52 protein-coding genes and 2 pseudogenes (1 of these 54 cut by a window edge) are annotated in these 55,210 nt (G+C 72.6%); 26 read left to right on the top strand and 28 right to left on the bottom strand.

Translation table 11 applies throughout. The features are described from left to right. Positions 1–117 carry the beginning of a FadR/GntR family transcriptional regulator gene (locus ACFY4A_RS24070; protein ID WP_390831406.1) on the bottom strand. It extends 675 nt beyond the left edge of the window, so only the first 117 of its 792 coding nucleotides appear in the window; it begins with the start codon at positions 115–117; the stop codon falls past the left edge of the window. 101 nt (positions 118–218) lie between these two features. Between ACFY4A_RS24070 and ACFY4A_RS24065 the strand changes: the two genes are divergently transcribed. Genes ACFY4A_RS24065 through ACFY4A_RS24050 form a run of 4 tightly spaced genes read left to right on the top strand, consistent with a single transcriptional unit; the run spans position 219 to position 4,249 of the window. Then, a complete protein-coding gene (locus ACFY4A_RS24065) occupies positions 219–1,256 on the top strand; it encodes an ABC transporter ATP-binding protein (RefSeq protein ID WP_390831405.1) in 1,038 nt (345 codons plus the stop codon). A 33-nt stretch (positions 1,257–1,289) separates the two neighbouring features. Continuing rightward, positions 1,290–2,489 (top strand): ABC transporter substrate-binding protein, encoded by a 1,200-nt coding sequence (locus ACFY4A_RS24060; RefSeq protein ID WP_390831404.1) that lies wholly within the window; start codon positions 1,290–1,292, stop codon positions 2,487–2,489. Between the two features lie 3 nt (positions 2,490–2,492). Beyond that, positions 2,493–3,395, top strand: coding sequence for an ABC transporter permease (locus tag ACFY4A_RS24055; protein WP_390831403.1), 903 nt, complete (start codon positions 2,493–2,495; stop codon positions 3,393–3,395). Between the two features lie 38 nt (positions 3,396–3,433). After that, positions 3,434–4,249 (top strand): ABC transporter permease, encoded by an 816-nt coding sequence (locus ACFY4A_RS24050; protein ID WP_390831402.1) that lies wholly within the window; start codon positions 3,434–3,436, stop codon positions 4,247–4,249. A 47-nt stretch (positions 4,250–4,296) separates the two neighbouring features. On the opposite strand, the gene ACFY4A_RS24045 is transcribed toward ACFY4A_RS24050, so the two are convergent. Both ACFY4A_RS24045 and ACFY4A_RS24040 read right to left on the bottom strand, forming a co-directional pair. Continuing rightward, positions 4,297–4,959, bottom strand: a complete 663-nt coding sequence (locus ACFY4A_RS24045; RefSeq protein WP_225077790.1) for a response regulator transcription factor — start codon at positions 4,957–4,959, stop codon at positions 4,297–4,299. 14 nt (positions 4,960–4,973) lie between these two features. Further along, on the bottom strand, positions 4,974–6,188 hold the full coding sequence (locus ACFY4A_RS24040; RefSeq protein ID WP_390831401.1) for a sensor histidine kinase: 1,215 nt from the start codon (positions 6,186–6,188) through the stop codon (positions 4,974–4,976). A gap of 108 nt (positions 6,189–6,296) precedes the next feature. Between ACFY4A_RS24040 and ACFY4A_RS24035 the strand changes: the two genes are divergently transcribed. Together ACFY4A_RS24035 and ACFY4A_RS24030 are read left to right on the top strand one after the other, a co-directional pair. Beyond that, the gene (locus ACFY4A_RS24035) at positions 6,297–7,238 is read left to right on the top strand and encodes an ABC transporter ATP-binding protein (RefSeq protein ID WP_390831400.1); all 942 of its coding nucleotides are present in this window, start codon (positions 6,297–6,299) and stop codon (positions 7,236–7,238) included. 2 nt (positions 7,239–7,240) lie between these two features. Next, the gene (locus ACFY4A_RS24030; RefSeq protein WP_390831399.1) at positions 7,241–7,975 is read left to right on the top strand and encodes an ABC transporter permease; all 735 of its coding nucleotides are present in this window, start codon (positions 7,241–7,243) and stop codon (positions 7,973–7,975) included. Positions 7,976–8,049: 74 nt separating this feature from the next. On the opposite strand, the gene ACFY4A_RS24025 is transcribed toward ACFY4A_RS24030, so the two are convergent. The 4 genes and pseudogenes from ACFY4A_RS24025 to ACFY4A_RS24010 form a co-directional block, all read right to left on the bottom strand. After that, positions 8,050–8,484, bottom strand: a complete 435-nt coding sequence (locus ACFY4A_RS24025; protein ID WP_390831398.1) for an ArsR/SmtB family transcription factor — start codon at positions 8,482–8,484, stop codon at positions 8,050–8,052. Positions 8,485–8,488: 4 nt separating this feature from the next. Then, positions 8,489–8,746: pseudogene (locus ACFY4A_RS24020) on the bottom strand (phosphatidylglycerol lysyltransferase domain-containing protein); the annotation flags it as partial. 39 nt (positions 8,747–8,785) lie between these two features. Continuing rightward, complete coding sequence (gene ftsW / locus ACFY4A_RS24015; protein WP_390831397.1) at positions 8,786–10,153, bottom strand: putative lipid II flippase FtsW; 1,368 nt, start codon at positions 10,151–10,153, stop codon at positions 8,786–8,788. Between the two features lie 146 nt (positions 10,154–10,299). Further along, entirely contained in the window at positions 10,300–10,485 is a 186-nt protein-coding gene (locus ACFY4A_RS24010) for a hypothetical protein (protein ID WP_390831396.1), read from the bottom strand. Between the two features lie 149 nt (positions 10,486–10,634). Here ACFY4A_RS24010 and ACFY4A_RS24005 point away from each other — a divergent pair, with 149 nt between their 5' ends. Both ACFY4A_RS24005 and ACFY4A_RS24000 read left to right on the top strand, forming a co-directional pair. Next, positions 10,635–10,868 carry a hypothetical protein gene (locus ACFY4A_RS24005; protein ID WP_390831395.1) on the top strand — a complete coding sequence of 78 codons (234 nt, stop codon included), beginning with the start codon at positions 10,635–10,637 and terminating at the stop codon, positions 10,866–10,868. A 146-nt stretch (positions 10,869–11,014) separates the two neighbouring features. After that, positions 11,015–12,556 (top strand): LCP family protein, encoded by a 1,542-nt coding sequence (locus ACFY4A_RS24000; protein WP_390831394.1) that lies wholly within the window; start codon positions 11,015–11,017, stop codon positions 12,554–12,556. Positions 12,557–12,679: 123 nt separating this feature from the next. On the opposite strand, the gene ACFY4A_RS23995 is transcribed toward ACFY4A_RS24000, so the two are convergent. Then, the gene (locus ACFY4A_RS23995; protein ID WP_390831393.1) at positions 12,680–13,735 is read right to left on the bottom strand and encodes an LAETG motif-containing sortase-dependent surface protein; all 1,056 of its coding nucleotides are present in this window, start codon (positions 13,733–13,735) and stop codon (positions 12,680–12,682) included. 204 nt (positions 13,736–13,939) lie between these two features. Between ACFY4A_RS23995 and ACFY4A_RS23990 the strand changes: the two genes are divergently transcribed. Next, on the top strand, positions 13,940–14,761 hold the full coding sequence (locus tag ACFY4A_RS23990) for a phospholipid scramblase-related protein (RefSeq protein ID WP_390831392.1): 822 nt from the start codon (positions 13,940–13,942) through the stop codon (positions 14,759–14,761). Between the two features lie 7 nt (positions 14,762–14,768). On the opposite strand, the gene ACFY4A_RS23985 is transcribed toward ACFY4A_RS23990, so the two are convergent. Next, on the bottom strand, positions 14,769–15,752 hold the full coding sequence (locus ACFY4A_RS23985; RefSeq protein ID WP_390831391.1) for a hypothetical protein: 984 nt from the start codon (positions 15,750–15,752) through the stop codon (positions 14,769–14,771). A gap of 314 nt (positions 15,753–16,066) precedes the next feature. Here ACFY4A_RS23985 and ACFY4A_RS23980 point away from each other — a divergent pair, with 314 nt between their 5' ends. Beyond that, positions 16,067–16,708, top strand: coding sequence for a TetR/AcrR family transcriptional regulator (locus ACFY4A_RS23980; RefSeq protein WP_390831390.1), 642 nt, complete (start codon positions 16,067–16,069; stop codon positions 16,706–16,708). A 131-nt stretch (positions 16,709–16,839) separates the two neighbouring features. Here the strand turns inward: ACFY4A_RS23980 and ACFY4A_RS23975 are convergent, their stop codons facing one another. Further along, positions 16,840–17,895: a DUF2510 domain-containing protein gene (locus ACFY4A_RS23975; protein ID WP_390831389.1), complete on the bottom strand. Its 1,056-nt coding sequence runs from the start codon at positions 17,893–17,895 to the stop codon at positions 16,840–16,842. A gap of 184 nt (positions 17,896–18,079) precedes the next feature. Here ACFY4A_RS23975 and ACFY4A_RS23970 point away from each other — a divergent pair, with 184 nt between their 5' ends. Next, positions 18,080–20,758, top strand: a complete 2,679-nt coding sequence (locus ACFY4A_RS23970; RefSeq protein ID WP_390831388.1) for an ATP-binding protein — start codon at positions 18,080–18,082, stop codon at positions 20,756–20,758. Between the two features lie 272 nt (positions 20,759–21,030). On the opposite strand, the gene pcaD is transcribed toward ACFY4A_RS23970, so the two are convergent. From pcaD to ACFY4A_RS23935, 7 genes are read right to left on the bottom strand one after another with little or no spacing between them, the layout of a single operon-like run. Next, positions 21,031–22,146, bottom strand: a complete 1,116-nt coding sequence (gene pcaD / locus ACFY4A_RS23965) for a 3-oxoadipate enol-lactonase (protein ID WP_390831387.1) — start codon at positions 22,144–22,146, stop codon at positions 21,031–21,033. Then, complete coding sequence (pcaB, locus tag ACFY4A_RS23960) at positions 22,143–23,492, bottom strand: 3-carboxy-cis,cis-muconate cycloisomerase (protein WP_390831386.1); 1,350 nt, start codon at positions 23,490–23,492, stop codon at positions 22,143–22,145. Before pcaB ends, pcaD begins: the two co-directional genes overlap by 4 nt. Continuing rightward, on the bottom strand, positions 23,489–24,094 hold the full coding sequence (pcaG, locus tag ACFY4A_RS23955) for a protocatechuate 3,4-dioxygenase subunit alpha (RefSeq protein ID WP_390831385.1): 606 nt from the start codon (positions 24,092–24,094) through the stop codon (positions 23,489–23,491). Before pcaG ends, pcaB begins: the two co-directional genes overlap by 4 nt. Before the next feature lie 18 nt (positions 24,095–24,112). Next, positions 24,113–24,874 (bottom strand): protocatechuate 3,4-dioxygenase subunit beta, encoded by a 762-nt coding sequence (pcaH, locus tag ACFY4A_RS23950; RefSeq protein ID WP_390831384.1) that lies wholly within the window; start codon positions 24,872–24,874, stop codon positions 24,113–24,115. Positions 24,875–24,882: 8 nt separating this feature from the next. Beyond that, positions 24,883–26,124, bottom strand: a complete 1,242-nt coding sequence (locus ACFY4A_RS23945) for a thiolase family protein (RefSeq protein ID WP_390831383.1) — start codon at positions 26,122–26,124, stop codon at positions 24,883–24,885. Beyond that, positions 26,121–26,765 (bottom strand): CoA transferase subunit B, encoded by a 645-nt coding sequence (locus ACFY4A_RS23940; RefSeq protein WP_390831382.1) that lies wholly within the window; start codon positions 26,763–26,765, stop codon positions 26,121–26,123. Before ACFY4A_RS23940 ends, ACFY4A_RS23945 begins: the two co-directional genes overlap by 4 nt. Further along, positions 26,765–27,547 carry a CoA transferase subunit A gene (locus ACFY4A_RS23935; RefSeq protein WP_390831471.1) on the bottom strand — a complete coding sequence of 261 codons (783 nt, stop codon included), beginning with the start codon at positions 27,545–27,547 and terminating at the stop codon, positions 26,765–26,767. The genes ACFY4A_RS23940 and ACFY4A_RS23935 overlap by 1 nt, the downstream gene beginning before the upstream one ends. Positions 27,548–27,786: 239 nt before the next feature. Between ACFY4A_RS23935 and ACFY4A_RS23930 the strand changes: the two genes are divergently transcribed. Then, a complete protein-coding gene (locus ACFY4A_RS23930) occupies positions 27,787–28,251 on the top strand; it encodes a MarR family winged helix-turn-helix transcriptional regulator (protein WP_390831381.1) in 465 nt (154 codons plus the stop codon). Positions 28,252–28,287: 36 nt separating this feature from the next. On the opposite strand, the gene ACFY4A_RS23925 is transcribed toward ACFY4A_RS23930, so the two are convergent. Next, entirely contained in the window at positions 28,288–29,292 is a 1,005-nt protein-coding gene (locus ACFY4A_RS23925) for a DUF3048 domain-containing protein (RefSeq protein WP_390831380.1), read from the bottom strand. A gap of 204 nt (positions 29,293–29,496) precedes the next feature. On the opposite strand from ACFY4A_RS23925, the gene ACFY4A_RS23920 reads away from it, so the two are divergent. After that, complete coding sequence (locus tag ACFY4A_RS23920) at positions 29,497–30,687, top strand: zinc-dependent alcohol dehydrogenase (RefSeq protein ID WP_390831379.1); 1,191 nt, start codon at positions 29,497–29,499, stop codon at positions 30,685–30,687. Positions 30,688–30,777: 90 nt separating this feature from the next. Here ACFY4A_RS23920 and ACFY4A_RS23915 read toward each other — a convergent pair whose 3' ends face one another. After that, complete coding sequence (locus tag ACFY4A_RS23915) at positions 30,778–31,848, bottom strand: ATP-dependent DNA ligase (RefSeq protein WP_390831378.1); 1,071 nt, start codon at positions 31,846–31,848, stop codon at positions 30,778–30,780. Positions 31,849–31,922: 74 nt separating this feature from the next. On the opposite strand from ACFY4A_RS23915, the gene ligD reads away from it, so the two are divergent. Further along, positions 31,923–32,948, top strand: coding sequence for a non-homologous end-joining DNA ligase (gene ligD, locus ACFY4A_RS23910; RefSeq protein WP_390831377.1), 1,026 nt, complete (start codon positions 31,923–31,925; stop codon positions 32,946–32,948). Positions 32,949–32,996: 48 nt separating this feature from the next. Next, positions 32,997–33,146, top strand: a pseudogene (locus tag ACFY4A_RS23905) (substrate-binding domain-containing protein); the annotation flags it as partial. 25 nt (positions 33,147–33,171) lie between these two features. Here the strand turns inward: ACFY4A_RS23905 and ACFY4A_RS23900 are convergent. After that, positions 33,172–33,963, bottom strand: coding sequence for a VOC family protein (locus ACFY4A_RS23900; RefSeq protein WP_390831376.1), 792 nt, complete (start codon positions 33,961–33,963; stop codon positions 33,172–33,174). A gap of 846 nt (positions 33,964–34,809) precedes the next feature. On the opposite strand from ACFY4A_RS23900, the gene ACFY4A_RS23895 reads away from it, so the two are divergent. Further along, positions 34,810–35,076 (top strand): WhiB family transcriptional regulator, encoded by a 267-nt coding sequence (locus tag ACFY4A_RS23895; protein ID WP_390831375.1) that lies wholly within the window; start codon positions 34,810–34,812, stop codon positions 35,074–35,076. A gap of 8 nt (positions 35,077–35,084) precedes the next feature. Here ACFY4A_RS23895 and ACFY4A_RS23890 read toward each other — a convergent pair whose 3' ends face one another. The 3 genes from ACFY4A_RS23890 to ACFY4A_RS23880 form a co-directional block, all read right to left on the bottom strand. Then, positions 35,085–36,059 carry an acyl-ACP desaturase gene (locus ACFY4A_RS23890; protein WP_390831374.1) on the bottom strand — a complete coding sequence of 325 codons (975 nt, stop codon included), beginning with the start codon at positions 36,057–36,059 and terminating at the stop codon, positions 35,085–35,087. A 239-nt stretch (positions 36,060–36,298) separates the two neighbouring features. After that, positions 36,299–37,075, bottom strand: a complete 777-nt coding sequence (ddaH, locus tag ACFY4A_RS23885) for a dimethylargininase (RefSeq protein ID WP_390831373.1) — start codon at positions 37,073–37,075, stop codon at positions 36,299–36,301. Positions 37,076–37,377: 302 nt separating this feature from the next. After that, positions 37,378–39,003 carry an ABC-F family ATP-binding cassette domain-containing protein gene (locus ACFY4A_RS23880; RefSeq protein WP_390831372.1) on the bottom strand — a complete coding sequence of 542 codons (1,626 nt, stop codon included), beginning with the start codon at positions 39,001–39,003 and terminating at the stop codon, positions 37,378–37,380. A gap of 310 nt (positions 39,004–39,313) precedes the next feature. Between ACFY4A_RS23880 and ACFY4A_RS23875 the strand changes: the two genes are divergently transcribed. Next, positions 39,314–39,991, top strand: a complete 678-nt coding sequence (locus tag ACFY4A_RS23875; RefSeq protein WP_390831371.1) for a GPP34 family phosphoprotein — start codon at positions 39,314–39,316, stop codon at positions 39,989–39,991. A 10-nt stretch (positions 39,992–40,001) separates the two neighbouring features. Here ACFY4A_RS23875 and ACFY4A_RS23870 read toward each other — a convergent pair whose 3' ends face one another. Continuing rightward, positions 40,002–40,418, bottom strand: a complete 417-nt coding sequence (locus ACFY4A_RS23870; protein WP_390831370.1) for an SsgA family sporulation/cell division regulator — start codon at positions 40,416–40,418, stop codon at positions 40,002–40,004. A gap of 240 nt (positions 40,419–40,658) precedes the next feature. Between ACFY4A_RS23870 and ACFY4A_RS23865 the strand changes: the two genes are divergently transcribed. The 3 genes from ACFY4A_RS23865 (at position 40,659) to mmpA (ending at position 42,454) form a co-directional block, all read left to right on the top strand. Beyond that, positions 40,659–40,985 carry a plasmid stabilization protein gene (locus tag ACFY4A_RS23865; protein WP_390831369.1) on the top strand — a complete coding sequence of 109 codons (327 nt, stop codon included), beginning with the start codon at positions 40,659–40,661 and terminating at the stop codon, positions 40,983–40,985. A 91-nt stretch (positions 40,986–41,076) separates the two neighbouring features. Beyond that, entirely contained in the window at positions 41,077–41,778 is a 702-nt protein-coding gene (locus ACFY4A_RS23860; protein ID WP_390831368.1) for an endonuclease V, read from the top strand. A 529-nt stretch (positions 41,779–42,307) separates the two neighbouring features. Beyond that, complete coding sequence (mmpA, locus tag ACFY4A_RS23855) at positions 42,308–42,454, top strand: morphogenic membrane protein MmpA (protein WP_390831367.1); 147 nt, start codon at positions 42,308–42,310, stop codon at positions 42,452–42,454. 12 nt (positions 42,455–42,466) lie between these two features. Here mmpA and ACFY4A_RS23850 read toward each other — a convergent pair whose 3' ends face one another. Next, positions 42,467–43,645 carry a saccharopine dehydrogenase family protein gene (locus ACFY4A_RS23850; RefSeq protein ID WP_390831366.1) on the bottom strand — a complete coding sequence of 393 codons (1,179 nt, stop codon included), beginning with the start codon at positions 43,643–43,645 and terminating at the stop codon, positions 42,467–42,469. Between the two features lie 243 nt (positions 43,646–43,888). Between ACFY4A_RS23850 and ACFY4A_RS23845 the strand changes: the two genes are divergently transcribed. The 3 genes from ACFY4A_RS23845 to ACFY4A_RS23835 all read left to right on the top strand — a co-directional run bounded on the left by ACFY4A_RS23845 (position 43,889) and on the right by ACFY4A_RS23835 (position 48,582). Further along, positions 43,889–45,052 (top strand): CaiB/BaiF CoA transferase family protein, encoded by a 1,164-nt coding sequence (locus ACFY4A_RS23845; RefSeq protein WP_390831365.1) that lies wholly within the window; start codon positions 43,889–43,891, stop codon positions 45,050–45,052. Between the two features lie 88 nt (positions 45,053–45,140). Next, positions 45,141–46,355: an acetyl-CoA C-acetyltransferase gene (locus ACFY4A_RS23840; protein ID WP_390831364.1), complete on the top strand. Its 1,215-nt coding sequence runs from the start codon at positions 45,141–45,143 to the stop codon at positions 46,353–46,355. A 49-nt stretch (positions 46,356–46,404) separates the two neighbouring features. Further along, positions 46,405–48,582 (top strand): 3-hydroxyacyl-CoA dehydrogenase NAD-binding domain-containing protein, encoded by a 2,178-nt coding sequence (locus ACFY4A_RS23835; RefSeq protein WP_390831363.1) that lies wholly within the window; start codon positions 46,405–46,407, stop codon positions 48,580–48,582. Positions 48,583–48,590: 8 nt separating this feature from the next. Here the strand turns inward: ACFY4A_RS23835 and ACFY4A_RS23830 are convergent, their stop codons facing one another. Further along, a complete protein-coding gene (locus ACFY4A_RS23830; protein ID WP_390831362.1) occupies positions 48,591–49,343 on the bottom strand; it encodes a MerR family transcriptional regulator in 753 nt (250 codons plus the stop codon). 241 nt (positions 49,344–49,584) lie between these two features. On the opposite strand from ACFY4A_RS23830, the gene ACFY4A_RS23825 reads away from it, so the two are divergent. Next, positions 49,585–51,051 carry an amino acid permease gene (locus tag ACFY4A_RS23825; RefSeq protein WP_390831361.1) on the top strand — a complete coding sequence of 489 codons (1,467 nt, stop codon included), beginning with the start codon at positions 49,585–49,587 and terminating at the stop codon, positions 51,049–51,051. Here ACFY4A_RS23825 and ACFY4A_RS23820 read toward each other — a convergent pair. Both ACFY4A_RS23820 and ACFY4A_RS23815 read right to left on the bottom strand, forming a co-directional pair. Then, a complete protein-coding gene (locus ACFY4A_RS23820; protein WP_390831360.1) occupies positions 51,041–51,172 on the bottom strand; it encodes a hypothetical protein in 132 nt (43 codons plus the stop codon). The genes ACFY4A_RS23825 and ACFY4A_RS23820 overlap by 11 nt on opposite strands. A gap of 215 nt (positions 51,173–51,387) precedes the next feature. Next, positions 51,388–52,320 carry an FAD-dependent oxidoreductase gene (locus ACFY4A_RS23815; RefSeq protein ID WP_390831470.1) on the bottom strand — a complete coding sequence of 311 codons (933 nt, stop codon included), beginning with the start codon at positions 52,318–52,320 and terminating at the stop codon, positions 51,388–51,390. A gap of 91 nt (positions 52,321–52,411) precedes the next feature. On the opposite strand from ACFY4A_RS23815, the gene ACFY4A_RS23810 reads away from it, so the two are divergent. Together ACFY4A_RS23810 and ACFY4A_RS23805 are read left to right on the top strand one after the other, a co-directional pair. Further along, complete coding sequence (locus ACFY4A_RS23810) at positions 52,412–53,443, top strand: oxidoreductase (protein WP_390831359.1); 1,032 nt, start codon at positions 52,412–52,414, stop codon at positions 53,441–53,443. Between the two features lie 36 nt (positions 53,444–53,479). Continuing rightward, complete coding sequence (locus ACFY4A_RS23805) at positions 53,480–55,120, top strand: ABC-F family ATP-binding cassette domain-containing protein (protein ID WP_390831358.1); 1,641 nt, start codon at positions 53,480–53,482, stop codon at positions 55,118–55,120. The last annotated feature ends 90 nt before the right edge of the window (positions 55,121–55,210 follow it).

Raw genomic sequence — 55,210 nt, 5'->3', positions numbered from 1 at the left:
CGCACGGCTCTCCACCGGCGCGAAGACGACTCTGCGGGTACCGGCTTCACCCGCGTCCACCGTCCCGCGCGGGCTCCCGGCCCCGTTCTCGACGTGTCCCTGCTTCACGGCCACCACCTTGCCAGTTGACCCAAGTTTTACCCAAAGGCGGTCTTGAGCTTTGAAGTATGACTTCATATGTTTCCGCTCAACGTTCACGAGCGTCAGAAGGGTTCCGCATGAAGGGAGTTGCCGTCCGGCTTCAGGGCCTGCGCAGGACGTTCGGGGAGACGACCGCCGTGGCCGGGATCGACCTGGAGATCCGGGACGGGGAGTTCTTCTCGATGCTCGGCCCCTCCGGCTCGGGCAAGACCACGGTCCTGCGTCTGATCGCGGGTTTCGAGGCCCCCGACGCGGGCCGCGTGGAACTCGCCGGGCAGGAGGTCACCGGCCTCGCCCCCTTCGAACGGGACGTCCACACCGTCTTCCAGGACTACGCCCTCTTCCCGCACATGACCGTCGAGCAGAACGTCGGCTACGCCCTGAAGATCCGCAAGGTGCCCAGGGCCGAACGGCTCGTCCGCGCCCGCAAGGCCCTCGCCGAGGTGCGCCTCGAGGGCTACGGCGGACGGCGCCCGGCCGAACTCTCCGGCGGCCAGCGCCAGCGCGTCGCTCTCGCCCGCGCCCTGGTCGGCCGTCCCCGCGTCCTGCTCCTTGACGAACCGCTCGGCGCCCTCGACCTCAAGCTGCGCGAGCAGATGCAGGTCGAACTCAAGGCGCTCCAGCGCGAGGTCGGCATCACCTTCGTGTTCGTCACCCACGACCAGGAGGAGGCCCTGACGATGAGCGACCGCATCGCCGTCTTCCACCAGGGCCGCATCGAGCAGGTCGGCACCCCCGCCGAGATCTACGAACGCCCGGCGACCCCCTTCGTCGCGTCCTTCGTCGGCACCTCCAACCTGCTCCAGGGCGAGTCGGCCCGGCGGATCCTCGGCATCCCAGGAACGCACAGCATCCGGCCGGAGAAGATCCGCGTGCTGAAGGAGTCCGCCGTCGTCGACGAGCCCGCGCAGGCGACCGTCACGGGCACCGTCGCCGAGGTCGTCTACCTGGGCGACTCCACCCGCTTCCTGGTCGACCTCGACACCGGCGGCCGCCTCACCGCACTCCAGCAGAACCTGGAGACCTCCGCCGAGGACGTCGCCGCCTACCGCGGCACCCGCGTACGGCTGACCTGGCACCGGCGCCACGCCGTCCAGGTCCCCGACGCCCGCTGAGCACCACCGCCCCCCTCACCCATGGAGTACGTCGTGCGCCTGACCCGAACCCTTCAGACCGCGGCCGCCCTCACGCTGCTGCTCGCCGCCACCGCATGCGGCTCCTCCGGCTCGGGGAGCGGCACCTCCGCGACCGGCCTCAACCCTCCCGACCTCAAGGCGCAGTCCGAACTCGGCAAGACCGAGGGCCGGGTCAACGTGATCGCCTGGGCCGGCTACGTCGAGGACGGCTCCAACGACCCGAAGGCCGACTGGGTCAGCGACTTCGAGAAACGGACCGGCTGCCAGGTCCGCTCCAAGGTCGCGGCCAGCTCCGACGAGATGGTCAAGCTGATGAAGACGGGGGAGTACGACACCGTGTCCGCCTCCGGCGACGCCTCCCTGCGCCTGATCGCCTCCGGCGACGCCGCCCCCGTGAACACCGCCCTCGTGCCGAACTACACGGACGTCTTCGACGACCTGAAGATGCAGGCCTGGAACTCCGTCAAGGGCAAGGCCTACGGCATCCCGCACGGCCGCGGCGCCAACCTGCTGATGTACAACACCGAGAAGGTGCGGCCCGCGCCCACCTCCTGGTCGGCCGTCTTCGACGACGCCGCGAAGTACAAGGGCCACGTCACGGCCTACGACTCGCCCATCTACATCGCCGACGCCGCCCTGTATCTCAAGGCCACCAGGCCCGAGTTGAAGATCAAGGACCCGTACGCGCTCGACCAGAAGCAGTTCGACGCCGCCGTCGCCCTGCTGAAGAAGCAGAACGCCGACGTCGGCGAGTACTGGGGCGACTACCTCAAGGAGGTCTCCGCCTTCAAGAGCGGGGACTCCCTGGTCGGCACCACCTGGCAGGTCATCGTGAACCTCGCCGCCTCCGAGGGCGCCAAGGTGAAGGCGTTCGTGCCGAAGGAGGGCGCTACCGGCTGGTCCGACACCTGGATGATCTCCGCCAAGGCCAAGCACCCCAACTGCGCCTACAAGTGGCTGGACTGGATCGTCTCCCCGAAGGTCAACGCCCAGGTGGCCGAGTACTTCGGCGAGGCCCCCGCCAACGCCAAGGCCTGCGAGCAGACCAGCGACAAGAACTTCTGCGCCACCTACCACGCGGCCGACACCGCCTACTGGAAGCGGGTCGCCTTCTGGAACACGCCGATCCCGCAGTGCCTGGACGGCCGTACGGACGTCACATGCGTGCCGTACGCCAAGTGGGTGCAGGCCTGGACCGAGATCAAGGGCTGAACCATGACCGTCACCGCCCAGGCCGCCGGACGACAGGGCTCCAGAGCCACCGCCCGGCGGCTGGCCGGGATGCTGCACCGCCGCCCCCGGCTGCGCCTCTCCCTGCTGCTGACCGCCCCGCTGATGTGGCTGGCCGTGCTGTACCTCGGCTCGCTCACCGTGCTGTTCCTCTCCGCCTTCTGGACGACGAACTCCTTCACGTCCGAGGTCGTGAAGGTCTGGTCGGTGGACAACTTCCGTACGCTGCTGACGACCTCCGTCTTCCACCAGGTGATCCTGCGCAGCGTCGGCGTGGCCCTGGCGGTCACCGCCCTGTGCGCGGTGATCGCCTTCCCGCTCGCCTTCTGCACCGCGCGCGTCGCCCGGCCCCGGTGGCGCCCCCTGCTCGTGGTCGCCATCCTCACCCCGCTGTGGGCGAGTTACCTGGTGAAGGTGTACGCCTGGCGGCTGATCCTGTCCCAGGGCGGGCTCGCGGACTGGATGCTGAAGCCGTTCGGGCTGAGCGGCCCCGGTTTCGGCCTGCCGGCCGCCCTCCTCACCCTGACCTATCTCTGGCTGCCGTACATGATCCTGCCGATCCACACCGCGCTGGAGCAGTTGCCGGCCAACCTGGTCGACGCGTCCGCCGACCTCGGGGCGCGCCCCTGGCGCACCTTCCGGTCGGTGGTGCTGCCGATGGTGCTGCCGGCGGTCGCCGCCGGGTCGGTCTTCACCTTCTCGCTCAGCCTCGGCGACTACATCACCGTGCAGATCGTCGGCGGCAAGACGCAGCTGATCGGCAACCTCGTCTACTCCAACATCGAACTCAACCTGCCCATGGCCGCCGCGCTCGGCACGGTACCCGTCTTCGTCATCGTGCTCTATCTGCTGGCGATGCGGCGCACGGGCGCCCTCAGCAGCCTCTGACCGTCCTCGGCAGCCTTCCCAGGGGGGTGTACCACGTCATGCAGCTCTCCCGTGGCGCGCGCATCGCGCTGCGCGTCGCCGCCGCCTTCGGCTTCGCGGTGATCTACGTCCCGCTCCTGCTGGTCCTCGTCAACTCCCTCAACCCGGACCGCAGCGCCAGTTGGCCGCCGCCCGGCCTGACCCTGCACTGGTGGTCGGTGGCCTGGGACAACTCGGGGGCGCGCGGCGCCGTCTGGGTCTCGGTGAAGGCGGGCCTGGGCGCCACCGCGATCGCCCTGGTCCTCGGGACGCTCATCGCCTTCGCGGTAGCCCGGCACCGCTTCTTCGGCCGCGACACCCTCTCCTTCGTGGTCGTGCTGCCGATCGCGCTGCCCGGCATCGTCACCGGCATCGCCCTGAACTCCGCCTTCTCCACGGTGCTCCGGCCGCTCGGTGTCGGCCTCGGCCTGTTCACCGTGGTCGTCGGGCACGCCACCTTCTGCGTCGTCGTCGTCTTCAACAACGTCGTGGCCCGGCTGCGCCGCACCTCCGGCTCGTACGAGGAGGCGGCGATGGACCTCGGGGCGAACACCTTCCGCGCCTTCGCCGACGTCACCTTCCCGCTGGTGCGCTCGGCGCTGTTCGCCGGCGGCCTGCTCGCCTTCGCCCTGTCCTTCGACGAGATCGTGGTCACCACCTTCACCGCAGGACCCGGCGTCGAGACCCTGCCCATCTGGATCTTCAACAACATGACCAGACCCCAGCAGGCCCCCGTGGTGAACGTGGTGGCGGCCGTACTGGTCCTGCTCTCCGTCATCCCGATCTACATCGCCCAGCGCCTGTCGTCGGACACGGCGACGGAGAGCAGGATCTAGGGTGCGCGAGTGCCGAGCCCTCCACGGCGATCTCCACGCGCCGAGGGTCAACCCGGGGCGACGAAACCGGACTCGTAGGCCGCGATGACCGCCTGCGTGCGATCGCGCGCGCCGAGTTTCGCCAGCACGGAACTCACATGGGACTTCACGGTCTCGGTCCCCACCACCAGGCGCGCGGCGATCTCCGCGTTCGACAGGCCGCGCGCCATGAGGCGCAGCACCTGCCCTTCCCGTTCGGTCAGCGCGGCCCGCTCCATGGCCGTCCGGGCCGCGGCGTTGCCGTGGTCCTCGCCGTACCGGGCGGCCAACTCCCGCAGCGCCGCCGGGAACAGCAGGGAGTCACCCGCGGCCACCAGCCGTACGGCGTGCACGATCTCCGCCGGCCGCGCCCGCTTGAGCAGGAAGCCGTCGGCGCCCGCGCGCAGCGCCCCGTACACGTACTCGTCGTTCTCGAAGGTCGTCACCACCACGATCTTCGGGGGGTCCGGCACCGTGCGCAGCACGGCCCGAGTGGCCTCGATGCCGTCCATCAGCGGCATCCGCACGTCCATGGCCACGACGTCGGGACGCAGTTGCCGCACCAGGGGGATCACGGCGGCCCCGTCGGCCGCCTCGCCCACCACCTCGATGTCCGGCTGCGCCTCCAGCACGGCGCGCAGGCCCGCCCGTACGAGCGGCTCGTCGTCGACCAGGAGAACAGTGATCGGCATCCGGTCAGCGTAGATCACCGCAGCGGCAGGTCGACGCGCACCTGCCACCAGCCGCCGTCCTGCCCCGCCCGGGCCTCGCCGCCGAGCAGCGCCGCCCGCTCCCGGATCCCGCGCAGCCCGCGGCCGCCACCCGCGCCGGCCGCCGAGGCCGCCCCGGCCAGCGGATTGCGCACCTCCAGCCGCAGCCGTGCCTGCTCCACGGCGATGCGCACGCGCACGTCGACGGGTCCCGCGTGCCGCAGCACGTTGGTGAGCGCCTCCTGGAGCATCCGGTAGCCCTCGCGGGAGATGGGCCCGGGCACGTCCTCCAACGGCCCGGTCACCTCGGCGTCGACCCGCGCGCCCGAGGAACGCGCCGATTCCAGCAACCGGTCCGCCTGGCCGAGAGCGGGACGGGGGCCGGCCGGCCGTCCTGTGTCCCGCAGCATGAGCAGCACCTGTTCCAGGTCCTCCAGGGCGGCCCGGCCGGTCTCCTCGATGGCCTCCAGCGCCCGGTCGGTGAACTCCGGGTCGGCGGCCGCCCGGGCGGCACCCGCCTGGACCACGGCCAGCGTCAGCGCGTGGCCGAGGGAGTCGTGCAACTCCTGCGCGATCCGGTTGCGTTCCAGTAGACGCTCGGTGCGCTCCTCCAGCTCCGACAGACGCTCCCTGACCGACGGCCCGAGCAGGCGGCGGGCGGCCTGCGCCATGAGGGAGCCCGCCGCGGCGACCACCGCGAGCAGCACCAGCACGGGCACCGGCACGAGGAGGGCGTACCCCCAGCCGGTCCCCGGAACCTCCAGAAGCGGGTCGGCCGTGTCGGGATCCCCGGCGGCCGCTCCGGTGAGCGACAGCGAGAGCGCCATCAACTGGCCCGACACCAGGGCGACCGCGAGTCCCGCCTCCATGCGCAGCACCATCCAGGCACCCGTTCTGGCCCGGTCGGTCCACGAGGCGGACGGCGCGGCGGAGACACCCGGATCCTCGTCGCTCCTCACCCGTGCGTGCGGCCCGGGGAACAGCATCAGCCGCGCCTGGAGCCCCTCCGCACGGCGCATCGAGGGTGCCAGGGCCGCGGCCAGGACCAACGGGACAGGAAGGACCGCGATCAGTGCCCAGTCGCCGGGCGTCGGGTCGACCAGGCCCGGGTAGACCATGGCGCAGACGATCGGCACGATCGCCCCCACCAGCAGGTGGAGCCAACGGGTGTAGGTGACCGCACGCGTCAGCGGCGACAGCAGGCCTGGCATGCCGCCATCCTTGCAGAGCGGGCGGGGCTGGTTGCTCCCCCGCACGGGGGAGAGGGTCTCCTCCGGCGGGGGAGGCCAAGTCCCCGCTCGCACGGCCACGCTGAAGCCATGAACAGCATCCAAGTGCGGGGCCTCACCAAGGAGTATGGCGACACCCGGGCCGTCGACCGTCTGACGTGCAGCATCGAGCCGGGCCGGGTCACCGGGTTCCTCGGCCCCAACGGCGCCGGCAAGTCCACCACCATGCGGCTCGTCCTCGGCCTCGACCGCCCCACCGCCGGCTACGCCACCGTGTGCGGCCACCCCTACACGGCCCTGCGTGAACCCCTGCGCACCGTCGGCGCCCTGCTGGACGCGCAGGCGGCCCACGGTTCCCGCACCGCCCGCGACCATCTGAGCTTCCTCGCCGTCAGCAACCGCATCCCGGCCCGCCGCGTGGACGAGGTCCTCGAGGACACCGGTCTCGCCTCCGTGGCACGCCGCCGCATCCGCACCTTCTCCCTCGGCATGCGCCAGCGCCTCGGCGTCGCCGCCGCGCTCCTCGGGGACCCGCCCGTCCTCATGCTGGACGAACCCGCCAACGGCCTCGACCCCGAAGGGATCGTCTGGATCCGCGAGTTGCTGCGCCGGCTGGCCCGGGAAGGCCGCACGGTCCTGGTCTCCAGCCACCTGATGAACGAGACCGCGGCCTTCGCCGACCACCTCGTCGTCCTCGGCCGGGGCCGGCTCCTCGCCGACACCGCCATGGAGGACTTCATCGAACAGCACAGCCACCCGCGCGTCCGGGTGCGCGCCGGCGCCCCCGCCCGGCTGCGGGCCGTGCTGCTGGCCGAGGGATACACGGTGGCGGACGGCGACGGCGGCCCGCTGGTGGTCGAAGGCGCCAGAGCCGAGCAGGTCGGAGCCGTCGCCGCCCGCGAAGGCATCCCGGTCCTCGAACTCACCGATGAACGGGCCTCCTTGGAGCAGGCCTATCTCGCCCTCACCACGGGTGAGGCCGAGTTCGCCGCCGCGGCCGCCGCGTCCCCGACCACCCCGCAGGAGGTGTGACCATGTCCGTCACTGCCGTTCTCCACTCCGAGTGGATCAAGATCAGGTCGGTGCGGGCGAGCTTCGGCTCGCTCATCGCGGTCTTCGCCGCCACCCTGGCCATCACCCTGCTCGTCTACTCCACCGTCGGCCGGGCGGAGGCGGACGGCAGCGAGGACCTCCTCTTCGGGGCCTTCTACGCGATCAACTTCGCGCAGATCGCCGCCATCGCGTTCGGCGCCACCGCCGTCTCGTCCGAGTACGCGGGCGGTGCCCTGCGGATCTCCCTGTCGGCCGTGCCGCGTCGGGCCCTGTTCTGCGCGGCCAAAACGGCGGTCGTGGGTGCCGCCGCCCTCGCCGTGGGGCTCGCGACCGGATTCACCACCTTCTTGGTGGGCCAGGCGTTCCTCGGGGAGTACGCCATCGGCCTCGACGCACCGGGAGCGCTGCGGGCCTGCGTCGGCGCCGGGATCTACCTCGCCCTGATGGCCCTGTTCGCCGCGGGACTCACCTTCCTGCTGCGCAGCGCCGTCGCGGTGCTCAGCCTGCTCATCCCGTTCATCCTGATCGTGTCCTTCGTGGTCGGAGACATCGCAGAGGGCGCCGCCGGCTATCTGCCGGACCGGGCCGGACAACAGGTCCTGCACCAGCAGGCGGCGGGCGGCCTCGGCCCCTGGACGGGGCTCGCGGTGACGGCGCTGTGGGCGACGGCCGCACTGCTGGCCGGCTGGTGGTCGGTCAACCGGCGCGACGCCTGACAGTGAGGACTCCGGGGCACGTCGACCGCCGGGCCGCACCCGGGCCGCTCGCGGTCATCGTGCCGGGTGCCGGCTCACGGGGTGCCGCCCAGGGCCGGACGGTGCGAGAGCACCGGCTTGGCGGCGGTGGCCCGCCGGGGTGCGAGTGCGGTCTCCTCGCCGCCGGGGCCGCCGGGGCCGCCGGTCCCCGGGCCACCGGTTCCCGGGGCGCCGGCGTCGGAGCCCGCGAGGTGCGCGGCCTCCAGCAAGGGGAGCACTCCAGCGGCCCGATAGTAGATGCGCGTGCCCTCCCGGCGCGTGGTGACCAGACCGGCCGTCCGGAGTCTGGCCAGGTGCTGGGACGTCGCGGCCACATGGGCACCCAGCATCCGGGCCAGCTCGCTCACCGGCTGTTCACCGTGGCTGAGCGCCCACAGCAGCCGGTAGCGGGAGGGGTCGGCCACCGCCTTGAGCACCGCCACCGCCCGGGCCGCCGACTCGGCGTCCCACACCTGTCCTTGCGCATCCATGCAACTAGGGTACCGGCGGTCCTGCGGGAGGCTCGAACGCGGCGGGCTTCGCCTCCGTGGGCGCGGGCTCCGGCCGCCGGGGCTTGCGCCGCCAGGGGACGGGCCAGGACAGGTCGAGGAACGGCTCGGCCTGGAGCGCGGCCAGGCCGCGGAACATCGCGAAGTTCAGTGACACCCGGCTGACGCCGAGGCCGGTCGCCTGCTGGAGGGCCTTGACGATGAGGAGTTCGTTCAGACCGGGGTCGGCGGTGCGGTCGCGGCGATCTGGTGGCACCGCCGCGGTCCGGACGGCCTCAGCGCCTCAGCGGCGGCGCCCCGGGCGGCGCAGCAGGGCCGAGCGCAGCCGGCGTTCACGGGCGTCCAGCGCCGTACGGACCGCTGGTTCGCTGCGGGCGGCGGCGAGCAGGAGCCCGACCGTGTACAGGGTGGCGATCAGCGAGCTGCCGCCGTAGGAGAACAGCGGCAGGGGTACGCCCGCGACGGGCACCAGCCCCAGCACACCGCCGAGGTTGATGAAGGCCTGCGCCGCGAGCCAGGTGACGATGCCGCCGGTCGCCAGACGGACGAACGGGTCGTTGCGGCGGGTGGCGATGCGCAGGCCGCCCGCGAACAGCGCGGCGAACAGGGCCAGTAGGGACAGGGTGCCGAGCAGACCCAGTTCCTCCCCGGTGACGGCGAAGATGAAGTCGGTGTGCGGCTCGGGCAGTTGGCCCCACTTCTCCACGCCGGCGCCGATTCCGTTGCCGAACAGGCCGCCCGTCGACAGCGCGTACAGGCCGTGCACCACCTGCCAGCACTGGTCGTTCGGGCCCGGGTCGCTCGCGCCGAGGCAGGCGAACCGGGACACCCGGTGCGGGGCGGTCAGGATCAGTACGGTGGCCAGGAGTGCCGCGCCCGTCAGGGCGGCCCCGAAGAGCCGCAGGGGCGCACCGGCCAGCCACAGCAGACCGAACAGCACGGCGCACACGATGACCGCGGTTCCCATGTCCCCGCCGAGCATCATCAGTCCCAGCAGCAGCAGGGCACCGGGCACCAGCGGCACGAGCAGGTGCTTCCACTGGCCCAGCAGCTTGTGCTGCTGCTTGCGGGCCAGCAGGTCCGCGCCCCACACGACGAACGCGACCTTGGCGAACTCACTGGGCTGGAGCACGAACGGCCCGCCCAGGTCCAGCCAGTTGGTGTTGCCGTTGACGGTCCGCCCCAGCGACGGCACCTGCACCAGCGCCAGCAGCAGCACGGACCCGGCCAGCAGTGGGTAGGCCAGCCACCGGTGCGCCTTCACCGGCATGCGGGCCGCCGGCAGCGCCAGCGCCGCGCCGATCACCGCGGCCAAGAGCTGCCGGCGCAGATAGTAGGTCGCCGGCAGGCCGGAGCGCAGCGCCTGGATCTGCGAGGAGGAGAACACCATCACCAGCCCCAGGCCGGCGATCAGCGCCGCACTGCCCGCCACCAGGTAGTAGCCGGTGAGCGGCCGGTCCCAGGCCCGCCGCAGCCGCGCGAGGGCGCGGTGCGCGACCGCGCTGGGACCGGACAACCACCCCGAACGCCCGCCGCGCGACCGGCGCGCCGGTTCCGGGGCCCGCGACGGGGCCTGCCGACGTCTGCGGGCCGTGGCGCCCTGGGTGCCCGGGGCGCGCTTCTCCGCGGGGGCACTCGGTGAATTGCGCATGTGTGCAACCGTGGAGCCGTGGGATCGGTCCCCCCGGACGCGGCGCTCCGGTGCCGGTGGCGAATCGCCGTTTCGCGGCGCGCGTGAGTGGGCCCGCGGCCCCGGCCGCGCGGAACGAGATGTCATCGTGATCGGCCGCCGTCCCGTCAGGAGCGCGGCGCGCGTCCGTGCCGGAACGGGTTCCCCGGCCGGCGCGGTCCGCGACGCGCGGCCCGTGGCCCGTCCGCCACATCCGTGGCCTCCAGCCCGGACCGGGCGGCCAGGAGCGAGGGGGAGACGGCGAGTTCCTCGTCCCGGTCGAAGGCCGTGACGAGGTCGGCAGGATGGCTCACGCCGCCCATCCTCCCCGGTCGGGTCCCCAATTCGCCAGCCGGGCAAGCCCGGTGGGCGGATCATGGGTCCGAGGACTCCCTGAACCCGAAGCCCCGACGGGCAGGAAATCCCCTCGGGTCAACAATTGCGCAACCCCTAAACTGTCCCCATGGAACCTGATGGTGGCGTGTTGGGGCAGGAGGCCGCGGTCCTCGTGGGCGGACCGGCGGACGGGATGCGGGTCAAGGTCGCGGGGCGGCCGTGGGTGCTCCAGGTGTCGTTCCCCTGTGAGGGGGAGGCGCCGAGGGGCGGCGTACGCGTGGAGGCGGTGTACGTCTACCGCCGTGACGCGCGCGTGAAGGGCGAGCCGCTGCGGTACGGCTTCGACGCGGCCAGCCCCTGACCGCTCCCGCCGGATCGGGGTGCGGGCCCGTCGCGCACCCCGTCGCGGAGTTTCCTCAACAACTGTTGCTATATTGCGCAATCGTACAACCATTGGGTGGGGCCAGTCGTCCCCTCCGTATGAGTACGACGTATGAGGGTGCGCGCATGACGACCAGCCACAAGACCGCTCCTCCGCGCCGCCGGAGCAGGGGCGTCCCGCCCCAGCGCCGGGGCGGTTCCCGCCGACGCGCCTCCGGCGGCCGTGGCAAACACACCCGTGCACGGACCGCCTTGGTCATGGCGCTGTCCCTGCTGGTGCTCGGCACGGCGGGTCTGGGCTGGCTCTACCTGAAGCTCAACGGCGACATCAACACCTTCGGCGCCGACGGCCTGTCCGACGACCGGCCCGAGGCCGGCTCGTCCAAGGGCGAGAACGTCCTGGTCATCGGCTCCGACGCGCGCGTCGGCGGCAACGACGCACTCGGCGGCGGCAGCAAGGACGACATCGGCCGCTCCGACACCGCGCTCCTGCTGCACGTCTACGCCGACCACCGGCACGCCCTCGCCGTGTCCATCCCCCGGGACACCCTGGTCACCATCCCGCCCTGCAGGCTCCCCGACGGCAGCTGGACCGAGCCGCGCACGAACACGATGTTCAACGCCGCGTATTCCGTGGGCAACACCGCCGAGGGCAACCCCGCCTGCACCCAGAACACCGTCGAGCACCTCACCGGGCTGCGCGTGGACCACACCGTCGTCGTCGACTTCAAGGGATTCGCCGCGCTCACCGACGTGGTGGGCGGGGTGCCGGTGTGCGTGCCGCAGGACGTGTACCAGAAGGACCTCAACCCCAACCGGGCCACCCGCGGTTCACTGCTGTTCGCCAAGGGCGAGCAGACCGTCGCCGGACAGCGGGCGCTGGACTGGGTCCGTATCCGGCACGGCATCGGCGACGGCTCCGACATGGGCCGGATCAAGCGCCAGCAGGCGTTCGTCGCCAGTCTCATCAAGAAGGTCAAGGCCGACGGGCTCACCCCGACCAAGCTGCTTCCCCTCGCCGACGCCGCGACCAGGTCGCTCACCGTGGACCCCGGTCTGGGCTCGGCCGACAAGCTGCTGCCGTTCGCGATGTCGCTGAAGAACATCGACCTGCACAACACCAAGTTCGTCACGGTCCCGTGGCGCTATCAGGGCGCGCGGGTCGCCGTCGTGGAGCCGGACGCCACGGAACTGTGGGCCGCGCTCAGGGCCGACCGCACCATCGACGGCAAGGACGCCGGCGGCGAGAAGGGCAAGGCGGGCGCCTCCGCGTCACCGGACTCCGGGCAGGGCGACCTGGGCAAGGGCATCGATGTGGGTGTCTACAACGGCACCACCACCCCCGGCCTCGCCATCCGCGGCGCCTCCGTCCTCACCGGCCGCGGCTTCACCGTCACCGGCACCGGGAACGCGGGCAGCCAGAACCACGCCACCACCCTGATCCAGTACGGACCCGGTCAGCAGGCCGAGGCCGAGACGGTCGCCCGGCTCTTCCCCGGAGCCGAACTCCAGGCCCTGACCGTCCCGGGCGTCAACGTGGTCCTGGGCGAGGACTTCACGGCCGCCGCGGACGGCGCCTCGGCCGAGCCGACCTCCGTGCCCACGTCGGTGGCGGCGGACGCCCGCTCGGCCGACGACGACCTGTGCTCCGACCTGTCCTACGGATAGGGAACCTGTTCTACGGACAGGGCGGGCGCGCCGGTACGGCGCCCTGTCCGGCCACCGACGGCGAAGGGCCGCACCCGCTCTCGCGGGTGCGGCCCTCGTGCCTCAGCGCGTCAGGGACGCGAATCAGGCAGTGGCGGCACCACTGCCGGCCTTGCGGCGGCGCACCACGAACACGGCGCCCGCGCCGACGGCGACCGCGGCGCCGCCCGCCACCGCGATCATCGGCAGCGCCGAGTTGGAGCCGGTCTCGGCGAGGTGGCCCTGCGGGACGATCTGCCGGTCGCCGACGGGCTTGGGCGGCAGCGGCTTCCTGCCGCCCTGCGGCTTGGCGTCGGCCGGGTTGCCCGCGTTCGTACCAGCCGCGAGAACGTCGAACAGGTAGTAGTCCTCGTCGGTGGCGAAGACGCAGTTGCCCTTGTCGTCGGCGTACATGCCGATGGAGATGGCGAAGCCCATGCCGGCGGGGGCCGTCCTGTCCACGCTGAGCCGCAGGTCGACGGAGAAGGACTCCTTGGGCCTGACGTCGGTGTAACCGACGTAGCCGACGGCCTCGTCCTCCTCGTCCACGGAGATGTTCTCCCACGTGCCGGTTTCCGGGTCCTTGTACTGCAGGGTGAGGTGGCGCGTCTGGTCGGTGAACTTCTTCCCGTCGACCAGGCCCGCGAACACACCCATGTCGACGCGCTTGTAGGAGTTGCTGCCGGAGTTCGTGACGTTCAGCTTGAACGTGTGGAACCCGCTGCCCGCGACGACCTTCGAGGGCAGGCCGGTCAGGCTGGTGCGCAGCTTGCTGTCGAACTTCGGGTCGTCACCCTCCTCGCACGGCTGCGGACCCCGCGACTCCGAGGGGGAGGGGGTGGGGGTCGCGGTGCCGGGCGTCGACTCCTTGTCAGTGAGGGTGGTGCCCTCCTCCTCCGAGCCGGACCCGTCCTTGGTGTCGTCGGGCTTCTCGCCGGTGTCGTCGGACTTCTCGCCAGTGTCTTCCGACTGGTTCTCGCCGACGGTGGTGGCGGTGCCGTCGGCGTCCTTCGACGGGTCCTCGGTCTGGGCGGTGTTGTCGCCGGGAGCGTCCGTCTTCTCCTCCGTGTCGGTGGATTCGCTTCCGGTACCGGGCGACTCGGTGGACGCGGTGGTGTTCGGGGTGGTGTCCGCGAAGGCGGCGGGGGCCGCAAGAAGCACAGCGGGTGTGATGGCTGCCGTGGCTGCTGCGAGAGCCAGGGAGCGGCGAATCCTCATGCGAACCTCGAAAAACAGGAGTGGCCAATGTGTTCGCAGAGGAGATCGCCGGGAGCCGTGAAGGGTTGCCCAGAAAACCGCAGTTCAATGTGTGATGTGCGCCACTCGCGAGCATGGGTCCCGCCTGCCCGGCGGTAGTGTGCGCCGGTGAGTACGTACTCGAACACACCGGCAGGTTGGTACCCGGATCCGCACGGAGCGGCCCAGACGCTGCGTTACTGGGACGGTTCACAGTGGACGGAGCACACCCACGCCGACCCGCAGGCCCACGTCGCGCCGCAGGTGCCGCCGCAGCAGGCCGCCCCCGACGCGCGCGTGCAGCGGCAGGTCCAGCACCAGGCCGGGGTCACTCCGGGCGCCCGGGGCGGCGGTTCGCTGTTCAGTGAGCCGGTGCTCGTGGTGAACCAGAAGGCCAAACTGATCGAGCTCACCAACGAGTACGAGGTCTTCGACCAGCACGGCAACCGGATCGGCACGGTCACCGAGGTCGGGCAGAGCGCGCTGAAGAAGGCGATGCGGTTCGTCTCCAGCCTCGACCAGTTCATGACGCACAGGCTGGAGATCCGCGACGCCTACGGCGCGCCCCGGTTGGTGCTCACCCGGCCGGCCAAGGTCTTCAAGTCGCGGGTGGTGGTGTCCCGTCCGGACGGCTCCGAGGTCGGCGAGATCGTCCAGCAGAACGTCTTCGGCAAGATCAACTTCGCGATGAACGCGAACGGGCAGCAGGTCGGCGCGATCAAGGCGGAGAACTGGCGCGCCTGGAACTTCGCCATCGTCGACCACGCCGGCAACGAGGTCGCCCGGATCACCAAGACCTGGGAGGGCCTGGCCAAGACGATGTTCACGACCGCCGACAATTACGTGCTCCAGATCCACTACCAGCTGCCCGAGCCGCTGCTGAGCCTGGTGGTCGCCACGGCGCTGACCGTCGACACGGCGCTCAAGCAGGACTCGCGCGGCTGGAACTGACCGGCGGTCACAGCGGGGTGAGGCGTCCCGGTCCCAACGGCCGGGACGGCAGCGCCGGTTCCAGGGAGGGCGGTTCCGACTCCAGGGCGAGCACGGCGGCCACGGGGTGCGCCGGGTCACCGCCCCGGCCTCCGGTGTGCTCCGGACCCGGTCCGGGGCGCGCGTCCGTGGGCCGCGGGGTCGCCCGCGAGAGCACCACGACCCCGCAGGAGGCGAGGGCCGCGCCCGCCGACGCCAGCAGCACGCCCGTCGCGCCGCCCTTCAGCCCCTGGCCCAGCAGGGTGAGCCCGATCAGCGCGGCCGCCGCAGGGTTGGTCAGTGTCAGCACCGCCAGCGGGGCGCCGAGCCCGTCCCGGTAGGCGGTCTGCGACAGCAGCAGCCCACCGGTCGCGAAGGCCGCGACGAGCAGCGCCACCATGATCACGCGGGCGCTGAGCAGGGGTCCGGAGTGGTCCGTGGCGGCCACCGTCACCGTCTGGGTGAGCGCGGAGGCCACGCCCGAGGCGACCCCCGACGCGGTCGCGTGCCGCAGGCCCGGGCGCGTCCCGGGCCGTGACAGTGCGCCGATCAGTACGGCCGTGGCACCCGCGACCGACAGCGCCTCGAGGGGGCTCAGCACGCGTACCGGGGCCGGCCCGGAGGCCGCGAGGAGCAGGGCGGCCAGTCCGAGCAGCGTGCACGCGGTGCCCCGCCACTCGGCCGCCGCGACCCGCCGCCCGGCCATCCGCGCCCCCAGCGGCACGGCGGCCACCAGGGTGAGCGCGCCGAGCGGCTGGACCACGGTGAGCGGGCCGTACTTCAGGGCCGCCACGTGCAGCAGGGCCGCCGATCCGTTCAGTGCGACGGCCCACCACCAGGCGCCGGCGCGGAGCAGTCCGCGCACGCCCGTTCCGCGGGTGTGCGCGGCGACCCGTTCCTGGGCGACCGCGGCGGTCGCGTAGGCGACGGCCGAGAACAGCGACAGGACCACGGCCGTCAGGGCGGCGCTCACCGGCCCGTCCCCGCCGGGGCGTTCCCCTCGGCCGGCCGGGACTCACGGACTAGCGGGCGCCGCGCCGGTCCGTGCGGCTCCGCTTCGGCGGCCTCGCTTCGGGATGTCATGCCAGGCCCTCTCGTGACGGTGATGCGTGGGTGGTGCTGTCCGCACCCATGCCGATGTGCCGTACATCGACACGCGAGCGTACCGATACGAAAGTGTACCGATACGCACGCGTACCGGTACACTGCCATGGACCTTCGCCACACTGGAGAGCAGAGCCCTGAGCCCGGGCCCGAACTCCCGGGACACGAGTGAGGAGCGCAGCGATGACATCGCAGGCAGCGGACGAGCCGGAGACGGTCGTCGCCCCGCGCCGCTCCAAGCTCACGCCGGAGCGTGAGCAGGAGTTCTTCGATGCCGTGCTCGAGCAGATCCGCGAGCACGGCTACGACGCCGTCACCATGGAGGGCGTCGCGGCCAGCACCCGGTGCAGCAAGTCCACGCTCTACCGGCAGTGGCGGACCAAGCCGCAGTTCGTGGCGGCCGCCCTGCGCTCCAGCGGCCGCTGCCGCTTCGCCGGCATCGACACCGGCTCGCTCGCGCAGGACCTGCGGCGGGTCGTGCGGGCCGCGGGCGAGTGGTCGGGCCGGGACACCCGCCTCCTCCAGGCGCTCGGGCACGCGATCACGCTGGACCCCGAGCTGAAGCGGGCGCTGCGCGAGACGCTGGTCGAGCCGGAGATCGCCGTGCTGCGGGAGATCCTGCGGCGCGGGGTGGAGCGCGGCGAGGTCCGCGCGGACAACCCCGCGCTGGAGTTCGTGCCCGCGCAGCTGTTCGGCGTCCTGCGCATCCGGCCCGTGCTGGAGGGGGAGTACGCCGACCCGGACTACCTGGTCCGGTTCCTGGAGGCCGCGGTGCTGCCGGCACTGGGCCTCGGTTCACGACTCAGGCCGCCGTCCCCGGGATGACCGGGCGGTGACCTGCCCGCGCCGCACCGTGGGGACGGGGGCGGCGCGCACCCCGGCCGGGCGGGGTGCCTCCGGAGTGGAGAGGTGCCCCGCCCGGTCGCGGTACGTCCGGGTGCGGCTCGGGCGTCGGCTCAGACGCTCTGGCCGTTGCCGCCGCCCGAGGACGCCTCGATGCCCCGGGTGATGTCGTCGATCACGGACTGCGGTTCCCCGACGTCGAGGCCGAAGCGGACGACGACCAACTGCCGTGAGTCGGCGGGCGAGGGGAAGGCCAGCGACTCCACGTACCCGTCGGCGCCCTTGCTGGTGACGGCCTTCCAGCGGACCAGGTAGCCCTTCTGCCCGGCCACGGTCACCGCCTTCGAGGCCAGCACCTGGTGGGAGGTGATCCCGCCGTAGGCCTCGCCCCCGTAGGAGTCCTCGGCGTTCGCCGTGATGTCGGCCTTGGCGACCTCCTCGGGCGTGCTCCCGCGGACGCCCAGGGCGAGCGCGGGAGCCGAGTAGGCGCCGCCCTTGGTGCAGTTCTTGGAGGTGTCGCCGGGGCACTTGTAGGAGTCGCTCGACGTGACCTGGGCGCCCACCCCCAACTCCTGGCCGTACCAGCCGTCGGGTATCGGCAGGCTGATGCCGCTGACCGCGTCGGTCACCGAGCCGCTCTTGATCTTCGGCGCCTCGGACGGCCTGTCACCGGATCCGCCGGAGTCGCCGGATCCGCCGGAGTCACCGGATCCGCCGGACCCGCCCGGGCCGCCGAAGGGGCCGCCCTCCTCGCCGGTGCCGCCCCGGCCGTCCGGCCCCTGCCGGGACCCGGCACGGCCGTCCTTGCCGCCGACGTCGTTGACCAGCGCGTACACACCTACGCCGATGCTCGCCAGCACCGCGGCCGCCACCGTGACGGCGATGCCGGTACGCAGGCCGCGGCGCGCCGGAGCCGGCGGGCGGCCGGGATGTCCGGGGTACGCCGGATATCCCGGGTGTCCCGGATACCCCGGGTGGGCCGGGTACCCCGGGTGGGCCGGGTACGGCCCGGGGACCGCCTGCTGCGCCGGGGGACCCCACACGGCGGCCGACCCGACGGGACGGGTCTGGTCCGTCCATGCCCTACCGTCCCACCAGCGCTCGGTGGCGGGGCCCTCACTTGTCTGCCCGGGGTCGGGGTACCACCCGGGAGGAGTCACCTGCGTCATGTCCCTACCGTATGAGGCGTCGGTGAAAGAGCGATGAGAGGACCCCGGTCCCGTTCCCCGCGCCATCCCCACTACCGCGGGTCACCCGACTACGCAACAGGTGCCGGGACGGCCCGCCGCATCGGCCCCTCGGGTACTACGCTCGAAGTCTGCATGCCGTCTGGCGACTTGGGGAGGTAGCGGGATGACGGAGGTACGGCCGGGCACGGCCGCCTCGGCCTCGCTGTGGGAGCGTGACGAGGAACTCACCGCCGTCGTACGCGCGATCGACGTCCTGTGCGCCGACCGCGCGTCCTCGGGAGGACTGCTGGTCCTGGAGGGCGAGGCCGGTCTGGGCAAGACCGCCCTGCTGACCGAGGCCCGCCGCATCGCCGGAGAACGCGGCTGCGCGGTGTGGTCGGCGCGCGGCGGCGAGACCCTGCGCTCCGTCCCCTTCAACGTGGTACGGCAGTTGCTCCAGCCCGCGTTCCTGTCGCTGATGCCCGAGGAGGCCCGCGAATACCTCGGCGACTGGTACCACGTCGCCGGCCCCGCACTCGGCATCGCGGAACCCCGGGACGGGCAGGCCGACCCGCAGGGCGTGTGCGACGGACTGGTCGCCGCCGTGCGCCGCCTGGCCAAGCGCGAGTGGCCGCTGGTGCTGCTGATCGACGACGCCCACTGGGCCGACGTGGAGACCCTGCGCTGGCTCGCCGCGTTCGCCGAGCGCCTCGAGGACCTGCCCGTACTGCTCGTGGTGACCCGCCGGCCCGGCGAGTTCGGCGGCGGGGGCGCCCGGTGCCTGGACGCGGCCGTCGCCGCCGCGGGCGTGCACACCCTGAGTGCCCTGACGCCCGAGGCGACCGCCGGACTCACCCGCACCGCCCTCGGCCCGCACGCCGATGCCCCGTTCTGCCGGGAGGTGTGGGCGGTCACCGGCGGCAACCCGTACGAGACCGTCGAACTGCTCGCCAAGGTGCGCGACAGCGAGCTCGAACCGGTCGAGGCCCGGGCCGCCGAACTGCGCGCCCTGAACCGCTCGGCCCGCGGCGGCGGCCTCGTCGCCCGCCTGGAGGAGCTCGGCATAGACGCCACCCGGTTCGCCTGGGCCGCCGCCGTCCTGGGCACCGGCATCTCCGTGGAGCTCGTCGCCCGGCTGGCCACCATGAACCGCGACGACGCCGAGCGCTGCGCCGAACTGCTGTGCCGCGCCCGCATTCTCACCGAGCCGGACCCGGCGACCGCCCGGGGCGGCGGCGGGGAGCTGGAGTTCGTGCACCCGCTGATCGCCACCGCCGTCTACAACTCCATCCCGGACGCCCTGCGCACCGCCATGCACGGCATCGCCGCCCAGGTCGTCGCCGACTCCGGGCTCGGCGCCGCCGCGGCCTCCCGGCACCTGCTCCAGGTCCACCCGGACGACGACGAGGAACTCGTCGAGCAGCTGCGCCAGGCGGCCCGCGAGCACCTCGCCGTCGGCGCGTCCGACGCGGCCCGCCGCTGCCTGGAGCGGGCCCTGCTGGAGCCGCCGACCCCCAGGACGCACGCGCGCGTGCTCTACGAGCTGGGCTGCGCGACGCTGCTGACCGCGCCCGCCACCACCATCGAGCACCTCCAGCGGGCGCTCGCCATGCCCGGCCTGGACGGCGCCCCCCGCGTGGACGCCGTGTGGCGGCTGTCCCAGGCCCTGCTCCACAACGACCAGCTGGAGGAGGCCGTCCGCACGGTCGAGGCGGAGGCCGCCCGCCACGAACCAGGGCCCACCCGGATGCGGTTGCAGGCCGTGCAGTACATGTGGGAGGGCCTGTACACCGGTGGGACCAGCTCCCCGGACCGCTCCGAGCGGCTCGCCGAACTCGCCTCCGGCTGCACCGGACGCGACAACTCCGAGCGCGCCCTGCTGATCCTGCGCGGCTTCGACGCCATGACCCGCGGCGAGAGCGCCGAGGAAGTCGTCGAGATGTGCGACCGGGCGCTCGTCAACGGCCGCCTCGCACCCGGACTCGGCTGGACCGACACCGAGTGGGGCATCGAACTGCTGCTGATGCTCGCCAGCGCCTACGCCTACTGCGACCGCCTCGACCGCGCCGAAACCCTCTACACCGAGGGCCTGCGCGCCTACGAGGCCGCCGGCTGGAGCGGCGGCCACCTCGCACTCGCCCACGCCTACGTCGGCCTCGGGCACCGCAGGCGCGGCCGGCTGCGGGAGGCGGAGGAGTACCTGCGCGCATCGCTGCGCCTGGCCGAGCGGGTAGGCCGGGGACTGCCCCTGTACTGGACCGCGACCTGCAATCTCGTCGACACCCTGCTCGCCCGCGGCCAGGTCGAGCGGGCCTGGGAGGTCGCCGAGCAGCACGCCTTCGCCCCGCCCTACCCGTCCACCATCGTGCTGCCCGACCCGCGCAGCGTGCGCGGCCGGCTGCTGCTGGCCCTCGGCCGCACCGAGGACGGCATCAACGAACTGGAGGCGGCCGAGAAGGCGGCTGCCGCCCGCGGCCACCAGAACCCGGTGACGGTGCCCTGGGCGTCCGACCTGGCCCACGCGCTCGCCACCGAGGACCCCGGGCGGGCCGGCCGGCTCGTCGCCGACCTCCGCCGCCGGGCCGAGCGGTTCGGCACCGACACCGCCATAGGAGAGGCCCTGCGCTGCGCCGCGGCCCTGGAGACCGGCCAGCGCGCGGTCCGGCTGGCCGCCCAGGCCGTCACCTACCTGGAGGCCTCCCCCTGCCAGTACGAACACGCCGTCGCCCGCGTCGAGTTCGGCATCGTCTCGCGCTCGGCCGCCGAACTGGGCCGGGGCCTGGCACTGGCGCGCTCGTGCGGCGCGGACGGCCTGGCGGAACAGGCCGCGCAACTCCTGGAGTCGGAGCACGAAGTGGCCTAGGGCCGGTCGTCACATTCCCGTCTGCCCCGCGACGCCTGGCACGCTCCCCCGAGCTCTTCGAGCAGGGGGACCCCCAACTCGCCGCACCGGGCGAAAGCCCAAGTACGTCCAGTACGAGGGCTTCCGCCCGGCACTCCCCCAAGCTCTCCGAGCAGGGGGGACCCCCAGAGCACGCACCAGACGCCGCGGGGCCGCCCTTCGGGCGACGACGGGAATGTGACGACAGGCCTGGGCGGGTGGTGGCGGGTCGTTGCAGGTGTCCGGGCGCGTCGTCACTCCTCGCCGGACTCCTCGGCCAGTACCCGCTGGGCCACCGCGAACGCCGAGTTCGCCGCCGGGACCCCGCAGTACACGGCGCTCTGGAGGAGCGCCGCGCCGATCTCCTCGGGGGTGAGCCCGTTGCGACGGGCCGCCCGTACGTGCATGGCCAGTTCGTCGTAGTGGCCGTGTGCGATCAGCGCCGTCAGGGTGATCAGGCTGCGCTCGCGGCGGCTGAGCGTCGGGTCGGTCCAGATCTCGCCCCAGGCGTAGCGGGAGATGAAGTCCTGGAAGCGGGCCGTGAACGGGGTCTGCCGGGCCTGCGCCCGGTCGACGTGCTCATCACCGAGCACCGCGCGGCGCACCTCCATGCCCCGCCGCGGAGCACCGTCGAGGTGGGTGCGCAGCGTGGCCAGGACCGCCTCGGGGCACTGCGCGGGCGCCAGGTGCGAGGCGCCGGGGATCTCCACCAGCGCGGAGCCGGGGACCGCGTCGGCGATCTGCCGCAGATGCGCGGGCGGGGTGGCCTGGTCCTCGCGGCCCGCGACGAGCAGCGTGCGCGCGCCGATCCGAGGCAGCCGGTCGGTCAGGTCGAAGGCGGCCAGCGCGTCGCAGCAGGCGGCGTACGCCTCCGGGTCGGCCTCCCGGTGGTCCCGGACCAGCTCCGGCACGGTGAAGTCACCGGCGAACCACCGGGCGTCGGCGCTCTCGGCCAGCCAGTCCAGCCCGTCCCGCCGGACCCGCTCGGCCCGCTCCTGCCACGCCTTGGCACCGTTGAAGTGGGCCGACGAGCAGATCACGGCGAGCGAGTCGACGCGTTCGGGGTGGTGCACGGCGAGGTGCAGACCCACCGCACCGCCCAGCGACACCCCGGCGTACGCGAACCGTTCGATGCCGAGTGAGTCGGCGAGCGCCAGCACCAGGCCGGCGAGGTCGCCGACGGTCGCGCCGGGCCCGATCAGCCCGGCCGGCGAACCCCCGTGCCCGGGCAGGTCCCAGCGGACCACCCGGTGGGAGATCGCCAGCTCGGGTGCGACCTTGTCCCACAGCGCGTACGACGTACCGAGGGACGGCCCGAGCAGCAGCGGGGGAGCGGAGGCGGGGCCTTCGAGAAGGTGGTGCAGAGTCAACGTCGCTCCAGGGCACGGTCGGTGAGGGCTCCGGCGGAGCCGGTGTAACGGGCCGGGTCGGTGAGCTCGCCCAGGTCCACGTCCTTCAATTCAATCTGCTCGGAAAGGAGTTCACCAAGGTCCCGGTTCTCGGTGCAGGTGCGCCGGGCGAGTTCGGTGAGCAGTTCCTTCGCGCGGGCACGGCCGAGTACGGGTGCCAGCTCGGCCGACAGCCGCTCGGAGACGATCAGCCCATGGGTCAGCCCGAGATGGGCGCGCATCGCGTCCGCGTCCACCCGCAGCCCCTCGGTCAGCTCCGCGGCGTCGCGGGCCGCGCCGCCGACGAGTCGCAGCAGCTCCCGCAGCGGCTCCCACTCGGCGTGCCAGGCGCCGGGCGGCCGTTCGTCCTGCGCCGCCAGGGACCCGTAGAGGATGGCCGCGAGCTGTGGGGCACGCCGGGCGGCGGCCGCGATCAGCGTGGACCGTACGGGGTTCGCCTTGTGCGGCATGGCGGAGGAACCGCCGCCGCTGCCCTCGGCGAGCTCGGCGGTCTCCGTGCGGGTCAGGACCAGCACGTCGGCGGCGATCTTGCCCAGCGTCCCGGCGGCGAAGGCGAGGCATCCGGCGAGGTCGGCGACCGGCGTGCGCAGCGTGTGCCAGGGCAGCAGCGGTTCGCACAGGCCCAGTTCGAGGGCGTAGGCGGTGACGAGCGCGGTCGCGTCCTCGGCGCCGTACGCGGAGAAGGCCGCCAACGTCCCCGCAGCGCCCCCGAGTTGGACGGGCAGGGAGTCCCGCACCCGGGTCAGGCGGTCCCGGGCGTCCAGCACCAGCGACCGCCACCCGGCCGCCTTCAGGCCGAACGTCGTCGGCACGGCGTGCTGGGTCAGAGTCCGGCCCGGCATCACCGTGTCGCGGTGCGCGGCGGCCGTCCGGGCCAGCGCCTGTTCGGTGCGGGCCAGGTCGGCCAGGGCCAGTTCCAGGGTGCGCACGGCGACCAGCATGGTCGCCGTGTCCATGATGTCCTGGCTGGTCGCGCCCAGGTGGACGCAGGGGCCGTACTCCTCGCCCACGGCCTCGGTGAGGTCGGCGACCAGCGGGATGACCGGGTTGCCGCCGCCGCGGGCGCGCTCCGCGAGCGCGGACACGTCGAAGCGGCCCGGATCGGCCGCCCGGGTCACCGCCTCGGCCGCCCGGCCCGGGACGAGGCCGAGCGCGGCCTGGGCCCGGGTGAGCGCCGCCTCCGCGTCGAGCAGGGCCCGCAGATAGGCGGAGTCGCTCGTCGCGGACGCGGCGGGGGAGCCGGCCCAGCCCGGACCGAGCAGGCCGACGTCGAGACCGGCGGCGGGATCAGCGGCAGGTGATGTCACCGGAACTCCAGGAAGACCGTCTCGCCCTCGCCCTGAAGGCGGATGTCGAAACGGTATGCCCCGCTGTCCTCCCGTGTGGCGATCAGCGTGCCGCGCCGCTCCTCGTCCAGCCGGCCGAGCAGCGGGTCGGCGGCCAGCGCGGCCTCGTCACCGGGCAGGTAGATCCGGGTGAACAGGTGCACGAGCAGCCCGCGCGCGAACACGCACACGCTGAGGTAGGGGGCGTTCCGTCCGCGTGCGCCCGGTCGCAGCGTCCGCGCGTACCAGTGGCCGTCGGCATCGGTCTGGATGCGGCCGAAGCCGGTGAACTCCACACCGTTGCGGCCCAGGTGGTCGCCGAAGGCCGGGTCGCGCCGCATCGAGCCGTCGACGGCCGGCAGGTTGCCGTCCGGGTCGGGCCCCCACACCTCCACCAGGGCGTCCGGCAGGGGCCGCCCCTCGCCGTCGTACACGTATCCGTGCACGGTGACGGTGTCCGGGTGCCCCAGGGGCGCGATCTCCTCGCCGCCGCGGAAGGGGAGCGCGTAGCCGTAGAAGGGGCCCACCGTGTGCGACGGAGTGGGCAGCACGTTCTCGGGGCTGCTCGTGTCGATCTTCGTCATGGCAGGTCAGCGTCCTTCTTAGGTCCAGGTGGCGTGCGGGCCGTCCAGCACGATGTCCCAGTGGTAGCCGAGCGAGAACTCCGGCACCGACAGGCTGTGGTCGTAGGTGGCGACCAGCCGCTGCCGGGCCGCGTCGTCCGTCACGGACTGGAGGATCGGGTCGTACGGGAACAGCGGGTCGTTCGGGAAGTACATCTGCGTCACGAGCCGCTGCGTGAACGCCGTGCCGAAGACCGAGAAGTGGATGTGGGCCGGACGCCAGGCGTTGACGTGGTTGCGCCACGGGTACGGCCCCGGCTGGATGGTGGTGAACCGGTAGAAGCCGTCCCCGTCGGTCAGCGTGCGGCCGACGCCGGTGAAGTTGGGGTCCAGCGGGGCGTCGTGCTGCTCGCGCTGGTGGGCGTAGCGGCCCGCCGAGTTGGCCTGCCAGATCTCGACGAGCTGGCCGCGCACGGGCCGCCCGTCGCGGTCGAGCAGCCGCCCGGAGACGGTGATCCGCTCGCCGATCGGCTCCCCCGTGTGCTGACGGGTGAGGTCGTTGTCGATCCCGGTGATGTCCCGCTCGCCGAACGCGGGCGAGGACAGCTCGACCAGCTCCGGGTCCTTGCTGACGTCGATGGCGACCAGCGGCCGCTCGGGGTGGCGCAGCACCGAGGAGCGGTACGGCGCGTAGCCGCGGCGCGGATGGTGCTCGACCGGGGCGCCGTCGGCGACGCGCTTCTCGTACGCGGCGTGTTCGGCGGCGATCTCCTGGTCGATGTCGTGCTGAGTGAGAGCCATGGGGTTTCCTAGCGTTCGAGGACGAGGGCGAGGCCCTGGCCGACGCCGATGCAGAGGGTGGCGACGCCGGTGCCGCCGCCCTTGCGGGCGAGCTGGTGGGCGACGGTGCCGGCGAGACGGGCGCCGGAGGCGCCGAGCGGATGGCCCAGGGCGATGGCGCCGCCCTGCGGGTTGAGGATGCCGGGGTCGAACTCCGGCCACTCGGCCAGGCAGCCCAGGACCTGGGCGGCGAAGGCCTCGTTGAGTTCCAGCACGTCGAGGTCGGCGAAGGTCCGGCCGGCCTTGGCGAGGGCCCGGTTGACGGCTTCGACGGGGGCGAGGCCGAAGTAGTGCGGGTCGGTGGCGCTCACACCGCCGGCGGAGATCCGGGCCAGGGGTTCCCGGCCGGTGGCCTTCAGGCCCTTCTCGTCGGTGAGGAGCAGGGCGGCGGCGCCGTCGTTCAGCGGGGAGGCGTTGCCCGCGGTCACCGTGCCTCCCCCAGCCTCCGGCCCGGGGGACCCCCATCCCGCTTCGCTCGCCGTGCGGAACGACGGCTTGAGCTTGGCCAGCGCCGCCAGGGTCGTGTCCGGGCGTACGGACTCGTCGGCGGTGAGGACGACCGGGTCGCCCTTGCGGCGGGGGACCGGCACGGGGGCCAGTTCGGCGTCGAACAGGCCCTCGGCCTGAGCCCTGGCCGCCTTCTGGTGGGAGGAGAGGGCGAACTCGTCCTGCTGCTCGCGGCTGATCTTGTGCTTCTCGGCGATCAGTTCGGCCGACTCACCCAGCGGGACGGTCCACTGCGGGTCCATCCTGGGGTTGACCATGCGCCAGCCGAGGGTGGTCGAGTACAGCTCGGCGTGTCCGGCCGGGAACGGCCGGTCGGACTTGGGCAGCACGTAGGGGGCGCGGGTCATGGACTCCACACCGCCCGCCACGGCGATCGAGGCGTCGCCGACGGCGATGGCGCGGGCCGCCTGGATCACCGCCTCCAGGCCGGAGGCGCACAGCCGGTTGACAGTCACGCCCGGCACGGAGGTGGGCAGGCCGGCGAGGAGGCCGGCCATGCGGGCGACGTTGCGGTTCTCCTCCCCGGCGCCGTTGGCGTTGCCGAAGTAGACGTCCTCGATCCGGACGGGGTCCAGGCCGGGCGTGCGGGCGAGGAGTTCGCGGATGGCGTGGGCGGCGAGGTCGTCCGGGCGCACCGGCGCCAGGGCGCCGTTGTAGCGGCCGATCGGGGTGCGCACCGCGTCGACCAGGTAGACGTCCTTCACAGCAGGTCCTTTGCGACGGTCAGTTTGGCGTCGGTCCTGGCGGTGACCTCGTCGACGCCGACGCCGGGCGCGGTCTCGACGAGGACGAGTCCGTCGTCGGTGACGTCGAGGACGCCGAGGTCGGTGATGATCCGGTTCACGCACGCCTTGCCGGTCAGGGGCAGCGCGCACTGTTCGAGGATCTTCGGGGAGCCGTCCTTGGCGGTGTGGGTCATCACCACGATGACCGTGCGGGCGCCGTGGACGAGGTCCATCGCCCCGCCGATGCCGGTGATCATCTTGCCCGGGATGGCCCAGTTGGCCAGGTCACCGCCGGCGGAGACCTGCATGGCGCCGAGCACGGCGACGTCGATGTGCCCCCCGCGGATCATCCCGAAGGACAGGGCCGAGTCGAAGAAGGAGGCGCCGGACAGGACCGTCACGGTCTCCTTGCCCGCGTTGATCAGGTCCGGGTCGACCTGGTCCTCGGTGGGGTAGGGACCGGTGCCGAGAATGCCGTTCTCCGACTCCAGGACCACCTCCACGCCGTCGGGCAGGTAGTTCGGGATCAGCGTCGGCAGACCGATGCCCAGGTTGACGTACTGGCCGTCCTCGAGTTCGCGCGCGGCGCGGGCGGCCATCTCTTCACGCGTCCAGGCCATCAGTCGTTCACCGTTCCTCGTGCCGAAGGCGCGGAAATCGTGCGCTGTTCGATCTTCTTGTCCGCCGCCTGCTCCGCGGTCAGCGCCACCACGCGCTGGACGAAGACGCCCGGCAGGTGCACCGCGTCCGGTTCGATCTCACCCGGTTCGACGAGTTCCTCGACCTCCGCGACGGTGACCCTGCCCGCCATCGCGGCCAGCGGGTTGAAGTTCCGGGAGGACTTGTTGAACACCAGGTTCCCGTGCCGGTCGCCCTTCGCCGCGCGTACCAGGGCGAAGTCGGTCCGGATCCCGCGCTCCAGCACGTACCGGGTGCCGTCGAACTCGCGGACCTCCTTCGGCGGCGAGGCCAGGGCCACTCCGCCCTGCCCGTCGTACCGCCACGGCAGCCCTCCCTCGGCCACCTGCGTGCCCACGCCCGCCGGGGTGTAGAAGGCGGGGATCCCGGCCCCGCCGGCCCGCAGCCGCTCGGCCAGCGTGCCCTGCGGGATCATCTCCACCTCCAGCTCCCCGGCCAGATACTGGCGGGCGAACTCCTTGTTCGCGCCGATGTAGGAGCCGGTCACCCGCGCGATCCGTCCCGCGGCCAGCAGGACCGCCAGGCCGGACTCCATCGCGCCGCAGTTGTTGGAGACCACCGACAGCCCGCCCACCCCGCGCTCGTACAGCGCCTGGATCAGCACGTTCGGCACACCGCTCAGCCCGAAACCGCCCACCGCGAGTGACGCGCCCTGCGGCACATCGGCCACGGCCTCCACGGCTGTGGCGACCACCTTGTCCATCGAATCACGCCTCATCTCCGCCGAGCGTTCAGCAACCGCAGATAGTCAGGGCACTGACTATTTCGCGTTCCCTCACGCTGCCACTTGGGGCGTGCGCGAGTCAATACCGGCTTGACCAGGACGAGCAGGCCGATCGAAGCGCCGGAGGACCCGTGGCGGACGGGCGGCTCGCGGGCGGTATCGTTCAGTGCACCTACAGAACTCCACGGACACACGACGGACCGATGCGAGGAGCGCACATGGGCGCGGTGGACCTCTCGACCCACCCCGGGCATCTGGCCCGGCGGTTGCAGCAGGCGCACTACCTGCTGTGGAACACGATGGTCTCCGAGGAGATCACCTCGCCGCAGTTCGCGGTCCTGAACGTGCTCGTCGCCGAGCCGGGTCTCGACCAGCGCACGGTGGGGGAGCGGGTGGGCCTCGACCGGTCCACCATCGCCGAGGTGATCAGCCGACTCGGCCGTCGCGGGCTGCTCGACAAGGTGCGTGACCCGCAGGACGGCCGCCGTTTCCTGCTGCGGCTGACGGCGGAGGGGGAGCGCACCCACCGGAGGCTCACCGTGCGCACGGCCCGGATGAACCAGGTCTTCCTGGGTCCGCTCAGCGCCGAGGAGCAGGCCCTCTTCTTCGACCTCATCCGGCGGGTCGCGGACGCGGCCGAGGGACTGCGCCATCCGGCGGAACCCCTCGCCGCGCAGCCCTGATCGTGTCCGCCGCCGTCCCCGGTCACCGTCCGCAGGTCATCGCTGCGCGGCGAAGACCACCCAGACCTGGCCCCGGGCGAAGTTCACGTCCGTGCCGTCGGCGGCAGTGAACCGCGTGCCGCCCGCGGCGCTCGGGCGCTTCCAGGTGGCGTCGTACACCCGCCCGTCGCGCAGTACCTCCGCCTTCCCCGAACCGACGGTCTCGGTGTACGGGGTGTAGTTGCCGAGCGCGTCGTGCAGGTCCGACTTGCGTACCTTCACGTGCTGCACCACGACCGTCGAGGGCACCACCTGTTCGCCGCTGGTCGTGACGGTCTGGCGGCCGTCCATCGCCACCTTCCAGCCGTGCCGCCCCGCGGACCAGGTGAAGGTGAACCGGGCCGCCGGGTAGCGGACCGTGTGCGAGGTCTCGGCGCGGCCGCCCGCGGGCGCCGGGCCGTAACGGAACCCGGTGGTCAGCGCGTTCGCTCCCGGGGCGGAGCCGAGGAGCTTGTTCGGGCGCAGGTAGAGGTTGTGCGGGGACGGCTTGGCGGTGCCCCGGAAGTACGCGTCGGGCTTGTTGTCGGGCGTTTTCGGGGACAGCGGGGCGGCCTCGATCAGCGGCAGCAGTTTGTGCTGGGCGCCGGAGAAGGCGAGCGTGGGACGGTCGAACTGGCGCAGCAGTTCGAGGTCGGACTCGCGCGCGCTGCGCACCGGCCCGACGACCGGGGGCAGCCGGGTGGCGTAGACCGCCATCAGCCGGCTCAGCCCGCCCTCGACCTGTTCCGTGTACACGATGTCGGCGGCGTCCAGACCGGTCTGGGGGCGGGCCGCTCCCACGTTGTCGATCTTGACGGCGAGGACAGGGCCGGCATGCTCCGGACTCGGTGCCGGGCTCTGCGGCAGTTCCCGCACCGGCCCCGGGGTCCGCCCCTTTCCGTTCCGCCCGTCCTCGATCGTGCCGTGCCGCGCCGTGCAGCCCGTCGTCAGGGTGGCCGTCGCCACGGCGGCCAGCAGCGCCACCGCCGAGGCGACGCACCGCACCCGCGCGCTTCGTCCCATGTCCACCGTTCATCCCCCGTCTCCGCGCTGCTGCTTTTGGTTGTGTGTTTATCCGCTCATCGGTGGCCATACCCGCTCGGTTCTGATCGGGCGCGACCTACTGGGCCGATCGGCCCAATGAGCCGGCCGGCGGTTCGGCGGGTCGGGCCCCGGGTACCCGGGCGCGGCACAGGAGAGGCAGAACGACGGAGGGAGCGCGCCGCGATGAAGGCAGTGACCTGGCAGGGCAAGCGCGACGTTCGGGTGGACGAGGTCCCCGACCCGAAGATCCAGGAGCCGACGGACGCCGTCATCCGGATCACCTCGACCGGCCTGTGCGGCTCCGATCTGCACCTCTACGAGGTGCTCACGCCGTTCATGACACCGGGCGACATCCTCGGCCACGAGCCCATGGGCATCGTGGAGGAGGTCGGCGCCGAGGTGCCGAACCTCAAGCGCGGCGACCGGGTGGTCGTACCGTTCCAGATCTCCTGCGGCCACTGCTTCATGTGCTCCGCGGGCCTGACGACCCAGTGCGAGACCACCCAGGTCACCAGCGAGGGCATGGGTGCCGCCCTGTTCGGCTACACCCGCCTGTACGGCGCCGTGCCGGGCGCCCAGGCCGAGTACCTGCGCGTCCCACAGGCCCAGTTCGGCCCGATCAAGCTCCCCGAGGGCCCGCCCGACGACCGGTTCCTCTACCTCTCGGACGTGCTGCCGACCGCCTGGCAGGCGGTCGCCTACGCCGATGTGCCGCGCGGCGGGAGCGTGGCCGTACTCGGTCTCGGCCCCATCGGCGACATGGCGTGCCGGATCGCCAAGGCCCGCGGCGCCGAGCGGGTGTTCGGCGTGGACCTGGTCCCGGAACGGCTGGCCCGGGCGCGCCGGCGGGGCGTGGAGACGTACGACCTGCGCGGCTTCGACAACGAGAAGGAACTGGTCGCGGCCATCCGCGACGAGACACAGGGACGCGGGCCCGACGCCGTGATCGACGCGGTCGGCACCGAGGCGCACGGCAGCGCGGCCGCCCGTCTCGTCCAGCAGGCCGCGGCAGCGCTGCCGCACGTCCTGAGCGGACCGCTCGCGGAACGCTTCAGCGTGGACCGGCTCGCCGCCCTGCACACCGCCATCGAACTGGTGCGCCGTGGCGGCACGCTCTCCCTGAGCGGCGTCTACGGCGGCACCGCCGACCCCATGCCGATGCTCACGCTCTTCGACAAGCAGATCCAGATGCGCATGGGCCAGGCCAACGTCCGCCGCTGGACCGACGAGATCATGCCCTACCTGACGGACGAGGACCCGCTGGGCGTCGACGACTTCGCCACGCACCGGCTGCCGCTGTCGGACGCCCCGCACGCGTACGAGATGTTCCAGCGCAAGCAGGAAGGGGCCGTGAAGGTGGTCATGCAGCCGTGAGCGCGTGCGGCCCCGTCCGGGTCAGGGAGTGGGCCGCCTCGTACGGGCTCAGGGGTGGGCCGCCTCGTACGGGCTCGGGCTCGTACGGGCTCAGGGGCGGGAGCCGAAGACCTCCGCCAGGTCGTAGCGGACCGGCTCCTCCAACTGGGCGTAGGTGCAGCTCTCCGGCGCGCGGTCCGGGCGCCAGCGGCGGAAGCGGGCCGTGTGCCGGAACCGTGCCCCGTTCTCCATGTGGTCGTAGGCCACCTCGGCCACCCGCTCCGGCCGCAGGGGCACCCAGGACAGGTCCTTCTTCCCCGACCAGCGGCTGGGCGCGCCGGGCAGCCGGGCCGCCTCGTGGGCCGCCTCGTCCGACCAGGCCGCCCACGGGTGCCCGGTCACGTCGTCCATCCGCAGCGGCTCCAGCTGCTCGATCAGCTCGGCGCGCCGCTTCATCGGGAACGCGGCGGACACGCCGACGTGTTGCAGGGTGCCCCGGTCGTCGTACAGGCCGAGCAGCAGCGAGCCGACGACCGGGCCGCTCTTGTGGTGGCGGTACCCGGCGACCACCACGTCCGCCGTGCGCTCGTGCTTGACCTTGAACATGGCCCGCTCGTCCTGGAGATAGCGCAGCCCCAGCGGCTTGGCGACGACGCCGTCCAGGCCCGCCCCCTCGTACCGCTCGAACCACCGCCGGGCCACCTCGATGTCGGTCGTGGCGGGTGCCACGTGCACCGGAGCGGTGACCCCCGCCAGCGTCCGGACCAGCAGCGCGCGCCGGTCGGACAGGGGCACCTCCAGCAGTGACTCGCCGTCCAGGGCGAGCAGGTCGAAGGCCACGAAGGAGGACGGGGTCCTCTCGGCCAGCATCCGTACCCGGGAGTCGGCCGGGTGGATCCGCTCGGTCAGCGCGTCGAAGTCCAGCCGGCCCTCCCGTGCGATCACGATCTCCCCGTCCAGCACGCACCGCTCGGGCAGCCGCTCCTTGAGCGCCTCGACCAGCTCGGGAAAGTACCTGGTCAGCGGCTTTCCCGTGCGGCTGCCGAGCTCGACCTCGGCGCCGTCGCGGAACACGATCGCCCGGAATCCGTCCCACTTCGCCTCGTACTGCATGTCCGGCGGGATCCTCGACACCGACTTGGCGAGCATCGGCTTCACGGGCGGCATCACCGGCAGGTCCATGCCTAGATTCTGCGCGCCCGAGCGCGTGCTCGCCCGGTGTGCGAGGCGTGCGCGCTGCCCCTACCGTGGCTCGCATGGGCGATGCGGTGGAACTGGAGGTGGGCGGCCGGACCGTACGGCTGTCCAGCCCGGACAAGGTCTTCTTTCCCGAGCGCGGATTCACCAAGCTGGACGTCGCCCGGTACTACCAGGCCGTCGCCCCCGGCATCCTGCGCGCCCTGCGCGACCGCCCCACCACCCTGGAGCGCTACCCGGACGGCATCACCGGCGAGTGGTTCTTCCAGAAGCGGGCGCCCAAGGGCATGCCCGCGTGGATCCCCACCGCCCACATCACCTTCCCCAGCGGCCGCAGCGCCGACGAGATGTGCCCCACCGAGGAGGCCGCCGTGGTGTGGGCCGCCCAGTACGGCACGCTCACCTTCCACCCCTGGCCGGTGCGCCGCGACGACGTCGACCACCCCGACGAACTGCGCATCGACCTCGACCCCCAGCCCGGCACCGACTTCGCCGACGCAGTGCGCGCCGCCCACGAACTGCGGTCCGTGCTGGAGGAGTTCGGGGGGCTCCGCGGCTGGCCCAAGACCTCCGGCGGACGCGGTCTGCATGTGTTCGTGCCGATCCAGCCGCGCTGGACCTTCACCCAGGTACGGCGCGCCGCGATCGCCGTGGGCCGGGAGATGGAACGCCGGATGCCCGAGCACGTGACGATCAAGTGGTGGAAGGAGGAGCGCGGCGCCCGCGTCTTCCTGGACTACAACCAGACGGCCCGCGACCGCACCATCGCCTCCGCCTACTCCGTGCGCCCCCGCCCCCACGCCCCCGTCTCGGCGCCCCTGCGCTGGGAGGAGGTCGGCGTCGCCCGGCCCGAGGACTTCGACGTGGCCACCATGCCGTCCCGGTTCGCCGAAGTCGGCGACGTGCACGCCGACATGGACGACCACGCCTTCTCCCTGGAGGCCCTGCTGGAGCTGGCAACCCAGGACGAGCGCGACCACGGCCTCGGCGATCTGCCCTACCCGCCCGAGTACCCGAAGATGCCCGGCGAGCCGAGGCGCGTCCAGCCGAGCCGGGCCAAGAAGCAGGGCCCGGCCGCCGGCTGAGTCCGCCGGCACCCCGGTGGGAGGTGCGCTGCCGCGGGGCGAGAGCGCACCGTGCGTCAGGACATCGAGGAGATGGGCCGGCTGATGGCCCGCCTCCTGCTGCGCGGCATCGACGGGCACGACGCCGGTGCCGGGGTGGGCGGCGGGCCGCGCAGTGTCGTCCTGCCGACCACACTCGTACGGCGCGCGTCCGCGTGAGACCAGCCGGGCCCCCGTCACCGCCTCACGTCTGCGGCGGGGTGCTCCTGATCACCGCGAAGCGGGCGCCGTAGGGGTCGGCGAGTCTGGCGATACGGCCGACTCCCGTGACGTCGGTGGCGGGCACCCGGACCGTGCCGCCGAGTTCCTCGGCCCTGGCCACCGTCGCGTCCGTGTCCGGGACCTCGAAGTACGGCAGCCAGTACGCGCCCGTCTTCGCCTCGGTCGGGTCGTCGGAGAGGGCCACGATGCCGCCGAACATGGCGTCCTCGCCGCCCTCGGCGGGGTTCACGCACGTGTAGGTGCCGCCGGGGAAGGGCACCGCGGAGGTCTCCAGGCCCAGCACCTTGTTGTAGAACGCGGCCGCCGCGGCGATGTCCGCCGTGTACAGCTCGACCCAGCACAGCGAGCCCGTCTCGCCGGCCACGTCCACGCCCTTGATCCGCCCCGGCTGCCAGATGCCGAACGGCACGCCCGCCTTGTCGGCGAGGATCGCCATGTGGCCCTCGCCCATCACGTCCATGGGCTGGACCAGCACGGTGCCGTGCGCCTCCTCGGCGGTCTTGGCGGTCGCCGCCGCGTCGGCGCTCTGGAAGTACACGGTCCAGGAGGGCGGCCCCTGCTCCGGCGTGGTCTGCATCCCGCCGGCCACCGTCCTGCCGCCGAGCTGGAAGAAGCCGTAGCCACCTGCCTGGGGCCCCGCCGACTGGAACCGCCAGCCGAAGAGAGCGCCGTAGAAGGAGCCGGCGCCGTCGATGTCGGGGGTACCGACGTCGATCCAGTTCGGAGCGCCGTTGACGAAACGGGTGGTGAGCATCCTTGCCCTCCTTCGAAGGAGCCCGACTGTCTGCACTGCCGAGTCTGTCACCGCCCACTAACAACCGCCGCCGCAACACGACGGCCCCGCGCGCCGACGGCACCGGGCAGCGACGGCCACCCTGGGGTACGGCCCCTGCCTGCGCTGCGGGGCTGCGGGGCTGCGCGGGAGCGGCGAGGGCTGGGCTGGGGGGCGAGGTTGCCGATCGGGTTCGGGGCTGCTGCCCCGGTCGGCAGCGGTGGTCGCGAGGTTGCCCGGTCGCGGTCGTTGTCCCGGCTCCTGGCGGCGCCCCGATCGCCTTGTGCCGGTCGCGGCGGTTGCCCCTTGCGGTCACCGTCTGGCGACGGTGGCCCACCTGGGGCGTGGTTGTCGCGAGGCGAGGGCCGGCCCGGGGGGGCGAGGGTGCCGATCGGGTTCGGGGCTGCTGCCCTGCTCGGCAGCGGTGGTCGCGTGGCAGCCCGGGGGACGCGGCCATCAATCCGGCTCGCGGCCGTCTGCCCTGGTCATGCTCTTCAACCGGTCGCGCGCCGCTCCCTCCCGCGGCGGTCGCCCCGCTGACGTGGTCACCCGGCCACGGTGGTGGACCTGATGACGGCGGTCACCCGGCCACGGCGGGGGACCCGCTGACGGCGGTCGTCTTGCCGCGGCGGTCGCCCAGCCACTGTGGTGGGCCCGGTGGGCGTCGTTCCCGATGCGCGGAGTCCGGGCGTGTTTCGGGGTGTTCCGCGTGCCGCCGTGCGTCCGAGTGGCCGTGAAGTCATCATCGGGGCGGTGCGGCGGGCGGCCGTGGGCCGCGTTGATCCGGTGTTGAGTGAATGTTTCGCGCCGCCCGGCACGATGCCGTTCATGCACTTCGAGACGACCACCCCGGCCGGCATCGCCTGGCAGGACCAGGCCCTGTGCGCGCAGACCGGAGCCGACTTCTTCTTCCCCGAGCCGGGCAGCTCGGTACGTGAGGCGAAGCGCATCTGCGGGATGTGCGAGATGCGCTCGGCCTGCCTGGAGTACGCGCTCGCGAACGACGAGCGCTTCGGCGTCTGGGGCGGCCTGTCCGAGAAGGAACGGCAGGCCCTGGGGCGGACCGGGCAGTCCGCCCCGTGCGCGAACGGCTGATCAGGTGATCAGGCGCCGGCCCGCGCCGCCAACCGCGCCCGGCGCGCGGCGAGCCGCTCGTCGAACTTGACCGCCTCCGCGTTCAGCCTGCCCATGAACAGGCCCAGCTCCTCCTGCGCCTGGAGGCCCTCGGGGCCGAGGCCGTCCATCTCCAGGACCTTCAGGAAGCGCAGCACCGGTTGGAGCACGTCGTCGTGGTGGATGCGCAGGTTGTAGACCCCGCCGATGGCCATCTGCGCCGCCGCCCGCTCGAAACCGGGGATGCCGTGACCGGGCATGCGGAAGTTGACCACCACGTCCCGCACCGCCTGCATGGTCAGGTCGGGCGCGATCTCGAAGGCCGCGTTGAGCAGGTTGCGGTAGAAGACCATGTGCAGGTTCTCGTCGGTCGCGATGCGCGCCAGCATGCGGTCGCAGACCGGGTCGCCGGACTGGTGCCCGGTGTTGCGGTGCGAGATACGGGTGGCCAGCTCCTGGAAGGCGACGTACGCGACCGAGTGCAGCATCGAGTGCCGGTTGTCGGACTCGAAGCCCTCGCTCATGTGCGCCATCCGGAACTGCTCCAGCTTGTCCGGGTCCACCGCGCGCGAGGCGAGCAGGTAGTCGCGCATCACGATGCCGTGCCGGCCCTCCTCGGCCGTCCAGCGGTGCACCCAGGTGCCCCAGGCGCCGTCCCGGCCGAACAGGGTGGCGATCTCGTGGTGGTAGCTGGGGAGGTTGTCCTCGGTCAGCAGGTTGACCACGAGGGCGATCCGGCCGACCTCCGTGACCTTGGACTGCTCCTTGTCCCAGGCCTCGCCGTCCTCGAAGAGACCGGGGAAGTTGCGGCCGTCGCTCCAGGGCACGTACTCGTGCGGCATCCAGTCCTTGGCGACCTTCAGATGCCGGTTCAGCTCTTCCTCGACCACTTCCTCCAGCGCGTACAGCAGCCGCGCGTCGGTCCACGTGGATGGGCTGCCGAGGTGAGGGGAGGTGAGGGTCACGGAAACTCCAGGGGGACGCGCGGGGAAGCGGAGGCGGGCAGGCGGAACTGGAACGAGCCCGGCGAGCGGTGCACGGGAACCTACGGGATCGTAGGCTACGAATCCGTAGGTTACGAATCCGTAGGTTAAGTTCGGCGTAAAGGTGGCTGATCAGACGGGTGCCGCAAAGAAGTTGACGGACGCCCAGAGCAGCCTCAGGACCGCAGGTCCTGGGGCTGGAACAGGCACCGCCCGCCTCGTCACGGGTACAACTCCCGGAGCCGCACCGAGAGGCACGTTACACAGCCTTCGAGCTTCTCGAACTCGCCGATGTCCACCACGACCGGCTCGAAGCCGAGGTCGCCCAGCAGTTCCGCCGTCTTCGGCGCGCTCGCCGCCATCAGCAGCCTGTCGCCGCCGAGCAGCACCACATGGCTGCCGGACTCCTCCGGCACCGGCAGGAAACGCGGGTACAGCGACGGCGTGTCCACCTTCGGGACGTTCCCGATGACCGTCCCGTCGGGCAGCGCCGTCACCGCCGACTTCAGGTGCAGCACCTTGCTCACCGGTACGGCCACGACCCGCGCCCCCAGCGGCTCGAACACCGCCCGCAACTGCTGCACCCCGGCCGCGTTGGTGCGCCCGCCGCGGCCGACGTAGACCGTGTCGCCGACCTTCAGCACGTCCCCGCCGTCCAGCGTGCCCGGCTCCCAGACCCAGTTCACCGAGCAACCCAGACGGGCCACGGCCTGCTCCACCCCGGCGGTCTCGCCGCGCCGGGACCGGGCGCCCGGACGGGTGATCAGGGCGACGTTCCGGTACACGACGACGGTGTCCTCCACGAACACCGCGTCGGGGCAGTCGTCGGCCGGTTCGACCTCGACCGTCTCCCAGCCGTGCCCCCGCAGCGCCTCGACGTACGCCTCCCACTGCCGCACCGCGAGCCCGACGTCGACCTTCTCCCGCTCCACATGGGTCACCAGCCCTTCGGCGAGACGCGGACCGGGGTGGCGGACGAGGGCCTTCTTACTGGGCACGAGGGGCCTTTCGGATCAGCGCGTGGGGCGGTTCCCGGCGCGGCCGTGACCGCACCGGGCCGCCATCATGCGACAAGCGTCCGCCCGGGCAAAAGCCCACTGGACGCTGGTGCTGTGACCGGAAGGGTTCACCGGCTCGCGACGCCCGGCACGGCACCTCGCCGCGTTGTCGCATCACCCGAGTACGTCCAGTACGCGGGCGACGCTCCGCCTTGCGACGCTCCCCCACTGCCTGAAGGGCGTGGGAGGTGCCCCCGGCACCGGACGCCGCGAGCTTTGCGGCAAACCTTCCGGTCACAGCACTAGGCGGGATCCGCGATGGACTCCCAGGTGGTTTCCCGCAGTTCTCCTTCCTCCAGCACCAGCCAGCGGGTGATGCCGATGGACTCCAGGAACGGCAGGTCGTGGCTGGCCACGATCAGGGCGCCCTCGTAGGACTCCAGGGCGGTCGTCAGCCGGCGCACGCTCGCCATGTCCAGGTTGTTGGTCGGCTCGTCGAGCATGAGCAACTGCGGCGCGGGCTCCGCCAGCAGCAGCGCGGCCAGCGCGGCACGGAAGCGTTCGCCGCCGGACAGCGTCGCCGCCCGCTGGTCGGCGCGGGTGCCCCGGAACAGGAAGCGGGCGAGCTGGGCCCGGATCCGGTTGTTGGTGGCGCCCGGCGCGAGACGGGCCACGTTCTCGGCCACGCTCAGCTCGCCGTCGAGGAGGTCCAGCCGCTGCGGCAGGAACCGCACCGGCACATGCGCGGCCACCTCGCCCGACACCGGCGGCAGCTCCCCGGCGACGGTGCGCAGCAGCGTCGTCTTGCCCGCCCCGTTGCGCCCGATCAGCGCGACCCGCTCCGGACCGCGCAGGTCGAGACCTCCGTCCACGCGCGCGCCGTACGCGAGTTCCAGATCCCGCAGGGTGAGCACGGTACGGCCCGGCGGTACGGCCGTGTACGGCAGGTCGACGCGGATCTCGTCGTCGTCCCGCACCGCCTCCACCGCCTCGTCGAGCCGCTCCCTGGCCTCGGCGAGCCGCTCCTCGTGCATGATGCGGTGCTTGCCAGCGGACTCCTGCGCCGCGCGCTTGCGCGAACCCATGACGATCTTCGGTTCGCGCTTCTGGTCCCACATCTTCTGGCCGTACCGCTTGCGCCGGGCCAGTTTGACGTGGGCGTCGGCCAGTTCGCGCTGCTGCCTGCGCAGGTCGGCCTCGGCGACGCGCACCATGCGCTCGGCCGCGTCCTGCTCCAGGGCGAGGGCCTCCTCGTACGCCGAGAAGTTCCCGCCGTACCAGGTCACCTGGCCGGAGCTCAGATCGGCGATCTGGTCGACCAGCTCGAGCAGTTCGCGGTCGTGGCTGACCACGACCATCACGCCCGGCCAGGACTCGACGGCCGCGTACAGCCGGCGGCGCGCGTACAGGTCGAGGTTGTTGGTCGGCTCGTCCAGCAGCAGCACGTCCGGCCGGCGCAGCAGCAGCGCGGCCAGCCGCAGCAGCACCGATTCGCCGCCCGAGACCTCGCCGGTGGTGCGGTCCAGGTCGATGCGGCCGAGCCCGAGCTCGCCGAGGGTGACCAGGGCGCGCTCCTCCACGTCCCAGTCGTCGCCGACCGTCTCGAAGTGCTCCTCGGAGACGTCACCGGCCTCGATGGCGTGCAGCGCGGCCCGCTGCGCGGCGATGCCGAGCGCCTCGTCGACCCGCAGCGCGGTGTCGAGCGTGACGTTCTGCGGAAGGTATCCCACCTCTCCGGCGACACGGACGGCACCACCGGTCGGCCCTAGCTCGCCGGCGATCAGCTTCAACAGGGTTGACTTTCCTGAGCCGTTGACGCCGACCAGGCCGGTCCTGCCGGGACCGAAGGCGAGGTCTAGGCCGGTGAACACGGGGCTGCCGTCGGGCCAGGCGAAGGAGAGGGAGGTACAGGTGATGGATGAGGACATGGGCGCCTCGCGATTGCTGGGTGCGGTCAGGGTCGGACGCGTGTGAGACACCGCGGGGCGAGGTCACCGTGTAGGAGGGGGGTCACGGGGCATGAGAAGAGCCCTGGGCCGGATTTCCTTCGGGACGGCTCGGACGCCGAGGTCGCGCGCCACGCACACACCTGACCGGTGCGACGCGGTGCCTCAGGACCTCAGACGAGCAACGTCCTTCTCCAATCGACGGCAACAGGACCGCTGCAAACGGTAGGAGGGGCGGGGACACCTGTCAACGAAATAATGGGTGGCCCGAGCCCCCTCGGAAGGAGGCCCCGTGCCCGACGGTTCGCTCTCGCTCTCGCTGCCCGCCCGGCTCTACCTGCTGGCCTGGGACACCAAGCGGCTGGAGATCACCGGCACCGCCCATCTGCACCACCTGGTCCGGGCCGGCGCCCTTACCGAGCTGGCCCAGCGCGGGCTGCTCGTCGACGACGACGGTATCGCCGCACCCGCCGGCCTGGACGCCGGCACCGGGGACCCGGTGCTCGACGGACTGCTCGAACTCGTCCGGGAATCCCGGCCCCGCCGCTGGAAGACCTGGGTGACGCTGCACGCCCGGACCACCCTCGACGCCTTGCGCGAGCAGCTGGCCGCCGAGGGGCTTCTGCGCGCCGAGCGGCGCCGGGTCCTCGGTGTCCTCCCGTCCGTGGACTACGCCCTGGAGCGCGTCGCCGTCGTGGACGCGCTGCGGGAGGAGGCGCGCCGGGTGCTGGAGGGCCCGCTGCCGGCCGTGGAGGTCTCCGAACGCGAGGCGGCCGTCGTCGCCCTCGCGGCCGCCGCGGAACTGGGCACCCTGGCGCCCGCCAAGGACCGCAGGCGCCACAAGGGGCGCATCGAGGAGCTGACCGAGCGCAGCGGAGCCGCGGCCCCCGCGCTGCGCCGGGTGGTGCGCGAGGTGAGCGCGGCGGTGGTCGTGGCGGCCACGGCGGCGTCCGCCACGGCGGGCGGCTGAGCGGGGGCCGTCAGCAGGTGTCCCGCATCAGCTCCGCCAGATCGTGGTCCAGGTCGAACTGGAGGTGCTCCAGACCGAGCGGCACCAGTTCGCTCGTGGCCTCCAGGAAACGCCGTATCTCACCGCTGCGGACGTGCACCACGGCCGTGCCCTCGGGGGCGTGGAACTCCAGGACGGTGCGGTCGTACCCGTACGGCCGCACCCGTACGTCGCCGTGGCCCTCGGGCTCCCGCAGACCGGCCGCCAGCAGGTCCCGGGCGAAGAGCCAGCAGACCTCCACGCCTTCGAGGGCGGCCGGGGCCGGGAAGGTCATACGGACGGCGAACGGGTCGCGCCGGTCGTAGCGCAGTGTGGCGGGAATGCTGGGCATCCGTGGCGTGGCGGAGACCAGGCGCGCCTCCACGGACTGCTCGATGACGGTGGACAAGGCCTTGCTCCCTTGTGACGGCTGGACGAACCTCCGGGCGGATGAGGCCGGGCACTGGAAGAGACGACGGAAGCCGCTGATCCGTGCACAGGACGAGCGAGTGACCTGCGTCACCGCGTTCATTCCCGGAAGTGACACGGCTCTCGCGTCGCTCGACTGGAGGACTGGATATCGCCCGATATGGCGAATCGATCCAGAATTGCGGGTATCCGTTCCTTGCACAGAGAGGAAGTGAACGGCATGCCACGCGGTTCCAGTTCCAAGCGCGAGCGCCAGTACGAGCACATCAAGCAGAGCGCCCAGGACCGGGGGGAGAACACCGAACGCGCCAAGGAGATCGCCGCGCGCACGGTGAACAAGGAGCGCGCCCGCAGCGGTGAGTCGAAGACCGCCAGTCGCACCTCCATCCAGGACATGTCCTCCGGCAGGCGGGGCGGGCAGCGCTCGGGCCGGGGCTCCGAGGGACCCACCTATGACCAGCTCTACGAGGAGGCCAAGCGGCGCAACATCCACGGCCGCTCGGACATGAACAAGCAGCAGCTGCGGCAGGCCCTGGGTAAAGGCTGACCCCCGCACCGAGCCCGGCGGGCCCGCCTCCGGTCAGGAACGCGGGCCCGCCCCGCCGTGCGTAGCCGCGTGGCCGTACGCTCGGCCCATCATGACGACGACCGTACGCATTCCCGCGGGCTGGCCCGCCACCGAGGAGCAGGCCCGCGCCGTCCAGGACGAGTTGCGTGAACGGGTGGTGCGGGACGAGTCGGGACCGCCGCCCGGGACGGGCCACGTCACGGGGGTCGACGTCGCCTACGACGACGAGCGGGACCTCGTCGCGGCGGCGGCCGTCGTCCTGGACGCGGCCACCCTGCGCGTCGTCGCCGAGGCCACCGCCGTCGGGCGGATCTCGTTCCCGTACGTGCCCGGGCTGCTGGCCTTCCGTGAGATCCCCACCGTGCTCGCCGCGCTGGACGCCCTGCCCTGCCCGCCCGGTCTGGTCGTCTGCGACGGCTACGGACTGGCCCACCCCCGGCGCTTCGGACTGGCGAGCCACCTCGGTGTGCTGACCGGACTGCCGACGATCGGCGTCGCCAAGAACCCGTTCACCTTCGCCTACGGGGATCCGGACACCCCGCGCGGCAGCGCCTCCCCGCTGCTCGCCGGCCCGGACGAGGTCGGCCGCGCCCTGCGCACCCGGGACGGCGTCAAACCGGTCTTCGTCTCTGTCGGCCACCGGGTGACCCTGGACAACGCCTGCGCGCACACCCTCGCACTCACCCCGGCCTACCGCCTCCCGGAGACGACCCGCCGCGCCGACGCCCTGTGCCGCCGCGCCCTGCGCGAGGCGACGGCGGACAGGTCCTAGTGCTGCGACCGGAGAGGTTCACCGGCTCGCGACGCCCGGCACGGCACCTCGCCGCGTCGTCGCATCACCTGCGTACGTCCAGTACGCGGGTGATGCTCCGCCTTGCGACGCTCCCCCACTGCCTGAAGGGCGTGGGAGGTGCCCCCGGCACCGCACGCCGCGACCTTTCCGGTAAACCTTCCCGGTCACAGCACTAGGTGTATTGGCCTGTCGTCACATTCCCGTCTGCCCCGCGACGCCTGGCACGCACTCGCCGCACCGGGGGAAAGCCGAGTACGTCCAGTACGAGGACCTCCGCCCGGCACTCCCCCAAGCTCTCCGAGCAGGGGGCCCAGGGCACGCACCAGACGCCGCGGTGCCGCCCTTCGGGCGACGGCGGGAATGCGGCGACAGGCCTTGGCGGGGCACTGGGCGCGTGTCCGGCTCCGAGGCCCGGTGCCGAGGCCCGGTGCCGAGGCCCGGTTGTGAGTACGCCATCTGAGTATCCGTACGGATGTGGCCACCGGGGCTCATGGGCAGGCTGGGGCGCATGACGACACACCGTTCCCACAAGCCCCTCACCGACCCGGCCCGCCCCGTCGAGCGCGCCGTGAACGCCACCCTGATCCTCGCCGTGCTGGCCGGGCTCGGCTGGATAGGCGGGATGATCTGGACCGTGGCCGAATGGTCGCTGTAGCCCTGCCAGGGGCTAGCGGCTCGTCGCGATCCGGAAGGTGATGCCCGCTCGGCGCAGGCGGTCGATCAGGGCGTCGCCCATGGCCACCGCCGTGGTGACCTGGCCCGCGGTCGGCGGGAGGTCGTCCAGGGCCAGGGCGAGCGCCGACTCGGCGAACATCTTCGCCGTCTCGCCGTACCCCGGGTCGCCGCCCGCGACCTCGGTGAACACCCGCCGTCCGCCGCCCTCGCCCACGAACCGCACCGAGAACCAGCTCCTGGCCCGCCGCTCCTCGCTCGGCCCCTCACCGGGCCGCAGCCGTCCGGACAGCCAGCGCCGGGCGGGCGGTAGTTGGGCGGCGGCCATGACCGCGCCGAGGGCGGCGGCACCGCCGACGGCGACCGGCAGGTGCCGCACGGCCGCGTAGTGGCGGTAGCGGAAGTCCGGGCCGTAACGTTCCAGCACGCGTGCGGAGCTCCGCACGATCTGCGGGTCGATGGTCGGCAGCGGCACCGCCCAGGCGCCCACCTCCGCGGCGAACCGCGGCGCGCCCGCCGGCGTGACCGCCCGCCGCCCCAGCAGTCGCGGCTCGTGCCGCGCCCGGTCCCGCGCCGCGGCCCGTATCCGCAGGGGACGGGCGAACTGGCTGAGCGCCGACGCGAGGGTCCCACCCGAGAAGGCGGCGTCCACCCGGACGAATCCGTCCACGGTCAGCGGTACGCCCTCCGGCAGCTGCCGGACGGTGAAGTACACGCCCAGGTCGGGCGGGACGGAGTCGAAGCCGCAGGCGTGCAGCAGACGTGCCCCGGTCTCGCGCGCGCGTGCGTCGTGCCGGACGTACACCAGGTCCACGAACTCGGGCTCGCCGCACAGGTCCAGGTAGTCCGTTCCGCTGTCGGCGCAGGCGGCGACGAGTTCCTCGCCCACGGCCGCGTACGGGCCCACGGTGGTGGCCAGCACGCGCGCCTGCCGGGCGAGGTCGCGCAGGGAGTCCGGGTCGGCCACGTCCGCGCGCAGCACTCCGACGGACGCACCCGAGGGCAGCCGGTCGCGCAGTTCCTTCAGCCGGTCCTCGCCGCGGCCGGCGATCGCCCAGCGCAGTCCCTCGGGGGCGTGCGCGGCGAGGTACTCGGCGGTGAGCGCCCCCACGAAGCCGGTGGCTCCGAAGAGGACGATGTCGTACGGACGGTCGGAGTTCCTCCGCCTGCTCATGACACTCCTAGCTCTCGCAGCCCGCGCCGCTGTCCGTGGCCGAGGCTAGCGTGAGGAGTGCGGAGTCAGGCGGCGAGGGCCCGGCGGTGACGGTCCGGCGGTGCGGGATACGGCCACCAGGCCACCGGGTACGTCTTCCGGTACGCCCTGGCTAAGCGCTTGCTCGCCGAGGGCTTGTATCCGCTGGAACGCGTTCTTAGCATCATCGGTGTTACATCGGTTGTGTCACAGTGAGGGGACCGGATGGCAACGGCAGAGGGGGCGGGGCGGCAGGGCCCGCTGACCGGTGTGCGCGTGGTCGAGCTGGCCGGCATCGGCCCCGGCCCGTTCGCCGCGATGCTGCTGGCCGACCTGGGCGCCGACGTCGTCCGGGTGGACCGCCCCGGCGGCGCCGGACTCGGCATCGACCCCGCCCATGACATCACCAACCGCAACAAGCGCTCGGTGGTCGTCGACCTGAAGTCCCCAGGCGGCCCCGCCCGCGTCCTCGACCTCGCCGCCCGCGCCGACATCCTCATCGAGGGCTACCGCCCCGGCGTCGCCGAGCGCCTCGGCATCGGCCCCGGGGCCTGCCACGCCCGCAACCCGCGGCTGGTCTACGGCCGGATGACCGGATGGGGCCAGGACGGACCGCTCGCCCCGCGCGCGGGACACGACATCGCCTACATCGCCGTGACCGGCACCCTCGGCATGATCGGTGAACCGGACACGCCGCCGGCCGTCCCCGCCAACCTCCTCGGCGACTACGCCGGCGGCTCCCTCTACCTCGTGGTCGGCGTCCTCGCCGCCCTGCACCACGCGCGCGCGACCGGCACCGGCCAGGTCGTGGACGCCGCGATCGTCGACGGCACCGCCCACCTCTCCACCATGATCCACGGCATGCTCGCCGCCGGCGCCTGGCAGGACCGCCGTGGAGCCAACCTCCTGGACGGCGGCTGCCCGTACTACGGCACCTACGAGACCGCCGACGGCCGGTACATGACGGTCGGCGCCCTGGAGCAGCGGTTCTACGACGAGTTCACCGGACTGCTCGGCCTGGAGGAGCACGCCGGGGCCCGCACCGACCACACTCGCTGGGGGGAACTGCGCGAGGCGGTCGCCGCCCGCTTCAAGTCACGCACCCAGCAGGAGTGGACCGTGGTCTTCGAGGGCTCCGACGCCTGCGTGGCTCCCGTGCTGTCGCTGCGGGAGGCCCCGCACCACCCGCACCTCGCCGCCCGCGGCACCTTCACGGAGCACGCCGGCCTCACCCAGCCCGCCCCCGCGCCCCGCTTCTCCGCCACCCCCACCGCCGTCCGCACCGGCCCCGCCCGGCCCGGCGCCGGCACGGCGGCCGTGGCCCGCGACTGGGACCTGCCCGCGCTCCTGGAGGACGGGGCGGACGAGGACGGGGAGGACGGCTCCTGACGGACCCACGACCGCGACCAGTTCCCCGGACCCGCTCCGGCTCCTCCCACCCGACCCCAGGACACCACCCTCGTCGAAAGGCTTGTCAGTGAGCACCGAAGCGTACGTGTACGACGCGATCCGCACCCCGCGCGGGCGCGGCAAGGCCAACGGCGCCCTGCACGGCACGAAGCCCATCGACCTGGTCGTCGGCCTCATCCACGAGATCCGCGACCGCTTCCCCGGACTCGACCCGGCCGCCGTCGACGACATCGTGCTCGGCGTCGTCGGCCCGATCGGCGACCAGGGCTCCGACATCGCCCGGATCGCCGCCATCGCCGCGGGACTGCCGGACACGGTGGCCGGCGTGCAGGAGAACCGCTTCTGCGCCTCCGGCCTGGAGGCCGTCAACCTGGCCGCCGCCAAGGTGCGCTCCGGCTGGGAGGACTTGGTCCTCGCGGGCGGCGTCGAGTCGATGTCCCGGGTGCCGATGGCCTCCGACGGCGGCGCCTGGTTCAACGACCCGATGACCAACCTCGCCGTCAACTTCGTACCCCAGGGCATCGGCGCCGACCTGATCGCCACCATCGAGGGCTTCTCCCGGCGGGACGTCGACGAGTACGCGGCCCTGTCCCAGGAGCGCGCGGCCACCGCCTGGAAGGAGGGCCGCTTCGACCGCTCCGTCGTGCCGGTCAGGGACCGCAACGGACTCGTCGTGCTCGACCACGACGAGCATCCGCGCCCCGGCACCACCGCCGACTCGCTGGCGGCGCTCAAGCCGTCCTTCGCGGACATCGGCGATCTGGGCGGCTTCGACGCCGTCGCCCTGCAGAAGTACCACTGGGTGGAGAAGATCGACCACGTCCACCACGCGGGCAACTCCTCCGGCATCGTGGACGGCGCCTCGCTCGTCGCCATCGGCTCCCGCGAGGTCGGCGAGCGGTACGGCCTCACGCCCCGCGCGCGGATCGTCTCCGCCGCCGTCTCCGGCTCCGAGCCCACCATCATGCTCACCGGGCCCGCTCCCGCCACCCGCAAGGCGCTCGCCAGGGCCGGCCTGACCATCGACGACATCGACCTCGTGGAGATCAACGAGGCCTTCGCGGCGGTCGTGCTGCGCTTCGTGAAGGACATGGGCCTGTCCCTGGACAAGGTCAACGTCAACGGCGGCGCCATCGCGCTGGGCCACCCACTCGGCGCCACCGGCGCGATGATCCTCGGCACCCTCGTGGACGAACTGGAGCGCCAGGACAAGCGCTACGGACTCGCGACCCTCTGCGTCGGCGGCGGCATGGGCATCGCCACGATCGTCGAGCGCGTCTGACCGGCCCCAGCGGCGCCCTCAGAACCCAGACCTCAACGGAGACCCCGACATGACCGAGAGCACCACCATCCGCTGGGAGCAGGACGACACCGGCGTCGTCACCCTCGTCCTCGACGACCCGAACCAGTCCGCGAACACCATGAACCAGGCGTTCCGCGACTCCCTCGCCGCCGTCGCCGACCGGCTGGAGGCGGAGCAGGACTCCGTCCGCGGCATCATCCTCACCTCCGCGAAGAAGACCTTCTTCGCGGGCGGCGACCTGCGCGACCTGATCCGGGTCACCCCGGACACCGCCCAGGACCTGTTCGACGGCGGCCTCGCGCTCAAGCGCAACCTGCGCCGCATCGAGACCCTGGGCAAGCCGGTCGTCGCCGCAATCAACGGCGCGGCCCTGGGCGGCGGTTACGAACTGGCCCTGGCCTGCCACCACCGGATCGCGCTCGACACCCCCGGTACGAAGATCGGCTGCCCCGAGGTGACCCTCGGCCTGCTCCCCGGCGGGGGCGGGGTCGTCCGCACCGTACGGCTGCTGGGCATCACCGACGCCCTGCTCAAGGTGCTGCTCCAGGGCACCCAGTACAACGCCCGGCGCGCCCGGGACAACGGGCTCGTCGACGACGTGGCCACCTCCCAGGAGGAGTTGCTGGCCAAGGCGCGCGCCTTCATCGACGCCAACCCGGAGTCGCACCAGCCCTGGGACAAGGCCGGCCACCGCATCCCGGGCGGCACCCCGGCGAACCCGAAGTTCGCCGCCAATCTGCCCGCCTTCCCGGCCAATCTGCGCAAGCAGACGAACGGCGCCCCCTACCCGGCCCCGCGCAACATCCTGGCCGCCGCCGTCGAGGGCGCCCAGGTCGACTTCGAGACCGCCCAGGTCATCGAGGCCCGCTACTTCGTGGAACTGGCCGCGGGGCAGACCTCGAAGAACATGATCCAGGCGTTCTTCTTCGACCTCCAGGCCGTCAACTCCGGCGCCAGCAGGCCCCAGGGCGTCGAACCCCGCCAGGTCCGCAAGGTGGCCGTCCTCGGCGCCGGGATGATGGGCGCGGGCATCGCCTACGCGTGCGCCCGCGCGGGCATCGAGGTCGTCCTGAAGGACGTGTCCCCGGAGGCCGCCGCCAAGGGCAAGGGCTACTCGGAGAAGCTGTGCGCCAAGGCCGTCGCCAAGGGCCGTACCAGCCAGGAGAAGGCGGACGCGGTGCTCGCCCGCATCATGCCCACCGCGGAGGCCGCCGACCTCGCGGGCTGCGACGCGGTGATCGAGGCCGTCTTCGAGGACCCGGCGCTCAAGCACAAGGTGTTCCAGGAGATCGAGCGGGTCGTCGCGCCGGACGCGCTGCTGTGCTCCAACACCTCCACCCTGCCGATCACCCTGCTCGCCGAAGGCGTCGAGCGCCAGGCCGACTTCATCGGGCTCCACTTCTTCTCACCCGTGGACAAGATGCCCCTGGTCGAGATCATCAAGGGCGAGCGCACCGGCGACGAGGCGCTGGCCCGCGCCTTCGACCTGGTCCGGCAGATCAACAAGACCCCGATCGTCGTCAACGACTCGCGCGGCTTCTTCACCTCCCGGGTCATCGGCCAGTTCATCAACGAGGGCGTGGCGATGGTCGGCGAGGGCATCGAGCCCGCGTCGGTGGAACAGGCGGCGGCCCAGGCGGGCTACCCGGCCAAGGTGCTGTCCCTGATGGACGAGCTGACCCTCACCCTGCCCCGGAAGATCCGGGCCGAGTCGCAGCGGGCGGTGGAGGAGGCGGGCGGCACCTGGACCCCGCACCCCGCGGACGCGGTCGTCGACCGCATGGTCGACGAGTTCGGCCGCACGGGCCGCAGCGGCGGCGCCGGCTTCTACGACTACGGCGAGGACGGCGGTCGCACCCGACTCTGGCCGGGCCTGCGTGAGCACTTCACCAGGCCGGGGTACGAGATCCCGTTCCGGGACATGCAGGAGCGCATGCTCTTCGCCGAGGCGCTCGACACGGTCAGGCTCCTGGAGGAAGGCGTCCTGACCTCCGTCGCCGACGCCAACATCGGCTCGGTCCTCGGCATCGGCTTCCCGGGCTGGACCGGTGGAGTGCTCCAGTACATCAACGGCTACGAGGGCGGTCTGCCCGGCTTTGTGGGGCGCGCGCGGGAACTCGCCGAGCGCTACGGCGAGCGGTTCACCCCGCCGGCGCTGCTCGTGGCGAAGGCGGAGCAGGGGGAGACCTTCACCGACGCGCGCTGACGAGCCGCTCAGCCGGACGGCGGCTTCTGCGCCCCCTGGGGGTCCGCTCCCCGGGGGCGCTCCCGTCCGGCCGTGTCCAGCCACTCCCGCAGCTCCTCCTTCAGCGAGCGCTGGAAGGTGGTGAGCAGGGCCTGCACCACCAGGGGGTGCACATGGGCGGACAGGGACTTCACGTCCCGGGTGTCGCGTTCGGCGACGGCGTCGCGCAGCAGCTTCGACAGCTCGTGGGCGGCCGTACGGGCGTGCTCGGTCAGCACCGTGCGGGCGGCGAGGATCGTCTCCTGGGACAGCGGTACGTCGAGGAGTTCCACGCCGAGCCGCAGCAGACCGGAGTCGACGCGGAAGGACTCCCCGTCGGCCTCGACGACGTTCATCGCGGCCAGCCGCCGGACGTCGTCCTCATCGAGCGGCCGGCCGGCCCTGCGCTCCAGCTCCCGCCGGGACAGCGACTCCACGGTGTCCGGCGCCCAGGACGCGACCACCGCGCGGTGGATGGCGAGGTCGTGCGGGGTGAGGTCCGGCGGCAGCTGCCGCAGATGGCGCTCGATCGCGGCGAGTGTCATGCCGCGCAGCTGCATCTCCTCGATCAGCGTCAGGCGCGCCAGGTGCTCCTGGCCGTAGCGGCCCACCCGGCGTGGGCCGAGCACCGGCGGCGGCAGGAGGCCCCGGCCGCTGTAGTAGCGGACCGTGCGCACCGTGACGCCGGCCCGCGCGGCCAGCTCGTCGATCGTGAGGGTCGGCTCGTCGGTGTCGGTCGTCATCGCAGCAGTATCGCTGTCCCACCAGTGCTGTGAAAGCCCTGACCTGCCAGTGTACGGGCAGTGACCGATAAGCGAAGGCCATGTGAGAAGTCCCGCTCTGTGACGTCCGCCATCGCATGGGGATCGACCGCCCTGGGAAGCTGCTGTTCTGGTCTGTACCGCGTTCATGGGTGGTGCGGGCCGCAACACGTACGGACACCCGGGCGCACGTCGCCCGGGGCACCAGAGAGTGGAACCACCCGTGAGCAAGGAATCCGCGCACGCGGCCCAGGTCGCCCCCCGCACCCAGGCGACCGGGACGCCCGCCGACGCGGGCGACGCCGGATACAGCAAGGACCTCAAGCACCGCCACGTCAACATGATCGCCATCGGCGGGGCGATCGGAACCGGACTCTTTCTAGGAGCGGGCGGTCGCCTGCACAACGCGGGCCCCGCGCTGGCGCTGGCCTACCTCGTGTGCGGCGTCTTCGCGTTCTTCGTCGTCCGGGCCCTCGGGGAGCTGGTCCTGTACCGGCCCTCGTCAGGCTCCTTCGTGTCGTACGCGCGTGAGTTCCTCGGTGAGAAGGGCGCCTACGTCGCCGGCTGGATGTACTTCCTGAACTGGTCGACGACCGGTATCGCCGACATCACGGCGATCGCGCTCTACACGCACTACTGGAGCATGTTCACGCCCGTCCCGCAGTGGGTGCTCGCGCTGATCGCCCTCGCCGTGGTCCTCACCGTGAACCTGATCTCGGTGAAGATCTTCGGCGAGATGGAGTTCTGGTTCGCGATCGTCAAGGTCGCCACCCTGGTCGGCTTCATGCTGATCGGCATCTTCCTGCTGGCCACGCAGCACCGCGTCGACGGGCACACCCCGGGCCTGAACATGATCACCGACCACGGCGGCCTGCTCCCGCACGGCGCGATGCCGGTCGTCCTGGTGATGCAGGGCGTGATCTTCGCCTACGCCGCCCTGGAGCTGGTCGGTGTCGCCGCGGGCGAGACCGCCGAGCCGGAGAAGGTCGTCCCGCGCGCGGTGAACTCGATCATGTGGCGCGTGGGCCTGTTCTACGTCGGCTCGGTCGTCCTGCTGGCCCTGCTGCTGCCCGGCTCGGTCTACTCGGCCGGGGAGAGCCCGTTCGTCACGGTCCTGTCGAAGATCGGCGTCCCGGCGGCCGGTGACATCATGAACCTCGTGGTCCTCACGGCCGCCATGTCGTCCCTGAACTCGGGCCTGTACTCCACCGGCCGCATCCTGCGCTCCATGGCCATGGCCGGCTCCGCGCCCCGGTTCACCCGAGTGATGAGCCGCAGCCAGGTCCCCTACGGCGGCATCCTGCTGACCTGCGCGGTCTGCGTGCTCGGCGTCGGCCTGAACTACCTCGTGCCCAGCCAGGCCTTCGAGATCGTGCTGAACGTCGCCTCGCTCGGCATCGTCAGCACGTGGGTGATCATCATGATCTGTCACCTGGTCTTCGTCCGCCGCGCCCGGGCCGGCCAGGTCACCCGCCCCACCTTCCGCCTCCCCGGAAGCCCGGTCACCGAGACCGCCACGATCGCGTTCCTGCTGGCCTGCCTGGGCCTGATGTGGAACGACCCGGAGGTGGGCCGCAAGACCCTCCTGCTGATCCCCCTGATCGTGGTCCTGCTCGTCGCCGGCTGGTTCGCCGTCCGCCGCCGCGTCGGCCGCACGGCCGACCGGGAACTCTCCGAACTCACGGAGTGACGCCCCAGTAGGGGTCGCCGATGCCCGGTGCGCCGGGGGAGTGGCTCGCGGCCGATGCCGGGATCGCCAGCAGCAGGGTGGCTGCCGCCAGTGCGCCCGGCGCGATCATTCTGCGGTGCACGTCAGCTCCAAGTCGTAGGGGCACGAGGTCTGTTCGGAGCCTATTGAGTCGCGGTGGCCAAAGGCATGTCCATGCCCACCGCTGTCACACGATCGCCATTCGGCCGTCACGGGTGAAACATGCTCAGGGGTCTTTCCGGCCACGTGCGTCCAGCCGCCCTGCTCACCCCGGCGGCCGTCCATGGAACCCCGCGGGACTGACGGGAACGCACCGGCTCAAGTGGCCGGGTACGCCAGCCCGGCCGCCCGGCGCGCACAGCCCCAGGCCACGGTGACCCCGGCCCCGCCGTGCCCGTAGTTGTGCACCAGCGCCCGCCCGCCCGGCAGCTCCTCGCGCTCCAGCCGCACCGCGTGCCGGGCCGGCCGCAGCCCGACCCGGTGCGCCAGCACCCGCGCCCCGGCGATCTCCGGCCGGACGGCCGCGCACCGCTCGACGATCCGCTCGGCCACCGCCGGATCGGGCGTCAGCGACCAGTCGTCCTCCTCGGCCGTGCCGCCGAGGAGGAGCCCGCCCGGCTGCGGGAACGCATAGGTGGGGGACTGCGAAACAGGGTCGACGGACGTCAGCCACGTCGCGATGCCCGGGTTCTCCACGACGACGAGCTGACCGCGCACGGGACGCACCGCGGGATCAGGAACGAGCTCGCGGGCGCCGAGGCCGGTGCAGTTCACGACGACGGCGGCGTCCACCGCCGTCAGATCCGTCACCACCCGCTCCTCCACGATCCCGCCCGCCCCGGTCAACCGCTTCCGCAGCCACGGCAGATGAGCCGACATGTCGATCAGCGGAAGCCGCGCCCACAGCGCCGTGCCCGCCCACTCCCCGGCGTGCGCCGGGCGCAGACCGGGCACCCGCGCCGCCCACGGCCCCAGCGAGTCCAGCCGCGTCCCGCCGTGCACCCCCTCGACCAGGCGTACGCCCGTCTCGTCTGGACGCCCGGCCAACTCCTCGTACACCGCCAGGGATTCCAGCGACCACTCCCCGACGAGCGACTCCGGCTCGATCCGGTACGGCCACCACAGCGCGCCGGCGACCGCCGAGGTCGTCCGCTCGGCCGGCTCACGCGTCCACACCCGCACCCGCCGACCGCGCTCGGCCAGTACGACGGCCGTCGTCAGCCCGATGACGCCGCCGCCGACCACCACCACCTCGGTACCCGGCCCACTGTCCACGCTGCGCACGGTAGCGGAAGGCCGCACACCGTGCTCACCTCGGCCCCGGGCCGGGAATACTCACGGCATGCCTGCCGAGTACACGACCTTCGGCCTGGCCCCCGCGACGCGTCCCGGGGAGATCCTCGCCGACGGCGGCCACCAGCTCCACCGGGACTTCGTCGACTTCCTCGTGGACGGACGGCCCCTGCTGTTCCGGCTCGCCGACCTGGACGCGGTCTCCCCGCTCGCCTCCGACATCCCGCCCGCGATCCTCGCCGCCCAGGTGCGCGGCCTGCTGCTGGAGAGCGAGGCGCCGCTGCCGGGCGGCCGGTACCTCATCTACGGCTGCCCCGAGTGCGCGGACCTGGCCTGCGGCGCGGTCACCGCCGTCATCGAGAGGTCCGGCGCGGACGGGGCGGACTACGTCTGGCGGGACTTCGCCTGGCAGACGGACGAACACGTCGACCTGGAACGCGACGGCTACCACGGCATAGGCCCGTTCCGCTTCGCCGGAGCCGAGTACCGCGCGGCTCTGGGCGCGCTGCTGGACGGCGGCGGCCCCGCGCCCCGCCGCCGGGTGCTGCTCGTCGGAGCCCGGGTCGCCGTCCTCGCCAGACTTGCCGCCGCCCTGCGCGCCATCGGCATCGGCGCCGACATCACCCGCGACACGCTCCACGTGCACGCCGGCGAACTGCGCCAGTACGGTGCCGTCGCCTTCGGCCCGGCGGTCGGCACGGCCGAACGCGCCGCCGTCCGGGGCGCCTTCGAGCGCGCGGGCGCCGACGTGGCCTACGTCGACGGGACGGCCCCGATCGTGCCGCTTCTGGTCGCCCGGATCGAGCAGGCCCTGGACCGCGGTCCCGTGGAGCGGCGCCGGCTGACCCGGCTGGTGGCCACCGACGGCGTGGCGGACGTCGAGGTCACCTCCGCCTGCCGGGTCCGGCTCACCGCCTACCGCCTCGACCGGCTCCACCGCACCCACACCCGGGAGGTCTTCGACGGCGTCCTGGAGCCGGGCCGACACCGGCTCGCGCTGGACGCCGGGGCGGTGAAGGGGGAGTCCTTCCTGGTGGCACGGGCGGCAGGGGGCGTGCTGGTGGCGGCGGTGGCGCACTGAGGGCGCCGGGGCACGGCCGTTAGGATCGGTCCTCTGATGACTGCCACCCTCGTTGCCAAGAACCTCGCCGCCGGGCACGGCGACCGCGCGCTGTTCGCCGGACTGGACCTCGTCGTCGCGCCCGGGGAGGTGATCGGGCTGGTCGGCGCCAACGGCGCGGGCAAGTCCACGCTGCTCAGGATGCTCGCCGGGCTGAGCACCCCGGAACAGGGCGAGGTCATCCTGTCCCCGCCGGCGGCGAGCGTCGGGCACCTTCCCCAGGAGCCGGAGCGGCGGCCCGGGGAGACCGTACGGGAGTTCCTCGCCCGGCGCACCGGGGTGGCCGGCGCCCAGCGGGCCATGGACGAGGCCACGCAGGCCCTCGTCGAGGGAGCGCCCGGCGCGGACGACGCTTACGCGACCAGCCTGGAGCGATGGCTCGGCCTCGGCGGCGCCGACCTCGACGAACGCGCCGAGGAGGTCGCCGACTCGCTCGGACTGGCCGTCGGTCTCGACCAGCCCATGACGTCCCTCTCGGGCGGCCAGGCGGCCCGCGCCGGCCTCGCCTCGCTGCTGCTGTCCCGCTACGACGTCTTCCTGCTCGACGAGCCGACCAACGACCTCGACCTGGCCGGTCTGGAGCGCCTGGAGCGGTTCGTGACCGGCCTGCGCGCCGGGACGGTCGTCGTCAGCCACGACCGCGAGTTCCTCACCCGCACCGTCACCAAGGTCCTCGAACTCGACCTCGCCCAGCGGCAGATCAACCTCTACGGCGGCGGATACGCGGCCTATCTGGAGGAGCGCGAGGTGGCCCGCCGGCACGCCCGCGAGGACTACGAGGAGTACGCCGACAAGAGGGCCGCCCTCCAGGAGCGTGCCCAGACGCAGCGCGCCTGGATGGACAAGGGCGTGAAGAACGCCCGGCGCAAGGCGGGGAGCGACAACGACAAGATCGGCCGCAAGTTCCGCAGCGAGGCCAGTGAGAAGCAGGCGGCCAAGGCCCGCCAGACCCAGCGCATGATCGAGCGCCTGGAGGTCGTCGAGGAGCCCCGCAAGGAGTGGGAGCTGCGCATGGAGATCGCGTCGGCCCCGCGGTCGGGAGCGGTCGTCGCCACGCTTCGGGACGCTGAGGTGCGCCGTGGCGACTTCGTGCTCGGCCCGGTGTCCCTGCAGATCGACTGGGCGGACCGGGTGGCGGTCACGGGCGCCAACGGCGCGGGCAAGTCGACACTGCTGGGCGCGCTGCTGGGGCGGATCCCGGTGGACGCCGGGCACGCGGCCCTGGGCTCCGGCGTGCTGGTCGGCGAGGTCGACCAGGCCCGCCGCATCTTCCACGGCCCCGAGTCCCTGCTGGACGCCTTCTGCGCGGCGGTGCCGGACACCGAGCCGGTGGAGGCACGCACGCTGCTCGCCAAGTTCGGCCTCAAGGCGGACCATGTGACACGTCCCGCCGCGACGCTCTCCCCGGGCGAGCGTACCCGGGCCGCGCTCGCCCTCCTCCAGGGCAGGGGCGTCAACCTCCTGGTCCTGGACGAGCCCACCAACCACCTGGATCTGCCGGCCATCGAGCAACTGGAATCAGCGCTGGACTCCTACCAGGGCACCCTGCTGCTGGTCACCCACGACCGCCGCATGCTCGACTCGGTACGCGTCACCCGCCGACTGGAGGTCGCCGGGGGCAAGGTGACGGAGCGCTAGGAGCGTGTCTCAGTAACCGGCAACCCGCCTGCGGTTCGTGATCATTCATGCAGGATGATGTTGGTATGGGTGGTGGCGATGGGTTGTTCG

This window comes from Streptomyces sp. NPDC001292, from assembly GCF_042896465.1.
Taxonomy (GTDB): domain Bacteria; phylum Actinomycetota; class Actinomycetes; order Streptomycetales; family Streptomycetaceae; genus Streptomyces.
This window is presented reverse-complemented; position numbering and strand designations above follow the sequence as displayed.

Excerpts from the sequence above, each read along its gene's own strand:
- ACFY4A_RS24005 (WP_390831395.1), top strand. The coding sequence starts at position 10,635 with ATGGAACCTGATGGTGGCGTGTTGGGGCAGGAGGCCGCGGTCCTCGTG.
- ACFY4A_RS23900 (WP_390831376.1), bottom strand. The coding sequence starts at position 33,963 with ATGCTCACCACCCGTTTCGTCAACGGCGCTCCGAACTGGATCGACGTC.
- ACFY4A_RS24000 (WP_390831394.1), top strand. The coding sequence starts at position 11,015 with ATGACGACCAGCCACAAGACCGCTCCTCCGCGCCGCCGGAGCAGGGGC.
- ACFY4A_RS23865 (WP_390831369.1), top strand. The coding sequence starts at position 40,659 with ATGCCACGCGGTTCCAGTTCCAAGCGCGAGCGCCAGTACGAGCACATC.
- ACFY4A_RS23970 (WP_390831388.1), top strand. The coding sequence starts at position 18,080 with ATGACGGAGGTACGGCCGGGCACGGCCGCCTCGGCCTCGCTGTGGGAG.
- ACFY4A_RS23845 (WP_390831365.1), top strand. The coding sequence starts at position 43,889 with ATGGCAACGGCAGAGGGGGCGGGGCGGCAGGGCCCGCTGACCGGTGTG.
- ACFY4A_RS23895 (WP_390831375.1), top strand. The coding sequence starts at position 34,810 with ATGCACTTCGAGACGACCACCCCGGCCGGCATCGCCTGGCAGGACCAG.
- ACFY4A_RS24040 (WP_390831401.1), bottom strand. The coding sequence starts at position 6,188 with ATGCCAGGCCTGCTGTCGCCGCTGACGCGTGCGGTCACCTACACCCGT.
- ACFY4A_RS24045 (WP_225077790.1), bottom strand. The coding sequence starts at position 4,959 with ATGCCGATCACTGTTCTCCTGGTCGACGACGAGCCGCTCGTACGGGCG.
- ACFY4A_RS23915 (WP_390831378.1), bottom strand. The coding sequence starts at position 31,848 with ATGGACCTGCCGGTGATGCCGCCCGTGAAGCCGATGCTCGCCAAGTCG.
- ACFY4A_RS24025 (WP_390831398.1), bottom strand. The coding sequence starts at position 8,484 with ATGGATGCGCAAGGACAGGTGTGGGACGCCGAGTCGGCGGCCCGGGCG.
- ACFY4A_RS23810 (WP_390831359.1), top strand. The coding sequence starts at position 52,412 with ATGCCTGCCGAGTACACGACCTTCGGCCTGGCCCCCGCGACGCGTCCC.
- ACFY4A_RS23920 (WP_390831379.1), top strand. The coding sequence starts at position 29,497 with ATGAAGGCAGTGACCTGGCAGGGCAAGCGCGACGTTCGGGTGGACGAG.
- ACFY4A_RS24050 (WP_390831402.1), top strand. The coding sequence starts at position 3,434 with ATGCAGCTCTCCCGTGGCGCGCGCATCGCGCTGCGCGTCGCCGCCGCC.
- ftsW (WP_390831397.1), bottom strand. The coding sequence starts at position 10,153 with ATGCGCAATTCACCGAGTGCCCCCGCGGAGAAGCGCGCCCCGGGCACC.
- ACFY4A_RS23880 (WP_390831372.1), bottom strand. The coding sequence starts at position 39,003 with ATGTCCTCATCCATCACCTGTACCTCCCTCTCCTTCGCCTGGCCCGAC.
- pcaH (WP_390831384.1), bottom strand. The coding sequence starts at position 24,874 with ATGGCTCTCACTCAGCACGACATCGACCAGGAGATCGCCGCCGAACAC.
- ACFY4A_RS23925 (WP_390831380.1), bottom strand. The coding sequence starts at position 29,292 with ATGGGACGAAGCGCGCGGGTGCGGTGCGTCGCCTCGGCGGTGGCGCTG.
- ligD (WP_390831377.1), top strand. The coding sequence starts at position 31,923 with ATGGGCGATGCGGTGGAACTGGAGGTGGGCGGCCGGACCGTACGGCTG.
- ACFY4A_RS23930 (WP_390831381.1), top strand. The coding sequence starts at position 27,787 with ATGGGCGCGGTGGACCTCTCGACCCACCCCGGGCATCTGGCCCGGCGG.
- pcaG (WP_390831385.1), bottom strand. The coding sequence starts at position 24,094 with ATGACGAAGATCGACACGAGCAGCCCCGAGAACGTGCTGCCCACTCCG.
- ACFY4A_RS23980 (WP_390831390.1), top strand. The coding sequence starts at position 16,067 with ATGACATCGCAGGCAGCGGACGAGCCGGAGACGGTCGTCGCCCCGCGC.
- ACFY4A_RS23830 (WP_390831362.1), bottom strand. The coding sequence starts at position 49,343 with ATGACGACCGACACCGACGAGCCGACCCTCACGATCGACGAGCTGGCC.
- ACFY4A_RS23850 (WP_390831366.1), bottom strand. The coding sequence starts at position 43,645 with ATGAGCAGGCGGAGGAACTCCGACCGTCCGTACGACATCGTCCTCTTC.
- ACFY4A_RS23975 (WP_390831389.1), bottom strand. The coding sequence starts at position 17,895 with ATGACGCAGGTGACTCCTCCCGGGTGGTACCCCGACCCCGGGCAGACA.
- ACFY4A_RS23940 (WP_390831382.1), bottom strand. The coding sequence starts at position 26,765 with ATGGCCTGGACGCGTGAAGAGATGGCCGCCCGCGCCGCGCGCGAACTC.
- ACFY4A_RS24030 (WP_390831399.1), top strand. The coding sequence starts at position 7,241 with ATGTCCGTCACTGCCGTTCTCCACTCCGAGTGGATCAAGATCAGGTCG.
- ACFY4A_RS23805 (WP_390831358.1), top strand. The coding sequence starts at position 53,480 with ATGACTGCCACCCTCGTTGCCAAGAACCTCGCCGCCGGGCACGGCGAC.
- ACFY4A_RS23860 (WP_390831368.1), top strand. The coding sequence starts at position 41,077 with ATGACGACGACCGTACGCATTCCCGCGGGCTGGCCCGCCACCGAGGAG.
- mmpA (WP_390831367.1), top strand. The coding sequence starts at position 42,308 with ATGACGACACACCGTTCCCACAAGCCCCTCACCGACCCGGCCCGCCCC.
- ACFY4A_RS24065 (WP_390831405.1), top strand. The coding sequence starts at position 219 with ATGAAGGGAGTTGCCGTCCGGCTTCAGGGCCTGCGCAGGACGTTCGGG.
- ACFY4A_RS23935 (WP_390831471.1), bottom strand. The coding sequence starts at position 27,547 with ATGGACAAGGTGGTCGCCACAGCCGTGGAGGCCGTGGCCGATGTGCCG.
- ACFY4A_RS24035 (WP_390831400.1), top strand. The coding sequence starts at position 6,297 with ATGAACAGCATCCAAGTGCGGGGCCTCACCAAGGAGTATGGCGACACC.
- ACFY4A_RS23835 (WP_390831363.1), top strand. The coding sequence starts at position 46,405 with ATGACCGAGAGCACCACCATCCGCTGGGAGCAGGACGACACCGGCGTC.
- ACFY4A_RS24055 (WP_390831403.1), top strand. The coding sequence starts at position 2,493 with ATGACCGTCACCGCCCAGGCCGCCGGACGACAGGGCTCCAGAGCCACC.